This window comes from Brucella sp. TWI432 (genome assembly GCF_039674445.1).
Classification (GTDB): Bacteria; Pseudomonadota; Alphaproteobacteria; order Rhizobiales; family Rhizobiaceae; genus Brucella; species Brucella chromiisoli.
In genome coordinates this window covers 1-57,671 of the sequence record NZ_JBDJNL010000019.1, presented here as the reverse complement: position 1 = coordinate 57,671, position 57,671 = coordinate 1, and the positions used below count along the sequence as shown (strand labels likewise).

Below are 57,671 nucleotides of genomic sequence, written 5' to 3'. Positions count from 1 at the left end.
GGCTAGATTGTCAGTTGAAAACCCGTGGCCGACGGGGCCGTAAGCGCCTGCCGCATCGAGATGTTTCTGTATAAATTCTTCCTTTGAAAAAGGGCGGCGATTTATCGACGGGACCGTATCCATGGATGGCAGGGAAGACATCAGTTCCTGTATTTGCGCGTTTGTTCCCTGAGTGACTGCGCCAATAAACATTTCAGGCGGCATCGCTTTGGGTAAGGCCGTGACCACCCGGTTCGAGACGCTTAGCGCGGATATGAAATCTGTGATGTTTCCCGCGCCAAAAACGCCATAGTCAAGCTGATCATGATTTCCAAAACCAGAATACCATGGCATTTTGAAACCTTCTGCTTTTACGGGTTGGCTTACCGCAGCTAAAAAGCCTTCGATTTCAGGGTAGCCAAATGCCCGTTTCCACAAATCGTCTTTATGTCCGTTGGATACGGGCTCTGGATGCCAGTAAGCATCGTAAGTTTCTTCGGTAAGGCCATGATTGCCCTGGACGCCGACATATTCCGTTCCGCTGGCGGACATGGTGGCCCATTCGCCATTCAGCAGTGCCAAGACGGTTTCAAGTTCGTGCATGGCGCGCGTATCGGCACTGTCACCGGTTGATATGGCAAAATCAAACTTTCGCCCGGAAACAGGCCCTTTGGCAAGGGCGTTCAAACGCCTGATCATCGCATCGAGCACATGCACTGTGAGCGTTTCTTGAGGGCGCCACGCGTTCGCCAACGGTGCCCCGTCAATGTTGCCATTTGGTCCACCATATTGGCGCATAAATGCCGCATGTCCCGGCGAAGAGGCATCAATAATATGCAAGTCTGTTATCTGGACAAAGGAAACAAGTGCTTTTCTGCTTTTCTCTCTGCCGTCAAATGCTTCTGACAGGTCTTGTCGCACGATAATAGGCCAGCCGTTATCGACAGCCGTTTTGCGATATGGTTTCCCTTTTTTTAGGTAATCGCCTGGAACAACAGATTCCTCCAGAGTGGTAACAGCTTCAGCGTAAAAGCGGCTCTGCGCCATGGCATTGTGGGAGGCGCAGCCACACACGGCAAAGGGTGCAGCACAACTCGCTTTTATAAAATTCCGACGCGAAAGAGCAAAATTAGTAAAAGAATATGATTTGATGCTCATAAAAATCTCTCTAGATCATGAAAACTGTCACGATGTTGACCATTTTTTGAATGATTAGGTCTATTTTTTGTTGTATTTTAATTTCAATAACAATCTGTGTATAAAAAATATTTTTTACTTGTTATTATTTAAGTATTATATAATATACATATGCGCGTTGTTCTAAGGGATTTAAGTTGCGATCTGAAACGACGCTGCTCGCAGTAAAACATCAAAAATATCTGGAAAAGCAATGGCCTCGGTGTGAAGCCCACTTGCCATGAAACTGGTAAAATGAGCACGCAGATGCCGACTGTATTATTGGAACATAAACAGCCGGCATCGAGAATGAACCGCATTCGCTGAGAGCGTGGTCTTGTCGGTGCGATGCGCCTGGGTGTTTTATCCGCCCGAAGCTGGCTCCCAGTTTTGGGGGACATGGAGCAATTGCGGAAACATGCATTCTACAAAACGCGCAGCGGTTGGCTGTGGCTCGTGATTGGCCAATCCAGGTCGCTCGTTGGCTTCGATGAACACATAATCAGGCGTTTCAGGTGATTTCACCATGAAATCAATTCCCACAACCGGGATGTCGATTGCGCGGGCAGCCTTGCAGGCGGCTTCGACGAGAGACGGATGCACCATTGCCGTTACATCGTGAATCGTGCCTCCCGTATGGAGATTGGCCGCTTTGCGCACGGTGATTTCGTGTGCATCCGCGAGAATATCGTCAAGCGTAAGCCCCTGCTGCTCAAGGCAACGTCTGGTCTCGGCATCAATTGGAATCCGGCTTTCACCGCCTGTTGCTGCAAGACGGCGACGTGACTGGACCTCGATGAGCCGTCGGATCGTGGATTTGCCATCGCCGATCACCCGCGGCGGGCGGCGTATCGCCGCCGCCACCAGCTTAAAGTCGATAATAACCAGCCGAAGATCATCGCCCTCAAAACAGGCTTCGAGCAACACCTGGTCGCACACTTCGCGTGCTTGCTTGATGGCGGCGCGCAAGTCTTTCATCGTCGTTACGCCGACTGAAATTCCACGCCCCTGTTCCCCGCGCGCGGGCTTTACGACCAGTTTATCGTGCTTTGCGAGAAAGGCTTCGAGCGTCTTGTCTTCGGCGTTTGCTGCTATCTGCTCGGGCACACTCAGGCCCGCTTTTGCGACGGTTCTGCGCGTGACGGCCTTGTCATCACAGATGGACATGGCAACACCCGATGTCATTTCCGAAAGGCTCTCGCGGCAATGGATCGAACGCCCGCCATGGGACAGGCGAAAAAAGCCGCCTTTGGCGTCTGTAATATCGACATGCACGCCGCGCCTTAGCGCTTCATCGACGATAATCCGCGCATAGGGGTTGAGCGCGCCAATTGCGTTGATCGGTTGCGCAAAGAATTTTTCGTTGATCGCGTTCTTGCGTTTGATCGTGAAAAGCGGAACGCGGCGGAATTTCAATTTTTCATAAAGGCGGATTGCATTGTCATTGTCGTATAGCACTGACAAATCCACGTGATTAAGCCCGCGTGCCTGAAAATGCTCGGCAAGCTTGCGCACAAGCTTTTCGCCAATACCCGGCTGTCGCGCCTGCGGATGCACGGCAAGGCACCAAAGTGAGCCGCCCTGATCCCTGTCGTTAAACAAACGTTGGTGATTGATGCCGGTGACAGTGCCGACAATTTCGCTGCTCGCGTCATCCTGCGCAACAAAATAGGTGACGGCTCGATTATCGCGTTCACATGAGAAGAAATCCGGGCGCAATTGCACCATGCCGCAGGCCGCATAAACGGCATTGATTCCGTCTGCATCGATTTCCGACACAGCGCGGCGAATGCTGATGCCACGCGTCTGGCGACCGCCGGCACGATAATTGGACAGATCAAGCCGGTAAGTGTGCGATGGATCGAGAAAGATTTCCTGCGGTGCCTGTGACAACAGCACATGCGGATCGCTGACATAAAACAGAATATCCCGGCTGGCCGGTGCTTCGGCGCGCAAGGCCTCAATGATTGCCTCGTTGCTTTCAAAGGTTTGTGCAAAAAGCAATCTGCCCCAACCGCAATCAAGCATCACATTGCGGTTGGTGGTGTCACTCGCGCCCTGCGCGTTGCCGTTTGAATGCTCCTGATAAAACCCTGCGCCTTCGGGTGTGCGCAGCCTTGTCAGCCTGTGCGAGAAAGCGTTTCTCCCTCTTGCTTTCTGCCGGGTCATGTCAACCTCACTTGTCTTTTTCATCTTAGGCCTCCCCATTTCAGGCCTCTTGCGTCTGAAGCCACATTTCCAGAAGTCCAGCCTGCCAGAGTTCTGAACCGCGCAACGGTGTGATGTGCTCCGACGGGTTCGCAAACAGACGATCCAGATAATCGCGCTGGAAAAGTCCGCGTTCGCGCGCCTTTTGCGATGAAAGCGCATCGCGCAGCATATCGAGATAGGGGCCAGCGATATATTTAAGCTGCGGCACCGGGAAATATCCCTTCTTGCGGTCGATCACAGCACTTGGGACGATCTTGCGTGCGACATCTTTCAAAATGCCTTTGCCGCCGTCGCGCAGCTTTTCCTCAGGTGGCATACGTGCGGCAAGCTCGACCAGTTCGTGATCAAGAAACGGCACCCGCGCTTCCAGACCCCAGGCCATGGTCATATTGTCGACGCGCTTGACCGGGTCGTCGACCAGCATGATATTGCTGTCGAGACGAAGTGCGCGGTCAACCGGCGTATCAGCGCCATCGCGCAGCAAATGCTCTTCGATGAGATCACGGCTATAGTCGCGATCTGTCATCCAGTCGGGCGATAGCTGGGTTTTAAGCACATCATGCGAGCGGTCACAGAATGCCTTGGCATAATCGCTGACCACATCATTGGAGTCGACCAATGGCGGATACCAGTGATAGCCCGCGAAAACCTCGTCAGCCCCCTGACCGGATTGTACGACCTTGATATGCTTGGAGACTTCCTTGGAAAGCAGATAGAATCCGACATTATCATAGGAAACCATGGGTTCCGACATGGCGGCAATGGTGCCGGGAAGCGCATCCATCAGATCAGAAGACGGGACAAATATCTTGTGATGGTCTGTGCCGAAATGTTTGGCGATAAGGTCGGAATAGACGAACTCGTCGCCTTTTTCGCCGTTGGCTTCTTCAAAACCGACAGAAAAGCTCATCAGTCCGGCCTGACCGGCTTCTGCAAGCAGGCCGACAATCAGGCTCGAATCCACACCGCCTGACAGAAGAACGCCAACCGGAACGTCGGAGATCATGCGGCGCTTTACGGCCAAGCGCAATTTATCAAGAAGCTGCTCTTGCCATTCTTCACGGCTGATGGCGTTGTCGCTTGGCCGACGGCTGTGCGGGGGCTGCCAGTAGATACGGTCGCGAAATTCACCATTGGCCTGATAAACGCGAATGGTGGCTGCTGGCAGCTTGCGCACGCCATTATAGATGGTGCGCGGCGGTGGCACCACCGCATGAAAACTCATGTAATTATGCAAGGCTGCGCGGTCGATTGACGTGTCGATGCCACCAGCCTTAACCAGCGCTGGAAGCGTTGATGCAAAGCGCAATGCGCCATTGACTTGCGCAAGGTAGAGCGGCTTGATGCCAAAACGGTCACGGGCAAAGATCAGTTTGCCGGTATCGCGCTCATGGATGGCAAAGGCGAACATGCCGTGAAAACGCGAAACGCATTCCTCGCCCCAGGCATGCCACGCCTTGATGATCACTTCTGTGTCGCCATCGGAGAAAAAGCGATAGCCCATCGCTTCAAGTTCCGTGCGCAATTCCCGGAAATTATAAATACACCCATTAAAGACGACGCTTATACCCAGATCTGCGTCGATCATGGGCTGCTGGGATTTTTCAGACAGATCAAGGATCTGCAATCGCCGATGTCCGAAACCGACATGACCACGCACCACGATGCCAGATGCATCTGGACCTCTGGGCGCAAGGCAGTCTGCCATTTTCGAGATTGCCGAAACCGATGGTGTTGCACCATCGAACCTGACTTCTCCGCAAATTCCACACATAAAAAGGGTCGAAACCTCCATTGTAGTAACAACAAATGAGGCCGTCGTATGAGTGTATCGACGGCCTGCACATATTGCTAATGCGCGTGCGCCGGGATGGTTCCGAAATTTTTGCTTTTTACGGATTTTGGCTTTTTGACAGCAGTTTTGCCTTGGAAATCATGTATTCTTCGGCTGAAATCATGTGTTCTAGGGCTATTTTGCGCGCATCTTCGGGGCGGTTTTCAATCAAAGATGCCAAAAGGCGATGCTGAAACAACAGGCCTTCCTCGCGCGAGCTGGGTGTGGGATCGGCATAAATTGCGCGGGCGAGGGGCATATCACGCAGCAGCTTATGGGTAAGGCGGCAGATAAATCCGAGAAGCCGGTTGGGGCAACGTTGTGCAAGCTCGCTGTGAAAATCGAGCTCTGCTACGCGCTGCTGAAACTGATCATCAAGATTTTTCGGCGCGCGGTCGTAAAACCGCATCGTGCTTTCCAGCCTTTCCAGATCGGAACTGTCCAGCTTGCCTGCAAGCGATGCCGCAATTTCCGGCTCAAGCAGCTTGCGTATGGCATAAATCTCTTCAAGACCCGGTTGATCGAAGAAAAAATAATGTCCCAGCATTTCCATAGCATGTTCCGCCGATGGTTCGGCTACGAAAACACCGCCGCCGGGGCCGGTCCGCGTGAACAGCAGGCCCTGGGTTTCAAGCGCTTTCATCGCTTCGCGCACTGTCCCTTTTGCCGCCTTGAATTGGTCAATCAGGTCTTTTTCCTGCGGCAGCCGGTCACCGGGTTGCAGGCCTTCTGTCTGAATGACATGCCGGATACGCTCAGCAATCACCTCGGGCCGTCGCTTCGCTTTGCCTGGCGAAGCAGCATGAAGTTTGGTGCGGCTGTTTTGGGCCATGCCTTGCTACTCTCTTTTTATACGCGGCGCGCTATCGATAAGCTGACGTGTATAGGCATGTTGCGGGTTGGTAAAAAGGTCTTCCGCCGTGGCTTCCTCGACTATTTTCCCATAATACATCACAGCCACGCGGTCACTGATCGCCTCAACAACCGCAAGGTCGTGACTGATGAAAAGATAGGACAGGCCAAATTCCTGTTTCAACGCATCAAGCAACAGCAGCACTTGTGCCTGAACCGAGACATCGAGCGCACTAACCGGCTCATCAAGAACGATGATTTCAGCATTTGCTGCAAGTGTTCGGGCTATGGCGATGCGCTGCGCCTGTCCACCGGAAAACTCATGCGGATAACGTGATAAGGTGTCTTTGGGCATTTGAACGGCGTCGAGCAGCTCTTCCATGCGCCTTTGGCGCTGGCCTTGCTCAAGCCCCCCAAGAAGTTTCAGCGGCGTTTCGAGGATTTGTCGGATGGTCTTGCGCGGGTTAAGCGAAGCAACCGGGTCCTGAAACACATACTGAATAACTTTGCCAAAAGCCCGTGGTCCGGAACGTCGAAGAGCGCTTGCATCCTGACCGGCAATTGTCATTGTTCCATCGCTTGGGTCTGTCAGGCCCACCAGCATGCGCGCCAAAGTGCTTTTGCCGGAACCACTCTCGCCGACAATGGCCAGGGTTTCACCACGTGCCAGAGTAAGCGAGACTGACTTGACCGCTTCGACGGTGTGGCGCTGTTTGCCAAAAATTGTGCGTCCGCCACCAAAGGTTTTGCTCAGATTGTGCACGTTGATTGCTGCGTTTGTCATGTTGCAACCCCCCTCTGCTTATCATTGAACAGCTTTGCAACCCGGTCGTGAAAGCTCCCTCCCTGACCCAGTTCCGGCACGCAGGCAATCAGCCGCTTGGTATAGTTATGCTGCGGATCTGCGAGCACAGCCTTTGCGGTGCCTGTTTCAACGATTTCGCCATCCTTCATAACGGCAACGCGATCACAGATTTCAGAAACCACGCCAAAATCATGGGTGATGAACAACAGTGCCATACCCTGTTCGCGTTGCAGATCGCGCAGCAATTCGAGGATACGTGCCTGCACCGTGACATCAAGTGCGGTCGTGGGTTCGTCCGCAATGATAATATCGGGGTCGTTGGCAAGCGCCATAGCGATGCCGACGCGCTGGCGCTGACCACCGGAAAGCTGGTGCGGATAATGGTCTGCGCGCTCGGGAGCGTCGGGAATGCCGACTTTCTCAAGCAAAGCGATTGCCTGCCTTCGGCGTTCGGATGCGCTCATCGTGCTATGTGCGCCGATTGCTTCCTCTACTTGTTTGCCGATTGAATACATCGGATGCAGCGTGGTCAGCGGATCCTGAAACACATAGGCAACTTTGCTGCCGCGCGTTGCAGGCAGTTCGGTTTCCGTCATATTCAGCACGTCGTTCCCATCAAGATAGATGGCACCATTGCGGATCAATCCAGGCGGTGAGGCAACCAATCCCATGATGGAAAGCGCTGTCACGCTTTTACCAGAGCCGCTTTCGCCAATCAGGCCTAGGCATTCGCCACGATTGAGATGCAGCGATACTTGCTTGACCGCCGGTGTGTAGCTGCCATTGTTGACGAAGCCGGTTTCGAGTTTTTCAACGGCCAGAGTTGCGTCGGGCATCGCGGCTTTGGGCACGTTTCTGTTTTTGGCAATCGCGGTTCGTGAGCCGGGTCTTGCCAATGCACCGGAACGAAGCCGTGGATCGAGCACATCGCGGACGCCATCGCCCAGAACATTCAGGCTGATGACAATCAGAAAAATCATCAGGCCCGGCACAATGGAGACATGCGGTGCCGTGAACATTTGCGCGCGGCCTTCGCCAAGCATAGAACCGAGATCGGCTTGCGGTGGTTGTGCCCCAAGACCCAGAAAGCTCAAACCGGCTGTTTCAAGGATCATCCAGCCCGCCGTTGTCGACATGGTGATGACAATCACCGGCAACACATTTGGCAGCACTTCTGTGAGCAGAATTGAAATATGCCCCTTGCCTGAAAGCCGTGCGGCATCAACAAACTCACGATTGGCAAGGCCGAGTGCGGTGCCGCGCACATTACGCGCAAAGAAGGGAATATTGACGACCGCAATTGCATAAAGTGCATTCATCAATCCCGGCCCAAGGGCTGCGACGATTGCAAGCGCCAGCAGAATATAGGGGAAAGCCATCAACATATCGACGCCGCGCATCATCAGATTATCTGTGCGTCCGCCTGCATAACCCGCAACGATGCCAATGGTTGAGCCGATGATTGCGGCAATCAGCGTGGCTGCAAAGCCAACCGCAATCGAAACACGCGAGCCCCACAGAAGGCGGCTGAGAATATCGCGACCGAGCTGATCGGTGCCCAAAAGATGCCCCGCGCTAAAGACGGGTTGCAGCCTGTTGGCGGGTGCGGTCGCATCCGGGTTCGGCAGCGGCAGGATGGGCACGATGAGGATGAGAACGCAGATCAGTGCCAGCAGGAAAAAGCCAAAAGCTGCAAGACGATTGCTCATCAGCAATTGCCATGACGACAGACGTTCAGGCGTGTCCGAAACTGCGCTCATGTGCGTATCCTCGGATCAAGCATGGTCTGGATGACATCGGCAAGCAGATTAAACAGCACATAGCTGGCTGCTACGATCAGCACGCCGCCCTGCACAAGCAGGATGTCGCGGGTCGAAATCGCCTTGACCAGCATGGCGCCGATACCGGGCCATTGAAACACGGTCTCGATATAGACCGCGCCGCCCAGCACGAAGCCTGCCTGAATGCCGATAACGGGAATGACACTGACAAGGGCCGCACGAAAGGCATGTCCGTAGATCACGCGGCGCTCGTTCAGCCCCTTGGCGCGTGCTGTGCGGATATAATCCTGCCGCAGCACTTCAAGCATTGCACCGCGCGTTAATCGTGCAATCACACCAGCCGCAACCACGGCAAGGGTGGAAGCAGGCAGGATCAGGTGCCAGATGAGATCTTTGAGATCACCGCCGCCATAGACTGCATACATGCCTGATGCCGGAAGTATGCGCCAATGCACTGCGAAGAGATAAATCAACAGAAGGCCAAGCCAGAATGACGGGATCGAAATGCCTGCCAGAACGATGAAGGTGATGGTGCGATCTGCCCAGCCAAACTGACGAACGGCTGAGACAATGCCTGCGAAAAGCCCGAATATCGTGCAGAGCACGAGCGCAACGCCTGCCAGAATGAGCGTGGCATGAAACCGTTCCAGCACTTCATCAAGCACCGGGCGGTTCAACACGAAGGAGCGCCCGAAATCCCCATGCAGGAGGTTGCTGATCCAGATGAAATATTGCTGGATCAACGGCTTATCAAGACCGAGGTCGCGGTTGATCCGCTCGACATTTTCCGGCGTGGCATAAGAGCCGAGGAGGGCTGTTGCGGTGTCGCCGGGAATTGATGCCATCACCAGAAAGACGATGACCGATAGCCCGAAAAGCACGGGAATGACTGCGACGAGCCGCTTGAGGATATAGACTGGCATTGGCTCTCCTCCGCTTTATATTTTGCATCAAAGGCTTTGGCAAATTTGCGCCAGCCACATGATTGCTGGCGCAATGTTTTATTGCTTGGTTACATCTTTGAGATGCAGCAGGAACGAAGGTTGAAGCCTGAAATTCTGCACGGCTGCGGTGGTGACGGCGTTTTGTTTCCAGTTGGCAACGAAAAGCCATGGCGCATCGTCGTGAACAATCGACTGAATCTCGCCATAGAGCTTGCCGCGCTCCGCCTGATCGGTAGATGTACGTGCCTTGGTCAGCAATTCATCGACTTTGGGATTGGCATAATAGCCGGAGTTAAACCCGCCCTTGTCTGGCAATGCTTCGGTGCGCAGTGTGAGGAAGGGAACCGTATCCGGGTCATTGGTCATCCATGCCATTTCGGCCATGTCCGCCTTGCCATCAAGACCGGAATTCACACGGCCAAGGAAGGTGTTCCACTCGTAGGTTTCGATTTTCGCTTTAAAGCCTGCGGCCTGAAGATCGGCCTGAATGGCAGCACCCATATTGATCGGATCAAGCATCCCAGAGCCGCCTTCCGTGACATAGAAGGTCAATTCCGGATTGGTCTGACCTGCTTCCTGAAGCAGGGCTTTGGCTTTTTCGAGATCATAAGGATAAGGCTCGGTCGTATCGTTAACCCAGTTGAATGCAGGTGGCACGGGACCGGCCGCGACAGTTGCAGAGCCTTGCAGGACGTTATCGACCAAGCCTTGTTTGTTGACCGCGTAATTTGCGGCCTGACGGACTTTCTTATCTGCAAACGGACCGCTCTTCGTGTTGAGAATGTTAAACCACACATGGGGTCCGGCCCGTTCTGCGACAGCAAAATTCGCATCCTGTTTGAAGGTCGCAAGGTTATCCGGCGGCACCTCAACCATGATGTCGATACCGCCTGCCATCATTTCAGCGACGCGGGTATTGGCATCGGTGATAGGCCGGAAGACAATCGCATTGAGTGTCGGTGCCCTGTCCCAATAATCGGGATTACGCTCAACCACCACTCGCTGACCGGATTGCCATTCAGCAAATTTGAACGGACCGGTTCCCGATGGGTGGCGACCAAATTCAGCGCCATATTGCTCAATTGCGGTGGGCGAAACAATCAGCCCGGTTGGATAAGCAAGGTTTGAAAGAAACGGTGCGAAGGGTTCTTTCAGCTTGAACTCGACGTTTTGCGTATCGATGGCATTCACGCTTTCGATGGATTCAAAGTTGAAAGACAGCGGGAATGGACCGGTATTATAGAAAGGGTGATCCTTGTTCAGCATCCGCTCGAAGTTGAATTTGACCGCCTCGGCATTGAAATCGGAGCCGTCGTGGAATTTGATACCTTCTTTCAGCTTGAACTTATAGGTTTTTCCGTCATCTGAGATGGTCCAGCTTTCCGCAAGCGCTGGCTCAATCTCAAGCGTCCCATCCTTATAGCGCACCAGACCATCATAGACGTTTACAAGGATACGAAAATCATTGGTTGCTGTCACCGTATGAGGGTCGAGTGATTGTGGTTCGGCGATCTGCCCCACAATCAGCACATCGGGCGGTGTCTGCGCGCCAGCGTGAAATGTCGCTGAACCCAGAACCAGAGTGGCCGCGGTTAAAACGGCGCGAAATAACCTCTTCATCAGCGGTTCCTTTCGTTTGGCCATGTTTGCCTGCAAGTCTGTCTGGGTTAATTTATAGTGATAATATTGAGCAGATCAATAAATTATCATAATTAATTTACGCGCATGAAAAAGGCGGGATGAACCCGCCTTGCCAATGTCGTCGCCTGAATGGCTATTCTGTCGGCGTGTCTTCGGGCTTCAAATCCTGCTCAGCCGTGGTCGATGTCTGATGGGTGAAGCCCTTGAGCCCCTTGGTTGTTTCCTCAGCATCGCGCTTGATCTCGACATCACTCATTGCATAATGAACGCTCAGCTTTGCGATGGAGGTGAGTGCGCTCAAATGAATGCGCTCATAGCCATGCGAGGCATCCACACCAAAGGTCAGAAGCGCCGTGCGCACATCATGTCCGGCCTCGACAGCCGATGCCGCATCCGAGCGATAATAGCGGAAAACATCTTTCTGCACGGGGATATCGTGCTCGCCGCAGAGCTCGTATAGCTTTCGGGTGAGGTGATAATCGAACGGGCCAGTCTGGTCTGCCATGGCAAGCGTTACACCAAACTCCGATGAGTTCTGTCCGGGTGCGGTTGTGCCATTATCGATCGCCACAAGCGATGCTATTTCAGGAACAACGACAGCAGAAGCACCCGCTCCGACCTCTTCAGCAATCGTGAAAAGCCAATAGGTGTCAACGGGCGTTTCAATATTCAGGCGTTGCATGGCTTCAAGAGAAGCGAGCATGATGGCAACGCCGGCCTTGTCATCGAGATGCCGCGAAACAATAAACCCGTTGTCAATGAATTCCGGCATTGGATCAACGGCAACAATATCGCCCACATCAATGCCAAGTTCGATCAGGTCTTCCTTGTTGCGGGCAAGCGCATCCACGCGCAGCTCAATATAATTCCAGCCGACAGGGAGCGTATCCACTTCTTCATTAAAGGTGTGACCGGAGGCTTTCAGCGGCAGGATGGAACCCCGATAGATACCTTTGGAGGAAAAGATCGAAACGCGCGCACCTTCGGCAAAGCGTGCCGACCAGTTGCCAATTGAAACAAGCTCCAGCCGTCCGTTGGATTTCAGATACTTAACTTGCGCTCCGAGCGTGTCTAAATGGGAGACAATACCGCGCGCTGGTTTACGGGATTTTCCATTGCGACGTGCGCGGATCGCCCCGCGTCGCGTCAGAATGACTTCAAGGCCGAGCCGCTCCAGTTCGCGTGCAACAAAATGCACCGCTTCGTCTGTGAAGCCGGTCGGGCTTGGAATTGCTAGCAGGGCCGCTAATTTTTCGAGGAGATAGTTTTGATTGATCGCAATTTTGGTCATGTCTGATAATTTATTGGTAAGTTTTCAGACGTCAACTGTCGAATATAATTTAAATTTTTATACAGTCGTTCCGGCTTTATCGATTTTTCCCTGTGAAATATCTATAAATAACTAAAAAATATCAATCACTATAGAAGTTTTATATATTGAAAATATTCAATTAATTTACGTATTCTAATCATGTATTTTAAATATTTATTAGTTTAAATTGAAATTATATCTAATTATTTAACATATTTGCTTATTTAGTGAAATAGTCGATTTTGTTAAATATTCAGACACCGGTTTTGTATAAGAGAGTTGAGCGCAATAGCCGTGGGGAATAGTCCTGATGTTGAGCATTCGTAATGGCAATGACAGGCTCTTTATTGCGCTCGCGGCCATTCTGGGAATTTTAATTACTCTTATGCTCGGCCAAATTGAGCTGGTGCGTCTGTCTTATGCTCGACTGAATGATTATCGCGATAACGTGCTGTCCAATGCAGTTGATGTCGCCCATGATGGGCGCAATACGCTTGCTTTAATCAATAGCAGTGATCGCGAACCGTGCTCGGATGAGGATTTAACAGAAATCCGCCGTCTTGCATTTAAGGCACCGTTTTTACGCGATGTTGGGCGTGTGGAAAACAACCGGATCATCTGTACGGCGCTCTGGGGGCGTTTCTCTCCGCCGGAAGTTTTGCCGCAACCAGATCGCGTGGTGGACAATGGACATCATTTGTGGGCGAATGCATCCAATATAGGCAAGCACTCCGGCAATGTGGATATGGTCGCGAGGGGATCAGCCATCGTCTTCACATCGCCGATTGCATTCGCTCTACACGAGAAAGCAGATGCAAATTTGAGTGCACATGTGATCAGCCGCGACGGCCATTACATCTATCGTTCATTTGGTGATGTCAGTCATCTGCAGACGGATATGCCGCACCAGCTTGCATGGTATGATTTAAGGTCTCGCCGTCTTGTTTCGCGATGCGATGACGATTTTGATATCTGTGTGATTGCAAGTCTTACCGGGGTCAGCGTGTTACAGCAGCCGGTTGGCGTATTGCTGGCAATTGCAGGCTTTGGGGCACTGGTTGGTGGAGGAGGGGGGCTTGCTGCGGTTCGCTGGCGGCGGGGATATGCATCACTGCCTCAGCAGATAAAGCGGTCAATTGCTACGGAACGCATGAGTGTTGTTTATCAGCCACTGGTAAGGCTGCATGATGAGAAAGTGATTGGCGCTGAGGTGCTGGCGCGCTTGCTTGATGATCTCCATAACTCCATTTCACCGGACGTTTTCATTCCGATCGCCGAGAAGCTTGGTATCATCGGGGATGTAACGCGTCTTATCATACGCAATGCGCTGAAAGAGATGCAGCCTTTTCTGAAAAATAATGGCAATTTTTATTTGAGTATCAATGTGTCTGCGGAAGATGTTCTCGACACTGAATTGCGTGTTTTTCTGGAAAATGAAGTGAAGCGCCATGGCTTGTCACCATGCCAGATCATTTTGGAAGTGACGGAACGTTCAACGGCACATCATAGCCATCTCATTGAAAAGATGAAGTCGTTTCGAGAGAGTGGTTACGAGTTTTTCATTGATGATTTTGGAACAGGCTATTCCAATCTCGCTTATCTGGCAAAGCTTCCAATCAGCGGTATTAAGATCGATAAAATGTTTACGCAGGCAATTGGAACAGAGGCAGTCAGCGCTGAAATTGTCGAGAATATCTGTAGCATTGCGCGTCGCCTCGACTTGAAGATTGTTGTCGAGGGGATCGAAAAGCCGGAGCAGGCCGCTTATGTGTTAAAGCTCCACCCGGATGCTGTCGGTCAGGGTTGGCTGTTTGGACGCCCGGTGCCAATTGCTAATTTCAGTCTGAAACGAGGCAAAGAAAGCTGACTGGCTATGGCGATTGAATGCTCTGAGTTGTTAAAGGTTTCAACCGGCGCACAGTGTTGGTGTTCAACGGTGTCGCGGGCTGGTCAAATGGAAGCGCGGGAAGATTTCCATATTGAGATAGTCTTCATCGAAGCTGGAAATTTGCGTGAGGGCCGGCTTGTTGAGAAATTCAACAAGATTGTTGCGAAAAGTCAGCAAGCCGTCGCTACGCAGCTCCCGTAACATACGGTTGATATGAATGGCGGTTAGCCCCAGTGCATCGCCAAGCTCTGTCTGGGTGAGGGGGCAAAAAAAGGAAACCGCATTGCCCGTGCCGTTTAAACGCGCGCGATGCCCGAGTTCAAGCAATAGATGCGCCACACGTACCAGCCCGCTGCGCCGCCCGATGCTGATGACATGTTCAACAAGAATGGCGCGCTGTCGCGCCATCAGCTCTATAAAAGTCATGGCCAGGCGCGGCGATTTCACAAGACATTCCGTCAGGTGGTCGAGAGAAAGTTCAAAAACGGACATTTCGGTCACCGAAATCAAAGTGTAGTAATTAAAGCCGATGCCCGTGCGGAAGCCCAGAAAATCACCTTTCATGGGAAAGTCGAGTATCTGGCGATCTCCATCGGCCAGATCACGATAGATACATCCCCAGCCGCTCTTGATAATGTGAAGCGAGTTTGCCCAGTCGCCCTGACTGCTGACGATGGTGTGGGGTGCATAGGTTTTCACCAATACGGGCAGCGCACCAAGAACGTTAAAGTCGTTTTCTTCAAAAACCGCACCAATTGGCGGGCTCTCCAGAAAATGGCGCAGTGTTTTTGAATCGTCAACATTCACAATCATTGGCATTCGTCCTGCCGCCGCCCAAAAATTGGAGATTGCTTCTTTAGCGATTCGATTTTTAGTGATCGTTTGGGGGCCGAAGCGCTTCCATAAATGTCGGCGAGCGCTCCTATTTTGACAAGGTAGTAATTTCTACCACTAATTGCGTATATTTATAATATTTCCCTAAACCATATTTCACGTAATTGCCTAATCTAGGTTAATGACACTGTTTTAAAATTCGGGCAATCTTCTGGTTAACAAAATAAAAAATAAGAATTGATTACGAGGTTTAAAATAAACCTCTCGGAAATCATAAACAGGTGGCCGCTGCGCTTAACTCATTGCGTTTTAAGAGCAATGAATCGTGCGCTTAAAAGGGGCTAGAGGGCAAAAAGATGAACGTTTCTCCGAGTTTTAACAGCAGAACCAGCGAAAATAATAATAAAAGCCAGGTTATCGCGAAAGATTCATCATCAAAATCAGCAGATTCTTTTGATGGTATTCTACCGTTACTTGTTATCATCGATAACCGTGCATTGGATCGTGAATGCCTTGCACATGGGCTCAACAACCACAGTATTGAAATGTCGATTGCCACGTTCAGTTCGTTTGAACAATGGCAGCATCAGCGGCGTGGACGCACTGTCCGCGCGGTCCTTTTCAACATTGGTGGTCAGAAGGTTTCGGACCCTGCGGTCGGCAATTATCTCAACCGCATCGTCAATGATTGCGCGCCCGCTCCGGTGATTATTCTTGCGGACAAAGAAGATATTTCGCAGGTTCTCAAAGCGCTCGATTATGGTGTCAAAGGGTATATCCCGACCTCTGTCAATGTGAATGTCTGCGTGGAAGCGCTGCGGCTTGCCATGGCTGGCGGCACCTTTGTTCCTGCCAGCAGTGTGCTGGCTCTTCGTCACGCGACCGACCCCAATTCGCACCGGCTCCAGCCTCTGGGTGGTATGTTTACCCTGCGTCAGGCGGAAGTGGTCAATGCGCTGCGTCGCGGCAAGGCGAATAAGATTATTGCGTATGAGCTCAAGCTTCGTGAAAGCACGGTCAAGGTCCATATCCGCAATATCATGAAGAAGTTGAAGGCGTCCAACCGGACAGAGGTTGCCTGCATTATCAACGAGATGTTCCCTTCGGAAACATCCTTTTCCGATCTGCAATAAGCGTCGACCGTCCCCACCGCACAATCTTAACCAATTGTTTTAACGCGCTTCTTACCCGAAGATCATTTCGGATGCCTCGGGCTGCGCTTTAAAGGAGATTTCTTGTGATCATCTCCGATGTTTCATCAGGGAGTGCGCGTCAGCCGCTGGCTGAGCTGCTTGAAACCGTAAAACGAAGAAAACTCTTGCTGATCGTCCCTGTCGTGGCGGGAGCATGCATCGGCTTTGCAGGTTACCTCACGGCACCTGTCAGCTATGTGTCGGAATCGGTACTGGTGCTCGATATGCGACGCGTGCAGGCGCTTCCAAATGAGAGCGCGATTACACCTTTGCCACAGGACAGCCCGGTTCTGCGGTCTGAACTTGATATTATCAGTTCGCGCATGATGGCACGCAAGGTTATCGACATTCTGCAGTCTGAAAATATTTTCGTACCGACGGAGTTTCGTTCGCGCACGGTGCTTTCTTCTGCGGCACACAGTGCGACGCAGGACAGGGGCGCGCGAGACGTCGATGCGGTTGCGCGCGAAAGGCAGCGCATTGATCTTCTGCTTTCTCGTTTGCGCGTCAACAATGATGGGCGTTCCTATACGATTTTCATTTCTTATCGCGCATCCGATCCGGTTTATGCGGCCCAGGTCGCCAATGCTTTTGTGACGGCTTATCTTGAACATCAGATTGATGTGCAGCAATCGGCTGCGCGACGTGTCAGTGAATGGCTCGGCGAAAAGCTTGTGACATTGCGCAGCAATCTTGAAGATGCCGAGCGTGCTGCTGAAGATTTCAGACAGAAATCGCGCCTTGCCGGTGATCCGGGCCAGATCAGTTTTCAGGCGCAGCGGGTCGCCGCATTGAACACCGAAATTGTGGCTGCAACAGGTGCGGTATCGCTTGCCGAAGCACGGCTTCGTACAGCAGAGTCTCTTAAAAACAAAAATGAAGCGCCAGCCCTGACCGAGGTTCTGGCGTCGCCTGCCATTCAGTCCCTGCGCAACGAACAGGCGCGGGTCGAGCGCCAGCTGGATGAACTGCGCTCAAACGGGGCCTTGAAGAGTGCTGAAATCCCGGTTCTTGTAGCGGAGCGTGAGGCGCTCAAGCAGCAGATCACTGCGCAGGTTGATGAAATCACCAAAAGTCTCGGCAATGAAATTCAGATTGCCCGGCAACGGCGCACAGGGCTTGAAGCTGCGCTCAAGAGCGCTGAGGCAGAACTGGGCGAGGCCAATAAGGCGCAGGTCAAAGCCGTGCAGCTTGACCGTGAAGCCAATGCAAGCCGCACGGTCTATGAGAGTTATCTTACGCGTTACAAGCAACTCATCGAGCAGGACGGCATTGCGGTGCCCGAAGCACAGATGATTTCGGCTGCCGAACCCGCCATGGCCAAAGCCAGCCCCAACCTTGCAAACTGGCTGTTGCTGGGTTTGGGGCTTGGCGCAATGGTATCGCTCTTGGGTACTGTATTGCGGGAGACCTTCGACAAAATTCGTCCGGCACAAACCGCTTCCTTTACGCTGCCCGGAATTCCGGCTGCAACTTTGCTGCCGCTTTCTAACCAGCTGACTGTGCCGCTTCTCGTCAACCGTGGACTTGATCCGACCAGTGCTTTCGGACGTGCAATAAAATCGGTGCATGATCGTTTGCGCATGCTCACGCGTGGCCGCGATTCACTGGCTCTTTCCGTGGTGTCTCTCACTGAGAATGAGGGGAAAACGCTGCTTATAACAGCACTCGCCCAACAATTTGCGGCATCGGGTGTGGCCGTCGCCGTGATCGATGCCACCAACCGGCATTCGCGGCTTTCCGAAGCGTTCGGGCTGCCCGGAACTGGCTATGGGGGCGTTTCAACGGATCGCCAGATTGCAGGCGCAACGCTTATTCATGATCACGGTTCGGGGATCGACATCATTACGCCGGGCGATCATCTGCGGGAGGGAGATTGGCTTGCAGAACTGATTTCTCAATTGCGTGCGGATCACAAGATTATCCTCGTCGATCTGCCTGCCGTAATGGAAGACAAGCGCGCGGTTCTGCTCTCGCGGGCAACCGATACCACGCTTCTGGTCGTGCAACCGGGGCACAAGGATCAACATGCAAATCATGCGCTGATCCAGACAATGGCGGCAATGGGCCGCAAACCTGCGCTTGCTGTGGTGAACCAGGTTTCGACCTCCTATCGAAGCTGGATCAATATTGTCTGGGCTTATTGCCGACCCATGGGCAGACGAGCAGGGGCATTTCTGCGCGCCGCAATAAAGCGGCGCAACAGAGCTGCTGATAACGCCCAAGATAGGGCCTGAGGGTTCAAAAATGCTAAAGAGATCAAGCATATCCAGACACGCTCGTTTGATGGCGCAATTCCGGGCGACGATGCTGTCAGGCTTTATCATTCTTGGTGTGGGCCATGTCGTGCACGCACAAACGGTGGCACCAGCACAGGCTTATCGCGTGAGCCCGAATGATGTTTTGCAGGTGACCGTTTATGGCCAGCCATCGCTCACCGGGCTTTATCCTGTCGATGTGGACGGCAATATTGGCTATCCGGTGGTTGGAAATATCAATGTCAGCGGCCTGACAACCCCGCAGATCAGTGAAAAAATCGGAAGCGTGCTTTCACAACACATTCCGGGACTGACCGTGACGGCGACGATCAATCAATATGCGCCGGTTTTCATCGTTGGCGATGTGAAGGCTCCGGGGAAATATGAATTTCGCCCGGGAATGGTTGCGCTTCAACTGATGGCGCTGGGTGGCGGGGCTGGCAAAGGCGAAGCGCCTGCGGTGACAGCGGGCATGCAGCTTATCACGGCGCAACAGGAATATGCCGATTTGCAAATGCAGATCACCACAACAAACATCCGCCGGGTGCGTCTTCAGGCCGAGCTTAACGGGGTTGATTTTAAATATGACCTGCCGGATCAACCGGGTGGCAATAAACAGGCGACTGCGCTGAGTCAGCATATGCTGGATGGTGAAAAGACCCTGTTCAATGTGCGTCGCAGCAATCTGGCGGCGGAGCGTCAGGCACTGGAAGCGCAGGTTGCAAGCTATGGCGACGAAATCCAGACGCTGCAGCAAAGTATCAAGCTTCACGATGCAGAAATTCAATTGCTGCAAGAAAATGTTGAATCAAGCAAATCCCTTGTTGATCGTGGACTGGCTGCGAAATCCAATCTTCGCGATATGGAACGCGATCTTTCGGCAACCCGCCGGGATGCACTGGAACTGGGATCGTTTCTGGCCCGTGCAAGACAAAATCAACTCGCAGTTCAACAGCGGATCGCCAATCTGGAAGAAATGCGCAAAAGCGAGGCGGCAAACAGTTTGCAGGAACTGGATCTTAACATTGCGCGTATGGAATTGCGTGCCAATGCACAACTTCAAACCATGGCTGAAATTGCCAAGTCATCTGGTAATATTTCATCGTCAGATATGCGCCGCAAACTGGTCTTCACCATCAGCCGCAATGTCAGCGGCGCCTTTGAAGATATTGTTGCCAATGAACGCACCGAAATCAAACCCGGTGATATTCTGCGCGTTGAGCTGGATATGAGCCAATTAACCGGTTCACCGTCATAACGCACTGATTTGAAAATCACTGAACCAAAAGGCGCTTCACATTCATGAAGCGCCTTTTTTATATTTGGTGCGGAGCCTTTCACGCTGCGATGGACGCCGCACCGTCTTTGACCCAGGCTTGATAAACCTTTGCAATGCCATCTCTGAGGCGAATATTCGGCTTCCAGCCCAGCGCATGCATCCTGGATGTGTCCAGAAGCTTGCGCGGGGTTCCATCGGGTTTGCTCAGATCATGGTCCAGCCTGCCTTCAAAACCCACAACATCAGCGATCGTCAAGGCAAGCTCGCGGATCGAAACCTCTTCACCGGAGCCGATATTTATGGGCTCAATGCTGTCGTTGAATTGCAGCAAATGCACACACGCATCCGCAAGATCATCGACATGAAGAAATTCGCGCAAGGGCTTGCCACTGCCCCAAAGCGTGATGTGATCGTAACCGTTGATCTTCGCTTCATGAATGCGGCGCATCAGTGCCGGCAAAACATGAGACGTGTTGAGATCGAAATTATCGTTGGGCCCATAAAGATTGGTCGGCATGGCGGTCATGAAATGATTGCCAAACTGCCGCGAACAGGCTTCCGCATATTTCAATGCCGCGATTTTTGCGATGGCATAGGCTTCATTGGTGGGTTCCAGTGCCCCCGTTAGAAGTGCGGATTCGGTGAGCGGTTGTTGCGCATCACGGGGATAGATGCAACTTGATCCAAGCCAGAGCAGGCGCTTCACATTTGAGACATGGGCCGCATGAATGACATTCATGCCGATGGCGAGGTTGTCGTAAAGAAAATCTGCCGGATATTCAGAATTTGCGAGAATGCCCCCGACCCGAGCCGCTGCAACAATGATAACATCGGGTTTGTGATGCGCAATGAATTGCTCCGTCGCACTCTGTCGTGTCAGATCAAGATCATGATGTGCGATGGTTATGAGGTCACAATCTTCCGATTGAAGACGTCGCAAAATTGCCGACCCCACCATGCCGCTGTGACCGGCAACGAATATTTTCTTGCCCGACAGCGCATAGACAGGGCGAGGCATTTCATTAGCCATAGAAATCATTGCGCCCAGCCTCCCGCATGATGTTGCGCATATCCCAGTCAACCATTTCGGTGACGAGATTTTCAAAGCCGGTGGTGTGCTGCCAGCCAAGCCGGTTCTTTGCCTTGGAAGCATCGCCCAACAGAAAATCGACTTCGTTGGGGCGGAAATAGCGTGGGTCGATCTCAATCAGGCACTGCCCGGATTTTCGGTCGAGGCCGATCTCGTCAACGCCATCACCATGCCATTCGATGTGCTTGTCCACGGCTTTGAACGCGTGCTCAACAAATTCACGCACTGTATGGGTTTCGCCCGTGGCGAGCACATAATCATCGGCCACATCTTCCTGCAAAATGCGCCACATGCCTTCAACATAATCGCGGGCATGGCCCCAGTCGCGTCGCGCGTTCAGATTGCCAAGCCGCAATTTGTCCTGAAGCCCCCGTTCGATGGCAGCAACCGCGCGTGTGATCTTACGTGTCACGAATGTTTCGCCGCGCAGTGGGCTTTCATGGTTGAACAAAATACCGTTTGAGGAATGAAAGCCGTAGGCCTGGCGATAATTAACTGTCGTCCAATAGGCATAAAGCTTTGCGGTGGCATAGGGACTGCGCGGCGCAAACGGTGTTTGTTCGCTCTGGGCATCGGGCGAGCTGTTGCCGAACAGTTCGGATGTTGATGCCTGATAGAAGCGGCATTTATCGCCCAACCCCAGAATGCGCATGGATTCAAGCAGGCGCAACGTCCCCAGTGCATCTGCATTGGCCGTATATTCCGGCGTTTCAAAACTCACCTGAACATGGCTTTGTGCACCAAGATTATAGATCTCGTCGGGACGCACTTCCTGAATGACACGGCATAGATTGGTCGCATCGGTCAGGTCGCCAAAATGCAGCTTGAACCGGATCTCCTCCTCATGAGGGTCCTGATAGAGATGGTCGATACGCGAAGTATTGAACGAAGAAGACCGCCGTTTAAGCCCGTGCACCCGATATCCCTTGTTGAGCAGAAGCTCACTGAGATAGGCACCATCCTGTCCAGTCACGCCAATGATGAGAGCTGTCTTTTCCTGCAAGGTCTTTCCTCCGACCAGAGTTCGATACAGCCATGATAGCGATTTGAGCGCCCGGCATAACGGCTTCAAAACGGTATGCGAGGCGCTTTCCATTCCACTTAGGATGAGCATGACAAAGCGCGGAGCACGCGCTGTATCAACAAAAGAAGTAGGCATCTCGCCTGCGGAGTATGTTTCCTATGCGATTGGGCTTCTTGCGGTATGGGAGAGGGTATCGCCATGGTGTTGGCAACCGAGCAACAGGAAGCCAAAATCATGCGTGTCGTGCTTGCCAACCGGTATTTTTATCCCGATCAATCTGCGACAAGCCGAATGGTGACAAGTCTTGCGCATGAACTGGTGCGCGAAGGTGTTCAGACGACGGTTCTTGCCAGCCGCAGCTATCACGATAAAAGCAAAGAGACATTGCCCGCACGTGAAGCGATAGACGGTATCGATGTGCACAGGATCTGGACGTCGGGTTTTGGCCGCAAAAAGCTTATGGGACGTGCGGTCGATTACGCGACATTCCACCTCTCCGCGGCCGCATGGTTTGCGACCCACGCCAAAAAAGATGATCTTTGCGTGGTCTGCACAGACCCGCCTTTGCTTTCGGTATCAGCGGCGCTGCCGATCCGGTTTCGCAGCGCACATCTTGTCAATTGGGTTATGGACCTGTTTCCGGAAACGGCCATTGAACTTGGGTTGATGAAACACAAGAGCGTGTCGGGCAGGCTCGCGGTTGCTTTGCGCAACTGGTCGATGCAGCAAGCAGCGCTAACGATCTGCCCGATTGAACGCATGGCGCGGTTTTTATCAGCCAAAGGCATTGCTCAAGAAAAGCTGGCCGTTGTTCATCACTGGGCCGACAAGAACGAAATCCTGCCGGTCCGTCGCGACGAAAATACATTGCGGCATGCATGGGGACTTCAAGACAAATTCGTGATTGGTTATTCGGGAAATTTTGGCCGGGCGCACGAGTTTGGCACTGTGCTCGATGCAGCAGAACAGCTTCAAACGATCCCTGATATTGCATTTCTGATGGTCGGCGAGGGGCAGCAACGCGGCTATGTCGAGCGCGAGGTGAAGCGGCGCGGATTAACCAATGTTATCATGAAGCCTTTCCAGCCCGTCGAGCAACTTTCAGAGAGCTTGAGCGCGGCGGATGTGCATCTTGTCTCGCTGAAACCCGCACTTGAACATTGCATTGTTCCCAGCAAGTTCTATGGCGTTTTAGCTGCCGCACGCCCAACGATTTTCATCGGTGATCCTGAGGGCGAAATAGCCAATGTCGTGCGTGATTTTCACTGCGGTCTGTCGCTCTGTCCGGGTGAGGTGGAGATGCTGGTAAGCGCGGTGCTGCTGCTGCGAAACTCGCAGATCAATCGCAACGCGATGGGCAACAATGCCCGTTATTTGATGGAGACGGCCTATTCAAGAGAGATCGGTGCGGCTGTCTGGCAGTCCGCTGTCGGGCGCATCGGCAAGAAAAGCGGGTTCACGGCGATGCCTGTTCTCGACCGCCCGTTTCACGCGGAGAAACTGTGATGGATGGCTCGTTTGTTGTCAGTCAACTCGGCGCGCGTATGCACTATGCTGTACCGCGCATTTTTGCCAGTCATCAGAAACTTGCGCATTTTTATACCGATATTTGCGCGCTTCAGGGGTGGCCGCGATTGTTAAATGGTCTGCCCTCATCGGTGTTGCCTGCATCGGTGCGACGGCTGATCGGGCGCACGCCGCAGGATATTCCGCAGGACAGGATGACGACCTTCCCAAGTTTCGGCCTGCATTCAGCGGTCCGCAGGCTTTCGCATCAGACCGGGCCACAATCCACCGCCAATGCGATCTGGGCAGGTGAAACATTTGGCAAACTGGTTGCAGCAAGCGGATTTCACGGAGCCAGTGGGGTCTATGCCTTTAGCGGTGAAGCCTATGAATTGTTAAGCGCTGCAAAAAAGCAGGGTCTCTATACGGCGGTCGAACAGATGATTGCTCCGCGTGGCGTTGTGGACCAACTGGCCTGCGAAGAAGAGATTTTAAACCCCGGCTGGCAGCTCTCAGTTGCGGATGACGTAAACGTCGATGCATTTGCTGCCAGAGAAAAGGCGGAATGGCAGATCGCGGATGCCGTGATTTGTCCTTCAAACTTTGTCGCAAAGCATGTCATTGAAGCGGGTTGTGCATGCGAGAAAGTGATTGTTGTGCCGTATGGGGTCGATGACCGTTTTTTGATCGGGCCGCGCCAGCGCGAACCGGGACCATTGCGGGTTTTGACAGTGGGCGCTGTGGGTTTGCGAAAAGGCTCGCCCTATGTGGGCGCGGTTGCACGAAAACTCATCGGGCAAGCGCAGTTTCGTATGGTGGGGCCCATCGATATTCAGCCGGCTGCACAGGAAAAGCTTGGCAATGTGGTTGAACTGACTGGCCCAATCCCGCGCAGCGAAATGCGAGCGCAATTTCAATGGGCCGATGTGTTTTTGTTGCCATCGCTGTGCGAGGGTTCGGCAACTGCCTGCTACGAGGCATTGGCTGCGGGGCTTCCGGTTATTTGTACTGAAAACACCGGCAGCGTCGTGCGCCATCGAACAGATGGGTACATTGTGCCTATCCGCGATGTTGATGAGACTGTCGAAATTCTGCGCGAGTTTTCGGACAGTCCCGCAACCCTCTCCAGAATGAGCGTCAATGCCCGTGAAAGAGCACGTGATTTTACGGTCGTTCGCTACGGCGAACGGCTGGTTGAAGCCTTATCTCACTATTCAGCAGGGGCTGCTTCATGAATATTGTGCATGTGATTGGGTCTTTTGATCCCGCCAAAGGCGGTCCGCAGGCCGTTGTCGTGCGTCTGGCTGCGGCGCAAGCCGCGCTCGGACATGAGGTAACGATTGTCAGCTATAGCGACGACGAGGTGAATTACCGTGCATCGAAGGCGACCGCTACGATCCCTGACTTTGTAAAGGTGCGGACATTTCTGCTGCCCATGCCGGATATTCGGGAAAAATTGCTGGGGAGCCGCGCATCAAAGGCGCTGACGGCGCTTATATGCGCAGCAGATTTTGTGCATATGCATGGCGTTTGGGAAACCAACTTATTGAGAGCCGCGATGCTTTGTCGGCGTTATGCGGTGGCTTATTGCATATGCTGTTGCGGGATGCTCGATCTATGGAGTATGCAGCAAAAATCATGGAAGAAGCAGCTCGCCTTAAAGCTTGGTTTTCGCAAAATGCTCAATGGTGCAGCCTTCATTCACGCACTTAATCAGGACGAAATCGACCTGATGCGGCCATTGGGATTGAGGCCGCCCGCAATCATTATTCCAAACGGCATATTCCTCAATGAAGTTGAGGGCGGTGAAGGCGACAGGGCTGGAATGCCTGATCGGCCTTTTGTGCTTTTTCTGTCCCGATTGCATTATAAGAAAGGTCTCGACATTCTGGCTGATGCTTTTCGTCAGATCGCGCCTTTGTTTCCTGAAGTTGACCTCGTGGTTGCAGGACCCAATGGCGGTGCGGAATCTGAATTTCGCCAAAGCATTGCTCAGGCCGGTCTTGAAAATCGCGTGCATGTGACCGGTGGACTTTACGGTCCGGCAAAGATTGCAGCACTGAAAAATGCTGCCTGTTTTTGTCTCCCCAGCCGTCAGGAAGGGTTTAGCGTCGCGATTACCGAAGCGCTCGCCTGTGGCGTGCCGGTAGTCATTACCGAGGCCTGTCATTTCCCGGAAGTCGCGCAAGCAGGCGCTGGTGTTGTGTGTAATCTTTCCGCTCACGATGTTGCAGCCGGGTTGATTGCGATCCTTGAAAATCGAGATCTTGCGGGCGCGATGGGCGCTGCTGGCAGCCGTCTGGTGCGTGAGAATTATACCTGGCCGCGCATTGCCCTTCAGACCATTGATGCCTATCAAAACTGTAAAGTTCCCAACAAAGGGAGCGTTTCCGGTTTGGGCAGGCTTAACTCAGTTGCATCTGCATAAGTTTTATCTCTTTGTTTTCCCCATCATCTCACGCAAAGCCGCTTCGTACTTTTGCTGGAATGCTTTAACTGGCTGACTTCCGCCGTGCACGGATTGGCTTTGCGGGATTGCCGGCATAAACCATCCATGGTTCCATATCGCGGAAGCTGACTGCCCTTGCACCCAAAACAGCACCTTCACCCACTGTTACACCCGGTCCGACGAAAGCTTCGGCGGCAATCCATGCGCAAGCCCCAATCACAATGGGAGAGGCGGTCAGCGGAAAGCCGTGCTGATCGATGTTGTGTCCTGCTGTGCAAAGATGTGCGCGTTGCGAAACAATGGCATAGGGCGCAAGCGTGACGGGCGCAACATTGTAACAAAGTGCCCCCGGTCCAAGCGAAGAATGTGCATCCATCACCAGATTTTTAGGCCACCAGATGCGGACGCTGCCGCGCACAATAGCTGTTTTGTGGATGGAGGCGCCAAAAGCGCGCAATATTGCCCCGCGCCAACGCCAGAGAAAAGAAGGCGTCCATGCTGCCAGCATAAGCCATGTCACCTGCCAGCAGAGGCGCTGCAAACGGTGGTTGAGCGTGAAAGTCGCTCCTCCCTCCATGGGGCGGGAAGATTCCTTGCGACCGCTTATCGTGATGTGGCTGTCTGATCGCGATGCAATGGACATTGATTTCATCCTTTACATGAATTGCGGAACTGTCGGAGTGTGTTGCAAAGCGGTTGGCAGGCTTACCGAGCGGTTGTGTATGCGGCAAAGCCATAAAACCGGAATGAGGAAGATCGCCATATGAATCCATACCGGAATAACCCAGTCTGTCTGATGTGAAATGGCATGCATAGCTGGCACAATGGACAGCATGTAGATCAATTGCCCCAGCATTTCGTCCGCCATTGCGGTTTCCCAGAGCCGTCTCATGACCCAGGCCAGAAGCAAAAATTTAAACGCGCCAAAATACCAGAAGGATGCAAAGGCATCGACCAGGCCTGTTTCAGTGGTGCCGGTGAGTGGATTATAATCGCGGCTCGGTTTGGGCGTGTCGAACTGGAGCGCTTCTTTCAGTTTTGCGCCGACAAGCTGTGCGGGAACAAACGTAAAAATCACGCGGTTCCAGTGAAATTTGCCATAATCGAATTCAAGCCGCCGGTCGATTTCGTCGATGCGCTGCACCGCATTGCGCATTTCGAGACCACCACGCTCCAGCGTCTCGGTAAAGTTAGCCGCATAGTCGATCTGCATGATGTCATCGAGAACGAAGCCCGAGGCCGCACGCGTAATCTGGCGATAATCGCCCATGCTTGTCATCAAAAACGTACCTGCGAGAATCCCCAGCGCCATCAGAATGCGCGGCACGACCAGTCGATGGTAGAACCAGAAAGGCAGCAATATCATCAGCAGAAGCTGAATCGCTTCGGCGCGCTTGCCGGTTACAAGAATGCGGTCAAGATAGAAGATGAGATCGAAAATGATGATGGCGAGAGCAAGCCATGAAGGGCGGCGTGCAAAGCAAAGCAGGGCGATTGCAAGGCCATAGGGCATGAGCTGCGCAAAGAAGAGATAAACAACCGGCATACCCGTCATTTGCATTCCGATGGATATATCGCCGGGGAGGCGGCTTAACAGGAAATAGAAGACAGCCCCGAAGGCCGACAGCAGCACGGCGGCCCATATCAGCCGCCGCTCGCTAAAACTCATACGAAGCATCCCGATGGGGCGGTTTGTCATGCGCCAGCCCAGAGCCAGCATTAAAAGCGACAGTATGCCCATGAGCATGGTTTTGGCATAAGCGCCCGATGGCAAAAATGGATCGTACATTAGTGCCGGGATCTGCGGCAACAGGAAGCCGAAAGTCATTACGCCTGCCAGAAACGGAAACTGATACATGCGTTCTGCTTTAAACAGCAGACCGCCTGCCAGAAACCATGCGACCAGCCCGACAAAAATCCATGTAAGCGATATGTTCATCCGCTGCTCCCGGAGAGCGCACAGGGATTGGAAGCGTTGAACGAGGTCGCGTCCGCCACAAGGTCTGAAAGATAAATGCGGCCAGAGGCTAAGTACCAGCCAAGTTTTACATATTCTTTTGCGATAAGCTCCATATCAGCAGAGGTGGTCGGAAAACCGACTTGCCTGCCATCGCCGCCAACAGGGGCCGAGCTGAAATGCATTTGCGGGCAGACGGCGCGAAAACTCGCGATGGCCCGGCGCGAATGATACCAGTTTGTAACGATAAGGGCCTTTTTTGCGTGTATATCACGCATGACGCGTGCTGAATAAAAGGCATTCTGCCAGGTGCTTCCCGAACGGCATTCGATAAAAATCGCCGAAGGGTTCACGCCATCGCGCACCATGATCTGCTTGTTGAAGAGACAGTCACCATCGCCGGTGATCAGAATATAGGGAGAACGGCCTTCTTTCCAAAGTCTTGCTGCCTGTGCGGCGCGTGGCGGGCCATCGCCGCCGGGTACAACAATGACATCTGCCCGGCTGCCGTCATCCTGCAATGTCAGCAAAGGTTCTGCATAGAACATTGCAGCAAGCCCGAACAGAACGGCACAAGGAAAGACAATGAGCAGCATCATACCATACGCCGTTCCGGTTCATTGCTCTCAGCACCATGCCGGGCGGGCGTTTCTGCCCTCACACGCAAGAGGTTGCGCCGCTGCTCCTCCATCTTGATGATGATCATAAACTCATACGCCGCGAGAAGCCTGCAATAGAGATAACCCGGCTTTCCATCGAGAAACCCGCGCCGCACCAGGTACATATAAAGAAAGCGCAGTGAGGGCCGGAAAGGCATGTGATAAGAGAGCGATTTTAGGGCGCGCCGACGCCGTTCCGGCGTGCTTGATAATAAACCGCCCCAATCAATCTTGCGCTCAAGCAGGCGATTGGATGATAGATCAGCCTCTGCCGATGAATAGCGATTATGCTTGTCGTACCAGGCCTCAAGCCCCTTGTTAAAACTGTAGTGGATGAAATGAGCCTGCAACGCGCCTTCCGGGCCGCCGCTGGCGCGTGAATGCACCGAGCGCTCGAAACGCACACGATCCGGGCGCACCAAGCGCGTAATCCATGTTGGATAAAGACTTGCGTGCTTGATCCAGCGTCCCATGAACATGTTTTTGTAACGCGCCTTGAAAAAGACCTCTGGTCGCGTCGGATCGGATGCGATCGCCAGCATCTCGTCGCGTAAATCTATGGGTGTTATTTCGTCTGCATCGGGTGTGTAGACCCAACTATGTTTGAACTGGATTTCGGTAAGACCATACATGCGCTGCCGGTCTTCCGTGTCATAGCATCGTTGAAAAACCCGCGCGCCTGCGGCTTCTGCAATTTCCACTGTGCGGTCGTCACTGAATGAATCAAGCACGACAATATCATCGCACCAGTCAAGTGAGGCGAGACAAGCAGGCAGATTGGCCTCTTCGTTCAATGTCATGATGAGAACGGAAACACTCATGAAGTTGCCTCTGGGAAAGTGATGTTGGCTTTTGCTGGCGGGGCGGCTTCCACCGCAATGGGGCGCAGCGTTCTGTTGGTGCGAAGCACGAATGCACTATGCGCAATGGTTGGCAGAATGAGCGCTACGAGCATTGACCATGCCGGTATTTCAAAACGTATGGCTGCATAGGCTGCGGCACCGGCACAAAAGTTGAGCGCCATGATAGCCATTGCGCTCTGGCTGTCGGAAAAGCCGTTATCAAGAAGAAGGTGGTGCAGATGCTGCCGGTCTGGAGAAAACGGACTTCTGTGTGCCGCAAGCCGCCGCACGATGAGGCTGAGCGTATCGATGACCGGCACAATGACCACCCATATCAGGATCGGAAAGGCAGTGGCTGCGTGCATGTCGGAAAGGATGAGGATTATACCGGCAAGGGCCGCGCCCAGAAACGTGCTGCCGCCATCGCCCAGAAAGAGACTGGCTTTTGCGCGCCATGAATGACGCATGTTGAAAACAAGGAAGCCGATACAAGCTGCCGAAAGCGCTAAGCTCTGCACTCCGATGCGGTTTTCCGTAATGCTGAAGCTGATCACGGCAAGCCAGAAAAAAGCAGCCGCACTTGCAGATCCTGCCAGGCCATCCACACCGTCGCTCATATTGACCGCATTGACGACACCAACCACAAAAGCAAGTACCAGAACCACGAAGAGTGGTCCTGTGAGAACCTGCGTCGCTACGGCGTCCATGACACCGGAAGAAAAGCCGAGATGGACTTGTGTCAGCCCAGCCATGCCGATCATCATGAAAGCGGCCAGCACCTGTATTGCAAGGCGGGGTGCAACAGGCAGGTTAAACTTGTCATCCAGCACGCCGGTTACAAGGATCAGAAAAAGGCCGGGCAGCAAGAAACTGGCATTGGCTGATCCCGTCATGGCGGGTGTCAGAAAAGCGGCCGCTGAAAATGACAGGAAAATTGCAATTCCGCCGCACAGCGGAACGTGACCGTCATGTGTTTTACGCGTGTTCGGGATATCGATGAGATGCCATTCGCGCGCTAACCCGCGAAATCCCAGACAGAATGCAACCGATAAAGCAAAAGCCAGAAGCGTGATCCAGAAAAGGCTGATCATGTTTCCTCCCAAGCACATGCAAAATTAACACGAAGTCAATTTTTAACGGCTCAGACGGGCACCGGCGACTTGGCTATAAAGTGCTGCCCATACTCCTTTCAGGTAAGGGTTAACACCAAGGGCCACATTTCCCATGGGCTGCAAATGTCTATTCTTGTGCCATGCAGTAAAGCGGCCTTCGCTGCTTTTGCGCCGTCCGGGGGGATAGAGTGTTTTGAAAACAAACCCACAGATCAGCATAAAGCCCTGTAACAGGAGCATGTCATGAGTGGACGCCGCCGGGGCATTCTCATGGCAGCCCTCGAACAATATGCAGGCCTGCTGTTTAACTTTCTGACGGTGATTGCTGTTTCCCGCTTTTTAGGTCCTGCGCAAACGGGTGCTGGTGTTGTGGGCCTGAGTATCGGCGCGATCGTCTTTTCTTTTCGCGAATTTGCCAGCCCCGAATTTCTTATCCGCATCGACAAGGTTCGGGATCACGACATCAGAACCTCGATGACTTTTTTGATGATGGTCACGCTTGTTTTGTCAGCGGGGCTTTATCTGGCGCGGGAATATCTTGCCGCGTTTTATCATGAGCCATCGCTTTTGCTTTTCCTTGACATCACAATCCTTGCCGCGCTGGTCGAAAGTCTGTCATTGCCTTTGGTGGCGCTGTTGCGCCGCGAAATGGCATTTGGAAGACTTGCCCGTATTCGCACTGCCGGATCAGGATTTGGCGCTGCCGTCACCATTGCGATGGCCGCTCTTGGCTTCGGGCATATGTGTTTTGCATTCGGCTTGCTCGCCAGCGCATTGATGACAACTGGTCTTGCCATGGCAATCTATCCGCCAGCACACCTGCTGCGTCCCTCCCTTGCAAGCATCCATACGGCGTGGCGTTTCGGCATTTATCTGGGTGGCAATGCGGGTTTGAACAAAATCTGCGAAACCTTCCCGCAGCTCATGCTTGGACGATTCATGCCGATCGCATCGGTTGGTATTTATAATCGCGCCAATACATTGAGCGGATTGCCGGATCGCATCTTTCTGTCCGCGGTGTTTACCGTGGCGTTTCCGATGCTTTCGGCACATGTGCGCGCAGGCGGCGATGTCAGCCGTGCCTATGTCCGCGCTTTGTCCTATATTTCTGTGGTCTATTGGCCTGCACAGGTTTTGCTCGCACTTCTGGCTTATCCGGCGGTGCAAATTATTCTGGGATCGGGCTGGACGGAAGCAGCGCTGATTGTTTCCATCACAAGTCTTGCAAGCCTGTTCTGGTTTCCGGTTATTCTGACATATCCGCTTCTGATGGCGCTTGGTGCCAACCGTGAAGCGTTTGTATCCAATCTTATCTCCAGATTGGTTGCGACAACAATTTTATGCCTCGCCGCATTCCATGGATTGTTGGCTGTGGCATTAAGCCAGTTCATCAGCCTGCCATTTCAGATGGTTGTTGCTGTTGTTTATGTGCGAAAACATGCGCCCTTCTCCTATCATGTTCTGGGAAAAGAACTGATGAAAAGCGCACTGGTGACGATATTGGCCTTGTCTGGCCCGCTGCTTCTGGTCGCAATGGATGGGTTTAGTCTTGAAATGCACTGGTCAAGGGCGCTGGCTATGGGCGTCACTGCGCTCGCAAGCTGGTTTCTGGCATTGTTTGTGGCACGCCATCCTTTCAAGGAGGAAGTGGTGCCGGTTTTGCGCTGGCTGCTTGGAAGATTTGCAAGCCGTTTCAGCGCGTCAAGACACCTTTCTGAACCTGCAGAGTGAGCCGTTGATGAGCAATCTTCCAACGATTGATGTCGTCATACCAAGCTATAATTATGCACGTTACCTCACGGCATGCAGCAACAGCGTGTTGTCTCAAACCGGCGTTGATTTGCGACTCTTGATTATTGACAACGCATCCGAGGATGACAGTGCAGATTTGGCCCGCGATCTGGCGGCGCATGATACGCGGGTCGACCTGCTGTTGCGGTCAAAAAATGTCGGGCCGCATGCCTCCTTCAATGCTGGGATTGATTGGGCGCGGTCTGATTATTTCCTGATTTTGTGTGCAGATGATCTGCTTGTTCCCGGCGCGTTGGCGCGTGCAGTCTCTATGCTTGAGCAATATCCTGACATTCATCTCGCGCACGGCGCGATTGAGAAAATCTCGGAAAACGAGAAACCGCCGCACAGACTTCCACATATTGGCAAGGGAAACTGGAATATATGCTCAGGCGCCGATTTCATCACGTTCGCCTGTAAACATGCTTTTAATCCGGTTTATGGTCCAACGGCTGTGGTGCGAACGTCAGCGCAAAAAGAGGCTGGCTATTATCGCCCTAAACTCCCACACACAGATGATCTTGAAATGTGGTTGCGGCTGGCTTTGCTGGGTGGCGTGGCCTCAACTGACAGCGTGCAAGCCTATGTGCGTGTTCACTCCAAAAACCAGTCTGCAAATGTTGCTGGCATTATGCATTGGAACAATGAGTTTGAAGACGCTTTTCGCTCATTTTTTGAAAATGAGGGTATGACCTTCCCCCAGGCGGCGCGGAATTTTATGGCTGCTCGGGATTGCCTGACAAAGCGGGCTTATTGGTCGGCATTGTCCAGTCTGGTCAGGGGAGAGAAGGGGGGCGCATCGCTCATGGCTTGCGCGTTAAAACGTCATCCGTCGATGGCCGTTATGCCGCCTTTTGACTATCTGTTCCAGCGTCGGCAGCGACGTTCACAATTTGCGCACCTGAAGCAGATCGACGCGTAACATCTCTTCCTGATCGGCCAGCTGCTCACGGTAAAGCTTCACACCGTCTTTGACCGTTTTTGCAAGCTCTTCCCTGCGGCTGAACATAGTATCGATCTGGGTGAGCAATGTCTGCGGATGAAAATTTTCAATGTGATGGCAGAACTCGCGTAAGCCCGTGTCAATCAAAAGCGCGTCGTTTTTGCGTGCATAGCCGATTGAAATTGCAGGCCTTCCCATGGCGAGCGCGCAAACGATATTGTGGTATCGGCTGGCCACGACGATGTCGGTTTTGGCAATCTGCTGCATCAGATCATGCAGCGAAGCGACCGGCTCAAAAATGACTTTCTGTGCAGTGGCTGGCGGAAGGCGCTGTAAAAGATCATGAACGGCCTGGAGATCGCCTTTGTCGCCGGTGAGTAAGCGCACCTGTCTCCCATCAAGCAAGAGTTCGCTGATCAGTTGGGTCATCTTGTTGAGATAGTGATCGTAAATCGCCTCCCCATGGCGGGCGTGTTTTTTCCAGCCCTTATAGGTCATGACGCCCAGCCCGACGCGCTGGTCGGCATAGTTGCGCAATTCATCTTCCGGTGTCGGCAGCGAAAAAGCGATGTCGGCGCTGATACGGTCTTTACCGGTGCTCACACCCAGCGATTTCATGAAATCATAGGAAACCTGATCGCGATAGGACCGATAGGTTGCCATTTTGGATGCTCTGCGAAGGAACCATCGGCTCAAAGAATGTGTGACGGGACCAGCGCCGATTGAGACAAAAGCAAAGCGTGTGCCTGCAAGTTTTGCCGCGACAGACCAACGCAAAACCGCAAAAGGCCAGCCAAAGGGATTTTCGTTAAAGTCATCAAGGATACCCGTTCCGGGAACGATGATCAGATCCATGCCGCTCGCAAGTGAAATGGCTGCGAAAAATCCGCTCAGGCGGCGCGGCAGCTGTAACAGAGCTTTATTGAGCACCCGAAAGAACGCGTTGTCTGATGCAGGCTGGCCGACCGGAAAAGCCTCAATCTGAAACTTTTCTTCAATAATGTCCGGTCTTGAGCAGATGCATATGAATTGCGCACCGGGGCAGTTGCGTTTCAACAGCTGCAGCATCGCTTCAAGCGATCCGTCATTGCCGGTGTTGCCGGAGCCGAACTGACCGAAAAGACCTATTTTCATAAAAAGTGTCTCCAGCTTCCTTTTGAAATTAAGCCTGTATGCGATTTTGCGAAAACTGGCAGAAGGGTGAAGCCCATCCTCTTATGTATGAAGCGATGTACCCCTCATAGACACACTGCGTCATCGTGGAATTTCGCTACACTGTGAAGCGGTATATCAAACGCCCCCCGATATGCCGGAGTGAGGCTTCGAGGGATTTGTTCCCTCGAAGTCTTCAACCAGGGGCAAGGGTGACGATCGTGAAATGTGCTTACTTTGTCCGTCCCCATATCGGCGGGACATACTCGGTATTTACGCGACTGAGCGCGTCGCTCAGACAGGCGGGTGTTGAACTGCGCTGGCTGGCAGCAGGAAGTGCCGGAGAGACGATGAGTTTTCCTTCTGCCGATCAGGGCCTGAGTGATGCCTTGCGCAAAGGCGATGCGATAGACCGCATGGGCGTTCTTGATGAGGAAACCCGGGCCAGACGCATGATCGCTTTTTTGTGCGATAACAATTTCAAGGCTGTTTTTGTCAACGTCTTGTCCAGTCGCTTTGAAACCAATCTTGTGCGTTATCTACCCGATGATATTCTGCGCGTGATGATCGTGCATAATATTACGCCCGGTACTTATGCCGCCGCACGCGAAATCCGCGATCATGTTCATGCAACAGTGGGTGTATCCAGACGTTGCCGCGATGATCTGGTCAACCATTATGGTTTTGATCCTGCGCGAACGCTGGTAATTCCGCATGGGCTTAACAGGACGGTTCATAAGCCAAATCGCCGTATCCATAGCGATCATTCCGAGCCATTGCGTTTGCTTTATCTCGGTCGCATTGAGGATAATTCAAAAGGCGTCTTCTGGTTGCCCCATATTCTGCGCGAACTCAAATGCGACACGGATCTGACAGTGGCAGGTGACGGTCCTGATCTTGCAGAGTTACGCCATCGGCTTAAGAGTTTTGGCGATAAGGTTCGCTTTACAGGTTGGGTTGTGCCATCCGATGTGCCACGGCTTGCCAGCCAGCATGACGTGATGGTGATGCCATCGCGGTTTGAGGGTTTTGGACTTACGTTGATTGAAGCGATGAGCGAAGGCTGTCCCGCTGTCGTTTCGCACATCGCGGGTGTCACTGATGGTATCGTGGCAGACGGAGAAGACGGATTTTTGTTTCCCGTTGGTGATTTTAGAGCTGCGGCGCGCCATATTGATCATCTTGCAGAGAACAGCGCGTTACGCGCCAGAATGGCAGAGGCCGCGCGCTTAAAAGTGGCGGACGCCTTCGACAATGATGTGGTGGGACGCACTTATGCCGGGCTTTTAGAAAATCTGGTGCAGAGGCCCCCAGCCATTGCACCCGCTTTACCGCTGTCACAATGGAAAATGCCCACCGCATTGCATTCAAGCCTGCGCAGCCGACTGCCCAAGCCCGTCAAGAACTGGCTCAGGCAGATGAGAGAACGCCTGAATACCGCACGCCCAGCAGTTTAAAAAGGGAGAGGGTCATGAACCTTTTCACATCCCGGTTTCGCAATTCGCAATTGCTCAGAAGCAAGGCGCATGCCTTGATACCGGGCGGATGCCATACCTATGCCAAAGGGGATGACCAATATCCTGTGCTGGCACCCGGTTTTATCCAGCGGGGTTCCGGCTCCCATGTGTTCGACGTCGACGGCAATCAATATATCGAATACGGAATGGGAAATCGCGCTGTGGGTTTGGGCCATGCCTACCCGCCGGTGCTTCACGCTGTGCGGGATGCATTACAGGATGGTTGCAATTTCACGCGTCCAAGCGCCATTGAAATTGAATGTGCGGAAAGCTTTCTCGAACTGATTGAGGGAGCTGAGATGGTCAAGTTCTGCAAAGACGGATCGGATGCAACCTCCGCTGCCGTTCGATTGGCGCGTGCCTATACTGGGCGCGATATGATTGCCATTTGCTCTGATCATCCATTTTTCTCAACCGATGACTGGTTTATCGGTACAACCAAAATGAACGCAGGGATTCCGGCGTCTGTCTCTGCATTGACGACGACATTTCGCTATAATGACATAGCAAGTGTGCAGACTTTGTTTGAAAACTATCCGGGCATGATTGCAGCCCTTATTCTGGAGCCTGCACGCGCTGAGGAGCCGCAGAATAATTTTCTGCATGAAGCAAGACGCATCGCGCATGAAAATGGGGCTCTATTTATTCTCGACGAGATGATTACCGGCTTTCGCTGGCATATGCGCGGTGCTCAGAGGCTTTATGAAATTGAGCCGGACCTTTCGTGTTTCGGTAAGGCGCTGGGGAATGGATTTGCGATTTCCGCGCTCGCAGGCAAGGCGGAATATATGCGGCTTGGCGGGTTGACGCAGACGGATTATGCCCGCGTGTTTCTGCTTTCTACAACCCATGGTGCTGAAACCCATGCCATGGCGGCGGCTATTGCCACCATGAAGGTCTATCGCGATGAACCGGTGATCGACAGGCTTTATGAGCAGGGTACAAAGCTTATAGAAGGCGTCAATGCTGCAATTGCAAGCCACGGATTGCAAAATCATGTGCGCTTGCTTGGTCGGCCCTGTTGTCTCGCTTATGCTACGCTTGATCAAAATGGTCAGGCGTCACAAGCATTTCGTACATTGTTTCTTCAGGAAACGATCCGGCGTGGTGTTTTGATGCCGTCGCTGGTTGTCAGCTATACGCATAGCGATACGGATATTGCACGCACAGTGGAGGCGATTGATGGCGCGCTTGGGGTCTATGCGCGCGCGCTTCATGATGGTGTTGAGACCTATCTAACCGGTCGCCCGTCACAGGTGGTCTATCGCCGCTTTAACGAAGCATCATCCTACCCACCGGCCACGCGATGAGGTTTTGGCGGGCGGGTTTAATTTTAACCTTGCTGTTGTTCACAACAGGAGCCGCATGGGTTGAACCGGTTTTTCCAATCAGGGTGAGTTCGGACCATAATTATTTTGAGGATGCGCAAGGGCGACCGTTTTTATTACAGGGCGATGCGGCATGGTCGTTGATCGCTGAACTCAAGCGCGCCGATGCCACAATCTATTTGGCGGATCGCAGCAAGCGTGGGTTTAATGCCATTCTCGTCAATCTGATCGAACATCAGTTTTCCAGCAATCCGCCAGCCAATGCCTATGGCGAACTGCCGTTTAAAAATGAGACTTTCGGTGCACTTAACCCGGCATATTTCGATTATGCCGCATGGGTGATCGAACAGGCGCAAAAACGAGGACTGGTTGTCTTTCTGGCCCCTGCCTATCTTGGCGTGAATGGTGGGGATGAGGGGTGGTTTGCGCAGGCGGACGCCGCGGGACCTGAAAGAATGAAGTCCTATGGTGAGGCGATTGCGCGCCGGTTTGCGAAATTTTCCAATATTGTCTGGGTTCTGGGTGGCGATTTTGATGCGCCGGATCGCGCACTGGTGTCTGAGCTTGCCGAAGGCATTGCTGCTATTTTACCCGATGCGCTGCAAACCGTTCATTCCGGGCGGGAGAGCGATACCGGTGAATTTTGGGCCGATGAGCGCTGGTTGGCGATCGATACGGTTTATACCTATGACGATGTTCATAAGACAGTGTTGGCGCGCAGCAAGGCAGGAAAGATGCCGGTGGTTCTGCTTGAAGCGGCTTATGAGAATGAGCGGGAAACCACAGCCCGCATGATCCGTCGCAATGCCTACGGCGCTGTTCTTGGCGGCGCAGCCGGGCAGTTTTTCGGCAACAATCCGATTTGGCATTTTTCGGGACCGGGTGTTTTTGCGTCCGATCAGCCCTGGCAAGATGCTCTGGACAGCCCCGGTGCGCGGTCGATTGCCGTGATGAAAGCACTTTTTGACAAGATGCCATGGTCACAATTGCAAGCAGACCATCATCAGAGCATTACCCTTTCAGACGGCAGCTATGCCGCTGCTTTGCCTGATCACAGCCTTGCCGTGATTTATGGTGACGCTGGCAATTTCAGGGTGAAGCGAAGCGCGTTTGCCAAGGATGCAGAGGCTATGTGGGTCGATCCCGTCTCGGGTCAGTTTTTGCCTGCCAGCGATCCCGAAATGGATGGAGATGCAAGCGTCTATCCGGCGCCGCAACAGCGCAGGGATGGCCGTGAAAGCGACTGGATTTTGCTCATCGGCAGCCCTGAACAGTTGCAGCTCATCCATAAGGCGTAGTCAGCACGCCTTTTAGCTTCTTTTATCCACGCTTGTCCGAAGCAAACATGCCATCGGTCAACTCGCCGCTCCTGTGTGCACCCGCTAACCTATGTCAATAAACAAGGTGAGGGATTGGTTATGAAGGTACTTGTTACAGGGCATCAGGGCTATATCGGGTCGGTCATGGTGCCGACGCTGATCAATGCGGGCCATCAGGTTTCAGGCTATGACATCGGCCTTTATCAGCATTGTCTTTTTGAAGAGGGCGGCTCTGTCTTCAATGTACCAACCACTCGGAAAGATGTACGCGATGTGTCGCCGCGTGATCTTGAAGGCTTTGATGCGGTGATTCATCTTGCCGCTTTGTCCAATGATCCACTCGGCAATCTCAATGAAAACCTGACTTATGATATCAACCACCATGCCAGTGTGGCGATGGCGAAAGCCGCGAAAGCAGCTGGCGTCGGCAGGTTTTTGTTTGCGTCCTCGTGCAGCAATTATGGCATCAGTGATGCAGATCTCATCGATGAATCCGGTGAGTTGAAGCCTGTCACAGCCTATGGTCGCTCAAAAGTAAGAGCTGAACAGGAAATAGCCGAATTGGCAGATTCCAATTTCTGCCCGGTCTATTTGAGACCTGCAACCGCCTATGGCGTCTCTGCGTTTTTGCGCTTTGATATTGTGCTCAATAATCTCGTTGCCTGGGCCGTGACCAAAGGGTTGATCTATCTTAAATCCGATGGAACGCCGTGGCGCCCCATTGTGCATATCCGGGATATTTCCCGCGCCTTTAACGCCGCCATGCTGGCACCACGTGAAAAAGTGTTCAATGAAGCCTTTAATGTCGGCTCCACCGAACACAATTATCGCATCCGCGATATTGCCAGCATCGTTGCCGCGACTGTTCCTGAGTGCCGGATTGAATATGCCGATGATGCAGGCCCGGACACGCGCTCCTACCGGGTTAGTTTTGAAAAGCTGGCACAGGTCTTGCCGGAGGCAAAGCCACAATGGGATGCCGCAGCCGGTGCGCGTGAGCTGCTCGCCGCTTACAGCCGTTCATCGCTGACGCTTGAGGAGTTTGAGGGGCCGCGTTTTCAGCGCATCGCTCATATTCGCAAGCTGATTGCTGAAGGCACACTCGATGCCAGTCTGCGCCGTCTCGATGAGCAGCCGCAACCACTTAGGATATCCGCATAATGGATAATGGGCTGGGCCTTCAACAGCAGGGTGCAAGGATCTATGCGCTGGCAAAGCGGCTCTATCCGATATGCCGCAGTCTCACGGGTGATGGTGTGCGCGAGACGCTTGCCATTATCGGTGAGCATTTGCCGTTGAAAATCCATGAGATTCCAACGGGAACACAACTCTATGACTGGCAGGCACCACAGGAATGGGTGATCCGCGAAGCTTACATCATGGATGCTGCGGGCAATCGAATTGTCGATTTTGCCCGACACAATCTGCATGTGGTGAATTTCAGCGTGCCGGTGCGGACGAAATTGCCGCTCGCTGCACTCAAAGAGCACATTCATACATTGCCGGATCAGCCCGATCTCATACCGTACCGGACTTGCTATCACACGGAGGCATGGGGGTTCTGTATGGCGCATCATGCGCTGATGCAGATGAAAGACGGGCTCTATGATGTGGTGATCAATGCGGAGCGTCGCGACGGCTTTCTGACTTTTGGTGAACATAGTCATCATGGTGAAACAGAAGAGGTCTTCCTGCTTTCAGCGCATCTCTGTCATCCATCCCTTGCCAATGATAATTGTTCAGGACTGGCGCTTCTCACCGCTTTGGGGCAAGCGCTTAAGCAGCGCAAAACCCGGTACACTTACAAGCTTTTATTTGGCCCTGCCACGTTTGGAGCACTTGCCTGGCTAAAGCAGAACGAAGAGCATCTGGCACTTATAAAACACGGCCTTGTCTTATCCTGCGTCGGTGATAATGGCGGGCCCCATTACAAGCGGAGCCGGCGTGGTGATGCGCAAATTGATCGTATCATGGCGCAGGTTCTTGAAAGTTCAGAGCTTGTGGGCGCAAAGCTGCATGATTTCTGGCCTTATGGTTATGACGAACGCCAGTTCTGCTCGCCGGGATTTAATCTGCCGGTTGGCCTGTTTCAGCGCAGTCTTTACGGCGCTTTTCCGCAATATCATACCTCGGCGGACAATCTCGACTTTATCAGGCCGGAATATTTGGAGCAGTCTTACAATTTTATTATGATGGCGATTGAGATTGCCGAGCGCAACTGGACGCCGATCAATACATCGCCCAAGGGCGAGCCACAACTTGGTCGCCGCGGGCTTTATGCCAATACGGGTGGGGATCACAATGCTGCCGCACGCGCCATGGCGCTGTTATGGGTGCTTAATCTGGCGGATGGAGGTCATTCGATCCTGGACATGGCAGAGCGTGTTGGTTTGCCATTTGCGCAGCTTGCAGATGTGGCGGACAGACTTAAAGATGCGGGATTGCTGATTTCAGCCTAAAGATGCGGCCAGCATTTGTCTTTTTCAGACATGACGCTGGGCGCAGCTGGCCATGAAATTCCCAGCGCAGGATCGTCGTAGCGCAAACCGGTTGCAAAATCAGGCGCATAGGGCTGTGAGATCATATAACGCAGAAGCACGTCGTCGGTGAGTGTTTGAAAGCCGTGGGCACAACCCGCAGGAATATAAAGCTGTACGCCATTGCCCACTGAGAGCTCCATTCCCGTCCAGCGCCGATAGGTTGGGGATTGCGGTCTTAAATCCACCAGAACATCCCAGATCACGCCTTGCAGGCATGTGACCAGCTTGGTCTCTGCATAAGGTTCATTCTGATAGTGAAGGCCGCGCAAAGTTCCCTTTTCGCGGGAGAAGGAAAGGCTGTGTTGTGGAAAATGGATTTCCAGTTTCCGCTTGGCAAATTCAGCCTCACAAAACACGCGCGCGAACCAGCCCCGCTCGTCTTCAACCCTTTCGGGTTCAATCGACCATGCACCATCAATGTTGAGGGGGGTAAATCGCATGTGTTGCCTCACTTGCTGAACGCGCTCATTCTGACAGTTTCAAGCCTGCGAGATAGTATCGTTTTTGGCTCAGCCGAATGGCCTTAGGTTAGCGGCAAATGCTCCCAAAGGCTTAGGCGCATACCCCACTTCCGACATAGGGAGAAGACAGGGGATCGCTCATACTCATTCGACAGGTGATGGGGGCGCCCGATCGTATATACGGGTCGCCCCTGTTGACAGTCTCGGAAAGTTTAAGGGCACTGGATAGTTTTACACATCCGGCATGGATCGGATTTCAGACCAACATACCCAACCAGGGGCCGGGCAGGACGAGGTGTATCATATGACCATCCAGACGCCGGGCATATTGCGGAGTGCAGGCATGGCCAAGGAACAGGCAGGCTGTCGTTTGTGCGGAACGCTGCTCAAACACACATTTGTCGATCTTGGTATGTCGCCGCCATGTGAGAGTTTCATCACTGCGGACCAGCTTGATCATATGGAGCCTTATTATCCGCTGAAAGCCTATGTGTGCGACCATTGTTATCTGGTGCAGTTAAAAGAATATTTTAGTCCGGCGGAGATTTTCACCGAATATGCCTATTTCTCGTCTTTTGCCACGAGCTGGGTCAATCACGCGAAAGTCTACTGCGATGAAATTACTGAAAAACTTGGCCTCAACAGCAACAGTTTCGTTGTGGAGATTGCAAGCAATGATGGCTATCTGCTGCAGCATTTTTTACCCAAAGCCATTCCGATTTTAGGCATCGAGCCTGCGGCCAATGTGGCCAAAGCGGCCGTCTCAAAAGGCGTGCCGACGCGGGTGGATTTCTTTGGCTCCGCTCTTGCTTCGCGTATGGTCAGTGAGGGCGATAAGGCCGATCTGATCATCGGTAACAATGTGCTGGCACAGGTGCCGGACCTGAATGATTTCGTGCGTGGAATGCAGCTTCTGCTCAAACCTGAAGGTGTGATCACGCTAGAGTTCCCGCATCTCACCAATCTGATCGAATACAACCAGTTTGATACGATTTATCACGAGCATTTCTCGTATTTTTCGCTGCTGACCATCCGCTATATGGCGCACCGCCATCATCTCAAGGTGATCGACGTGGATGAATTGCCAACACATGGTGGATCGTTGCGCGTTTATCTCGCCCATAATACCAGCAAGCGAAAGGCCGGTCCGCGTGTTGCAGCCCTTTTAAAACGCGAGCTTTCCTTTGGCATCAACGAGATTTCTACCTACGAACAGTTTGCGGAAAAGACGCGGCGGACAAAGCGGGATCTGCTGTCCTTCCTGATTGCAGCCAAAAATTCGGGCAAACGTATCTGCGGCTATGGCGCGCCGGGTAAGGGCAATACATTGCTCAATTATTGCGGGATCGGTACCGATTTTCTCGATTTTACAGTGGATCGCAACCCTTACAAACATGGCCGCTTCACGCCGGGTATGCATATCCCGATTTACGACACCGCGATGATCGACAGCTATAAGCCTGATTACATTCTGATCCTGCCATGGAACTTCAAAGACGAGATTATCCGTCAGATGCAGCACGTGGTTGAGTGGGGCAGCAAGTTCATCATTCCGATCCCGCATGTCACGCTGATTGATCCGGCATTATTTTCAGAGGAGCGCTAAGTCATGAAAGTCGTTCTGTTCTGTGGCGGTCTTGGCACCAGAATACGGGAGTATTCCGAAAATATTCCCAAGCCGATGATCCCACTTGGTCACCAGCCGATCCTTCATCACGTCATGGAATATTACTCGGATTATGGTCACAATGATTTCGTGTTGTGCCTTGGCTATAAAGCGAATGTGGTGAAAGATTTCTTCCTCAACATCCGGCCGCAGACATTCGCTGATTGCGTGGTGTCGGATGGTGGGCGCAATGTGCGTTTGCTTGAAGAAGTTGACCGTGACTGGAGCGTCACGCTGCTTGATACAGGGATATGGCGCAATATCGGAGAACGCTTGTGGAGTGCGCGGTCTCATGTTGAGCGCGAGGACATTTTTCTTGCCAATTACAGCGATGGCCTCAGTGATGTCGATCTTGATGATATGACTGAGCGCTTTCGCAACAGCGGGAAAATTGCCTGCTTTCTGGCCGTCCGCCCACCTCTAACCTATCATCTTGCGGATATCGCAGCGGGTGGCGATGTGCGGGCTTTCAGGACGTCCAACACCTCCGACATCTGGATCAATGGCGGCTATTTTCTGTTTCGCAAAGAGATATTCGATTACATGCGCGAAGGAGAGGAACTGGTTCTTGAACCCTTCAGCCGTTTGATCGCTGATAACCAGCTTATGGCTTATAAATATGAAGGTTTCTGGCGTTCCATGGATACATTGCGCGACTGGCAGACGCTCGAAGATATGGTCGAAAAAGGCGATATGCCATGGAAGAAACATAAGACGGAACGGTGTGCAGCCAACATCGCGATAGCATTATGATCGATCTTGCCTCTCTCAAAAATCTCGGCAGGCCGCTTAACATTCTCTGTCTTGGCGCGCATTCGGACGATATTGAGATTGGATGCGGCGGGACGCTTCTCAGCCTGATCGCAATGGGAATGGCGCTGCATATTGACTGGTGCGTGCTATCAGGCGGCGAGGAGCGGCGCATGGAAGCGCGCGAGTCAGCACGCGATTTTCTGTTGGGAGCGCATAGCAGCAATATTCATTTGGCGACGTTTGAAGACAGTTACTTTCCGGCACAAAGCAGAGGGATCAAGGAATGGCTGATCGCGCAGCGCGGCCGGGTCCAACCTGATATTGTCTTCACACATCACAGTCAGGATGCACATCAGGACCACCGCACCGTCCATGAACTCACCTGGAACATTTTCCGTGATCAACTGATCCTTGAATATGAAATTCCGAAATGGGATGGAGATCTGGGCCGCCCAAATACCTATGTTGCGCTTTCGGCCAGCGTTCTAGGGCGGAAAATCGAACTGCTGATGCACCATTTTGGAACCCAGCGTTCTAAAGACTGGTTCGACGCAGAAACATTCCGTGGGCTTGCCCGCCTGCGCGGCATGGAGTGCCGCGCGGCGGAAGCTTATGCAGAGGCATTTTACGCCTCCAAAATAAGAATTCTCTAGAGCCTGCGGAAATTTAGCGCAATTTGACGATCATGGCAGCGAAATACAATGAGTTTTTTTTAGCTGACACCCGTCTTCCTGAAGTGCCACACATTACCTAACGCATCGGTGAAGGTCAGAATCCTGATGGTCAATCCGTTCTTTGAGCGACCGGTTGCCTGATAGGGGGTCCCCTTCTGCGCTACTCGCTTTTTTGGTGAGCACGGATGATCGTACCATCGACCAGAATGTCTTCAAAGCCGGTGTGGCACCTGATACAGCCTCGAAATCTGTTGAAACACACTGTTCCATTCGTCCATCCCCGTTGGGAGGTCGCGCCAAGGACCACCAACCTGCACCTTCCCGAGAGCTGCCTACAGAAACGCTCGATTGTCCTTCACAGTCCCGGCTTCGATACCGGATACTGCCGGGAAGCAATAGTTCTCATAGTCACACAGCTGCTATCAGAGATGACAAAACCTTCGAGCCGCATCAAAAGGAAGCTTGAAGCACAAAATTGAAGATCTGAAGATCTTAAGGGCTCACAGAAGCTAGTAGCGTCGGCGAATGAAGAGTCCTGCGAGCACTGATATTGTGACCGTTACGGTTAGAAGAATGAAAGCGAGGGCAGCTCCGAGTGGCCAGTTCGCTTTGTTCAATATTTCGGTCACGATCATGGGAGCCATCATGCGGAACGATGGGCCGCCAAGAAGCACCGGCGTGGCATAAGCATTCATTGTTAAAATGAATGACAACACCGAAGCTGCGAGAAGACCGGGCATAATTTGTGGCATTCTCACGAGCATAAAGCTCTGCAAGGGTGATGCCCCGAGGCTTGCTGCGGCGTAGTCAATATTTTCGTCGAGGCCCTCAAAAACACTTTGCAGTGTAAGGACGACATACGGAAGATTGACCGCTGTGATACCGATAAAGACAGCCGTCGGTGTCTGCATGATTGTCAGCGGCGTAGAAATAATGCCGATCTTCATGAGTAGAAAATTGAGCACGCCCGTCTGCCCGAATGCAACCATCCAACCTGCCGCTCGAACAGCATTTGAGATAAACAGGGGCAGGATGATTGCCATAAGAAGTATGGTTTTGAGGCGACCGCTTTGTCGCGAAACCCAGTTTGCCAGAGGCAGGCTGAGGATGATGCAAACTGCAGTAACTGATCCTGCCATGAGCACGGTCGTGCCCATGCCTTTCAGGTAATATGTGTCGGTAAAGAATGTTGCAAAGTTCGCCAGAGTAAAGCCTTGCACCATGAACTCGCCAGGCACGAAGTCGTTAAAGCTATAACGCAACAGATAGAGCAGCGGCAGGGCCATGAAGATAAGGACCAGTCCTATCGCAGGCATGAGAAGTGCGGCGGCGGAGATTGATGTTTTTTGCATGGCTGTACCGGAAAAGCTGGAGCGGAACCTGTCTGGCTTCAACCAGACAGGTTGTGGCGATCATCAGGCTTTGAACTCTTTGTTCCACCAGTTTTGCAGATCGGCATCTGCTTTCGCAACGTATTCAAGATCAGGCAGCACGAATTGTTCACGCTGTTCCGCAGTGTAGTCTATAGCAGACGCGAGTTCGGCGGGGAGCGTTACATCAGCATTTGTTGGCGCATAACCCATCTGCTCAGCAAATGCGGTTTGCGGTGCTTGTTCAAGCATGGCGTTCAAGTACTGGTATGCAGCTTGCTTGTTCGGTGCGTTCTTAGGCACTGCCATATCCGAAAGATAGAGCGCTATGCCTTCTTTTGGAATGGCAATTTCGATATCAATGCCAGCATTTTTCCACATATAGCCGCGTGCATTCCACATGATACACATGACGATTTCGCCGGATTTCAGTGCCTGTGCAAGCGCCTCATTGGTAGGGTAGATTTTCACGCCCTGCTTTTTCAGTTCGAGCAATTTGGCTTTGCCCGGCTCGTAATCTGACGCACTGCCACCCGCAATCATTGCAGCAGATTCAATTGTCGTCTGATATTGAAGATCGATGACACCGACGCGACCTGCATATTTCGGGTCCCACAAGTCGGCATAGGACGTTGGCGCAGGACTTACCTGCTTCGGATTGTAGAGAATAACCCGACCCGTATAGATATGCGGAATGGAGTAGTTGGTGCGAATGAACGGCAGAACCTTGCTCAGATTAGGGACCTTCGTTTCATCCAGCTCTTCAATAATTCCGTTCTGGAACATTTCAAAGCTGCCCTGACGGGTGAGACACGCAATGTCCATCGATCCGCGTGGCAAACGCCGCTCTGCCAGAAGTTTTGCCTTTCGTACAGTATCGGTTGCCGGGTCATATATGACCTGCATCCCGCTGCCTTTAAGGTTCCCATCTGCTATATTGATTTGTTGCAGGTTTTGGTAATCGCCACCCCAGGTGCCAACAACAGCGCGGCCTGCGGCCTTGGCAAACGAAGGCAGCATGGTTGAAGCCACAAGGCTGCCGGAGAGAATTCCAAAAGTGCGTCTGCTTATTTTTGTCATGCTAATTCCCCTATTGATCGTTGATGAAGCATTCCCGGAGGTCTATCGCCTCGTTCAGGAATGAATGACTAAAGCAGCACGACATCCTCCGGCGCGATGCTCATTGAGATTGAATTTTCAGGAGTAAGATCGATGCCCACTTCATTGAGTTCACGCGGCGATGTAACGGCCGTCAAATGCTGCCCATCAGAGAGCATCAGATCAATCTCGACCATGCCGCCCAAGAACAAATGCTTTTTGATAATGACTGTCTGACTGTTTTGTGTGGAAGGTAAAGGCGCTTTGCTCAATCGCAGAGCTTCCGGTCGGATAAGCACCTCGGATGCAATTTTAGAGCTTGGTGCTGCTTGAAACCGCACGCCTCCATCGGTGATAAAGTTGCCGTCGCTGCTTGCTTTGCCTTTCAGGAAATTTGCACGGCCAATAAAATCTGCAACGAAGCGGTTTGCGGGTTGCTTATACAGCTGCTCTGCATCGCCGATCTGTTCAATCAACCCCGAACGCATAAGCACCAACCGGTCGCCGACCGACATGGCCTCTTCCTGATCGTGAGTGACCATAATTGTCGTGATGCCAAGCGACTTCTGAAGGCTGCGAAGCTCGTCACGCACTTGCAGACGCAACCGTGCATCCAGATTGGATAGGGGCTCATCAAGAAGCAGCATGTCGGGCCGAATTGCGATAGCGCGGGCAATAGCGACACGCTGTTGCTGCCCACCTGAAAGTTGTTTTGGTAATCGGTCCATCAGATGCGCAAGATCAACCAGCTCAAGGGCGTGCTTAACGCGGCTTTTCAGCTCTGGTTCTGCGACTTTCCTGCGGCGCAGGCCAAAGGCTACATTCTCGAAGATGCTCAGATGCGGAAAAAGTGCATAGTTCTGAAATACCAGGCCAATATTGCGTCGATGCGGCGGTTCAAAGGTAATGTCTCTGTTTCCAAGGCGCATCGTTCCCGCATCCGGTTCAATGAAGCCAGCCAGCATGCGCAATGTTGTGGTTTTCCCGCAGCCTGATGGACCCAAAAAGATAAGGAACTCACCTTCATGAACGTCAAGGGTCATGTCAGATACGGCCTTGAAAGCCCCATAGGTTTTGGTCAATTTCTGAATTTGAACGTCAGCCATCAGACCATCCTCGAAATGTTTACAAAGCGATTGGAAATCAGGAGCATCAACGCCACAAAGAGCACCTGCAGGACAGAAACCGCAGCGATTGTCGGATCAATTTTCCATTCCAGATACTGCATCATCGCAACCGGAAGCGTCACCTGTCCGGGACCTGAGAGGAAGATGGAAACCTCAAGATTGCCGAAGCTGACCACGAAGGAAAACACAGCCGCTGCAAATATTCCCGGTTTTATAAGTGGCAGTGTCACCAGCCAGACAACTGTTGATGGTTTGGCACCAAGTGAAGCTGCGGCTTCCTCAACCGACATGTTGACGCCCTCAAGCGAAGCGAGAAGCAAACGGATACACCAGGGGATTGTCAGCAAGACATGACCTGCCACGAAAACACCGGTTGAGCCGACAATCGGCGCACCTGACGCAATTTCGATTTCAACGACCGTCACATAGAGTGCCGCACCGATCACGATGGCTGGCACAGTGAGAGGTGACATCAAAAGCTGGATCAAGGCACTGCGGCCACGAAAATTGCGCCGGACAATCACCATTGCCGCAGGAACCGATACCAGCAGTCCGGCCAGCATCGCAAAACTCGCAACAGCTATTGAAAGCAGAAACCCACTCAGAAACTGAGGTTGGCGAAATGCTTCTGAAAACCAGTGGAGTGAATAGCCTTCAACCGGTAATGACAGTATCTCGTTCGAGATCACTGAGAGCCAGAACACAAGCACAAGGGGCAGAAGCATCAGCGAAAGGCTGAATGCTATTATTGTCGCTGCTCCCAATCGTCCCAGGCGTTCTGTGAGAGAATTGCCCCGGACCATTCGACTTACTCCGCCAGAGTGTTCTTGTGGAAGACGCCGCCCTTCATGATGGCAGTTAAGCACTCATCATGTCTTTCGAGTGTGGTGATGTCTTCGAGTGGGTTGCCATCCACAATCAGAAGATCCGCATAGGCGCCCGGCTTGATAACACCGATTTCGTTTTCCATGCCGCAGAGCTTTGCCGAAACGCGTGTTGCTGAATGCAGCACTTCGCGGTTCGTCAATACGCTCGCACGCAGCGAAAACTCCATCGACTGATATTTGTGAAGCTGCCCGAGCAAATCTGAGCCAAATGCCATCGGCAGACCAGCATCACGCATGATTGCGAGAGATTCCAGTCCACCACGGCGGACTGTATCGATTTTGGATTGGGAATCTGCACTCAAACCGAAACTTGCACCTTCCATCGCCAGCCCTTCATAGGCAACGAGCGTTGGGCAAGCGATTGCGCCGGCCTCTGCTGCCAGTCGCGCCGTCTCAGGTGTTATAAGGTTGCAATGCTCCAACGATTTAACACCGCATTCGACCGCACGGCGAATGGAGGCATCTGAATAGGTGTGAGCGGCAACATAAAGTCCGTAGTTCTCAGCCTCTTCTACGATGGCGCAGATTTCTTCGCGTGAATATTGCAGTACGTGAATAGGATCATTGGGTGAGGCGACGCCGCCATTGGCCATGATTTTGATGAATTGCGCACCATTCTTGATTTCTTCGCGTGCTGCGCGGCGTACTTCATCGACGCCATCGGCAATCCGTCCGAGACTTCCAAGTCTGGCTTCATGCAGCGGACGATTGTCGTAACGTTTCCGATAATCGCCGTGACCGACTGTCTGGCTCAATGCTTTGCCACAGATAATGAGGCGAGGGGCTTCGACGGTGCCCTCATCGACAGCAAGTTTCAGGCCGAGATCAGCGCCTGCCAGATCGCGGAGTGTTGTGAAGCCGCGCATCAACATATCGCGCATGATTTTGGCGCTGCGCAAAGCTATGAGGGATGTCGGCAAGGCGGCATTTTCAGCGAGATCGACAAGGGTCGCAGCTACGTGGACATGTGCATCAACAAGCCCTGGCATTAATGTTCGGCCAGCCAGATCAATTCTCTGAGCGCCAGGAGCATCAATAGGCTGGTCGCTAACCGCTGCGATGCGCTCGCCTTCAACCAGTACTTCCATGCCTGATTTGAGAGCGCCGTTGTCAACATCAAGTATCTGGCCGCCAAATAACACAAAACTCGTCATTGTTCGTTCCCCATTATGCGCCCATTTCAGGGCTTGTATACAGTAAGTATATTGGCAGCATCCTTGCACAGAGATATTGCCTTGTCCAGATAAAAACAGTACAGCTTGTTTTTATGTTGAAAACTCGCTTATATGTTTGTTTTAGCTTATATTTTAATGGATACAGGTCGTTGCCTGTGTTGATTTTTGATGCAGTTCGCTTAATATCGAGGCAGCAATTTTAGCATTGTCATTTATAGAGATATCGCCGTATGAATCGCTCCGTGAAACCGATTAGAGTCCGAAGTTCGACAAACTCCCGTAGAAAAACACAGGCGGAGCGGTCGTCATCGACGCGATCACGAGTCTGCCAAGCAACACTCGAAGCGCTTGCTGAAGTTGGACATGGGCTCATTTCGACGACTTTGATCGCTCAAAAGGCAAAGGTTTCGCGTGGTGCACTTACACACCAGTTTCCCTCGCGTAACGATTTGCTCGTTTCAGCTTTACGGCAGCTTCATGAGGATTGGGAAATAGCTGATCCGTTTGGTGCTGACCCCAATGAAACCAGATACACGCTGCCTGAACTGACAGAAGCTCTATGGGTGACGATTTTCTCGGATACTCGTTACATTGCTGCCATTGAATTGATGCTGGCAGCGCGCTTGGACAATGAATTGGGTCAGCGGTTGCGTGACGAGATGAAGCGATGGGTTGATATACGCGATCTTCGCATATCGCTGTTAGTAGGCTTCGAACCGGAGAACGAGACTGATACCCTAAAGCTACATCTCATTTTGTCCGTCCTGCGCGGTATAGCGGTTCACCAGGGCTTTGATCCAGAAATAGCTACTGGTCGAAAATTAGTTGATCTTTGGAAAAATATTTTGAGCGGAATAATGGAGGTTCCTAAGCCGAGATGACAATTTAGGGAGTTTGGGATCAAACAACTGAGGCCTTTTATAGGCTTCCAAATCATGAGGTCCTAGATCATTATTCTGGTAAGCATTCCCCGCGCAAGCCGCTCCGGTTCCGCCTGTTACAGTACCCAACCCTTGCAGGATGGAGCTCGTGATGGATTTGACCGTGAGATCAGCAGCGGCGCCCATTAGGTCAGCATCTTGAACAAATTACTTAATCAGTTTTTGTATTTCCGGGGCGAGCTTTGTCGACATTGCCCGATCGAGTGCCGTTGAAGTCGGTGTCCGCCTTGAGAACCCATCTGGACAGCGTGTAGTGCCGTCGGTTTTGTTATTCTGTCGCGAATTTCTCATTTCTGCTGGCGATCCTGGTTCCTATCGTGATCTTCAGGAAATGATGGCTGATCGTGGTATGAACGTTGACCATGCCAAATTGAACCGCGGGGCTGGTGGTCGTGACGGATAAACGCTTGAGTTCATGCTGTCAAAATGCGGAAACCCCGATACTGCATGGTGCTTCTTTAAGAAAGCCCTCGCAAGCGATGGCGTTGCGCTTAAAATTGTCATTTATAAAGGCGGAGCTAGTCTGGCTGGAGTGGAGATTATAAACACAATCCTGAAACTATGGGCACAGGTAAGAAGCAGTTCGCAAATGACAGCCGCTCGCCATTCGAAGTCTTTGCGAAAATCGTAGCATAAGTGCATCTAAATATATGATTGCTTTTAACTTGATAAAAATTGCGATGAAATATGCTAAAGCGACTCCAATTTTTATTCTGAATTTCAAAATAAAATTCGCCGAAAAATAGACCTTATGCAAATAGAATTACATAATGTCGTTAAATTCAACTTTGCGAAGGGGTAAATTTTGCCACCAGTGCATGACTATCGCCCGGATAGGTGAAGCGCACATGCGTCACGGGCTGGCCGGCATTCCATGTCTGGCGCTCAACAACGAGACAAGGCGAACCGGCAGGCACGCCAAGGATCGACGCGTTCTCTTCGGTTGAGACAACCGCACGGATGGAATGCTGCGCATTGCTCCAAGGCACGCAGGCAACAAGCCACGGACCGGGTGATTGCTCTGCAAAATTGGTATCGGCTGCACTCGGCACGGCATCAAGACTGATGATGCGTTCTTCCAGCGCAAAGACCCGCTTCCCTGCATAATGACGGCAGACGAGTTCTATCAATGGCGTATGGCGCGGTATGTCGATATGGCGGGCATCGGCAGGGCCGCTCAGCCGCTCACTTCGTTTCAGCAGTTCAAAACGATAAGGTTGCCCAAGCGCTGCAACCTCATCGCGAATATCATGAATTTCAAGAATCGCGGCTTGCGATTGCGGGAACGAAACAAAGCTGCCCGAACGGCGCTTGCGCTCAATCAGACCGGCTTTTGCCAGCTGCGTCAGCGCCTTGTTCACGGTCATGCGTGAGCAATTATAATACGCGGTCAGTTCGTGCTCAAACGGGATGCGATGACCGGGCTGCCATTCGCCGGAAATAATGCGCGTTTCAATATCATCCAGAATACGCTGATGCAGCGATATGGTCGCTTCACTTGATCTGGATAAATTGTCCTGCACTTTGTTCCCTTTGATTAATCCAGCAATTCGCCAATCACTTTCTGGAAAGCACGCTCTGCCGCATCGCGCAAGCGGTGATGTCCGCCCTCCACCTGTTTCACGCCGAGCACCCACACATCGGATGCACGCGCGCGACCGGCAAAAATCCAGCCATCGAGAACCGCATCCCCTTTTGCATGCGGCAGACGCTCAACATCAAGCGATACAAAATCTGCCGAAGCACCCGGTTTCAAACCATCGCCTTCGCAACCCATAGCAATATGACCGCCCACTAACGCGCCATCAAACACCGCACGGCCGGTCGAGCCTTCGTTTTTCGCGAGCACATTACGCGCACGATGCAACAAACGCTGCGAATATTCATATTGCCGCAACTCATCGCCAATACCGATCAGCACATTGGAATCAGACCCAACACCGAACCGGCCACCATTGGCGTCGAACACGGTGGCATTGAACGTGCCATCACCGAGATTGGCTTCCGTGACTGGGCAAAGACCCGCAATCGCGCCAGCCTGAGCCATGCGAGTGGTTTCCGCATCACTCATATGCGTTGCGTGAATGAGACACCAGCGTGACGACAATTCCTGATGGTCAAGCAGCCACTCGACAGGCCTTTGGCCCGACCACGCAATACAGTCCTCAACCTCTTTGACCTGCTCGGCAATGTGAATATGCACCGGCGCCTCGGGCAAAAGCGATGCTGCGAATGTCAGCTCATCAGGGGTGACGGCACGAAGACTGTGCGGCGCCACGCCAAGCACTGCACAATCAAAGCCAGAAAGGGCTTTCTGACAACCTTCAATCAAACGTGCGAAACTCTGCTGATCATTGATAAAGCGGCGCTGGCCTTCATTGGGTTGGGCACCTCCAAAAGTCGAATGCGCGTAAAGCACCGGCAACAAGGTCAGGCCGATGCCAGCGCTTTTCGCTGCCGCAACAATGCGATCCGCCATTTCCGAGATATTGCCATATGGCGTACCGTCGCGATCATGATGCAGATAATGAAACTCGCCAACGCGCGTAAATCCGGCTTCCAACATATCGACATAAAGCCGCAAGGCCACCGCTTCCGCCTGTTCCGGCGTCATGGTCAGCGCGAACTTATACATAATCTCGCGCCAGCTCCAGAAACTGTCAGCCGATGGGCCGCGTCGTTCAGCAAGGCCAGCCATGCCATATTGAAACGCATGGCTATGCAGGTTCGGCATGCCCGCGACGATCACTTCGTGATGCTCATCACCTGACTGCGCGCCAACGCCCGTTTCAACAGAAGCGATCTTTATGAGTGCCGGATGGAGCGAGGTTGCGTGTCGCCAACGACATCAAGGGCTTTTCGTTGATCCCATAGTGCCGCGCGCGTCCTGTGGTCGGAGCTTTTGATTGCTGTTGCTCTGTTCTGATGAGATGCGTGGTTTTGGAAGTATTGGAGGGTATCCATAGTGCTTTCATCCTTGTTGCACATGACAAAAATTCATCACGATCCATGAGAACATAATTTAAAGTTCGAATATTTAATAATATTGGAGATATATAATTAACTAATTTATTATGTAATTTATTTTATTAATTCACTTATATAAGCACATTTCATTTTTATTGACAGATTTGATTTAAAATATAATATAATAACATGCGTTTTTATATGTATTAATTTAGTTAGTTATATTTTTAGTTGAACTAAATTATATAAAACTTAAAGATACGCAATTCTGTTGTAATTCAAGGTTTATATCTTCACTAATTCAATGGTGTAAAATTGATTAATATATCACATCGCAAGCGTTACGTATTTTCCATTTTATTGTTTGGCGTTGTCATTGAATCATTGCTGTGTGTCACCCCGACTTTCAGTCAGTCAGTAGGGGGGCGGGGCGGTTCTGCAGTAGGTAATCCAGGTGCGCCGGGTGCTGGTGGTGCGCCCAATCAAGCAGGAGGAGATGGGAAGAATGGTGAAGCGTCAGGCAGTGGTGGATCTGGAGGTGGAGGTGGGGGGGCAGGCGGTGGTGCAGGTGGTCGTGGTGCTGATGCTCGAGCGTCGCAGGGTTTGGGATCTACAGTTATTGCTAATAGCGGCGGTTTGGCGGGGCAAGATGGGGCGGCATCTGGACCCCGTTTTGTAGGTGGAGGTGGAGGAGGTGGAGGAAATGGAGGTACCAATGCAAATTCGGTCAATACGAACTATACAAATCAGCAAGATTTAGTTGCTGGCAATGGGGGGAACGGTGGTAAAGGAGGGAATATCTATGGCGCACCTGCCATGATGTCGAGTTCAAACAGTGCCTTTGCTGGCGGCGGCGGGGGCGGGGGCGCTGGTGGGTATGGTATTGTTGCAATGAAAGCGCTTCAACTTATAAATGATAAGGACATTCACGTTACTGGTGGCAATGGGGGGGCTGGTGGAGATGGCGGCGATACATCCATAGATAATATTGGTTATGGTGGTGATGCAGGTCGTGGTGGTGATGGTGGCCATGCTATTTACTTTCATACCGGTGGCGAATTAATCGATAATGCTGGAGTTCTTCAAGGCGGCAAAGGTGGTAACGGAGGCGGGATTCTTTCGTGCTGTTACACGAATACCCAAGGTGATGTTGGTGGGCTAAATGGTTTCGGCGGTAACGGTGGAGCTGGAATATATATTGGAGGCACCTCCATCTCCAATATGAATATCTCCAATACAGGAATAATAAAAGGTGGGGATGGCGGAGTCGCCGGCACAGGTGGAGTAACGAATCCAATAGGGCAGTACATGATCGGTAGGGGTGGTAGAGGCGGATATGGAATATATGCGACACTTGCCACTATCTCTAATGCCGGAATAATAATGGGTGGGGATGGCGGAGCTGCTGGGACAGTTACCACAAGTTACGGTGGCGCTGGTGGTAACTGAATTATGGGGCATTCCCTTCATGTAGTCAACAGTGGTACAATTACCGCAGGTAAAGGTGGGACTTCGCAAAACAACGGTATGGCCGGTGCGGATGGTTATGCCATTTGGTTTGATTCCGGTGTCAATTCGCTTGAGCTTCAGTCCGGTTCGAAAATTAACGGCGATGTGGTGGCGCATGGTACCAATAACGTATTCATCTTAGGCGGAGACCTAAATGATACATTCGCCGCTGATGTAACCAGTGAGTTATCTGGTACGGAACAATATCGCGGATTTTCCAGTAATATAAAAGACGGCGCAAGTGTTTGGTCGTTGACAGGTAACTCTGCGAATTGGATGATTAAAAAAGGTGTGCTGCAGATCGGCAATGGTGGAACAGCCGGCAGTATTGAAGGCGGTGTGAATACCGGTACGGATGCAACGAACAACGGTATGCTGGGCTTCAACCGGATGGACACCATCTCCTTTCGCGGTATTATTTCCGGCACAGGCGGCGTTTTGCAAGCAGGCACTGGAACGACCGTTCTGACTGCGAATAATACCTATACAGGTGGCACCAACTTCAATTCGGGTAAATTGTCGGTTTCGTCAGACAACAATCTTGGCGAAGCGTCTGGTGCATTGCGTTTCGATGGCGGCATATTGAAGATCACCGGGACATATATGAACACTACAAGCCGCAACATTGAATGGGACGCAGATGGCGGCGGATTTGACATCGACGAAACGTCCAACACGTTCACGCTCAATCAGAACTTGGGAGCAGGCGGTGCGCTGACAAAGCTCGGTGATGGCACACTGGTTCTGTCTGGCACCAACCTCTATAAGGGTGGTACGAATATCAACGCGGGTACATTGTCGGTTTCGTCAGACAGCAATCTTGGCGATGCGTCTGGTGGGTTGAACTTCAGCGGTGGAACGCTCAAGATCACGAACACGATGATTTCAGCGCGTGATATCACTCTGACTTCCAACAGTGGCGGGACGATTTCTGTTGATGGCAGCAAGACTGCGACCTTTAGCGGCGTCTTCAAAAATGCCGGAGCGGCGAAAGGCGCTTTCACCAAAGCGGGCAATGGTACGCTTGTTCTGACGGCTTCCAATAGCTATACGGGCGGCACAACGGTTTCCGGCGGCATTCTGCAGCTGGGTGACGGCACCACGGATGGTTCAATCATGGGCGATATTGCGCTTGATGGTGGCAATCTCGTGGTCGACGATACGGGGGCGACCCCGCTTTCCGGCGCCATCACCGGTACGGGCAGTGTCACACAGAACGGAGCTGGTACGCTCACACTTTCGGGCAATAACGGTTACGGCGATACATTTTTCAATGCCGGTGTGGTTTCAGTCGAACAGGAAGAGAATCTGGGAATAGGTGCGCTTAATTTTGACGGCGGCACACTGCAAATTACCGGCACGCATTTTAACGACACCACAAAGACGATCGTGTGGGGCGATCACGGCGGTGGCTTTGACATTGTCGATCCCACCAACACCTTTACCATTACGTCTGCCTTTACGGGGTCGGGTCAACTGGCCAAAAAGGGGGCTGGTACGCTGGCCTTAACGGGTGACAGCAGCGTCTTCCAGGGCAATACGCTTGTGAAGGATGGCACTCTGCGTCTTGATGGCGGCAAGCTCGGTGATGGAACCGGCACGGTCGATGTCGCATCCGGTGCGGCACTGGGTGGCCATGGCAGCATTGGCGGCAATACAACGGTTGAGGGGACTCTTTTGGCTCAGAGCGGACAGGTCCTGACTTTCTCAAAAGACTTGACGCTCAATGCAGGCAGCAATGTCGACGTGACGTTGAATGGCGGACCGTCAATGAGCGAGCTTTTCCATGTCAACGGCAATCTGACCATCGACGGTACACTGACCGTG

The 57,671-nt window shown here is 52.4% G+C and carries 45 protein-coding genes and 1 pseudogene (1 of these 46 running past the window's edge); 20 read left to right on the top strand and 26 right to left on the bottom strand.

The genetic code is table 11. The features are described 5' to 3' along the window. From ABE527_RS18250 to ABE527_RS18210, 9 genes are all read right to left on the bottom strand, one after another. A protein-coding gene (locus tag ABE527_RS18250; protein ID WP_499697830.1) for a TIGR03767 family metallophosphoesterase crosses the window boundary here: on the bottom strand, nt 1–1,137 show its 5' portion. It extends 681 nt beyond the left edge of the window; the window shows 1,137 of its 1,818 coding nt (coding positions 1–1,137); the start codon lies at nt 1,135–1,137; the stop codon falls past the left edge of the window. 381 nt (nt 1,138–1,518) lie between these two features. Beyond that, the gene (gene ngg, locus ABE527_RS18245) at nt 1,519–3,348 is read right to left on the bottom strand and encodes an N-acetylglutaminylglutamine synthetase (RefSeq protein ID WP_265986465.1); all 1,830 of its coding nucleotides are present in this window, start codon (nt 3,346–3,348) and stop codon (nt 1,519–1,521) included. 16 nt (nt 3,349–3,364) lie between these two features. Then, complete coding sequence (locus tag ABE527_RS18240; protein ID WP_265986464.1) at nt 3,365–5,140, bottom strand: N-acetylglutaminylglutamine amidotransferase; 1,776 nt, start codon at nt 5,138–5,140, stop codon at nt 3,365–3,367. A gap of 118 nt (nt 5,141–5,258) precedes the next feature. Beyond that, entirely contained in the window at nt 5,259–6,032 is a 774-nt protein-coding gene (locus ABE527_RS18235; RefSeq protein WP_265986463.1) for a FadR/GntR family transcriptional regulator, read from the bottom strand. Between the two features lie 6 nt (nt 6,033–6,038). Further along, the gene (locus ABE527_RS18230) at nt 6,039–6,836 is read right to left on the bottom strand and encodes an ATP-binding cassette domain-containing protein (RefSeq protein ID WP_499697829.1); all 798 of its coding nucleotides are present in this window, start codon (nt 6,834–6,836) and stop codon (nt 6,039–6,041) included. Continuing rightward, nucleotides 6,833–8,617: a dipeptide/oligopeptide/nickel ABC transporter permease/ATP-binding protein gene (locus ABE527_RS18225; protein ID WP_499697828.1), complete on the bottom strand. Its 1,785-nt coding sequence runs from the start codon at nt 8,615–8,617 to the stop codon at nt 6,833–6,835. Before ABE527_RS18225 ends, ABE527_RS18230 begins: the two co-directional genes overlap by 4 nt. Further along, nucleotides 8,614–9,561: an ABC transporter permease gene (locus ABE527_RS18220; RefSeq protein ID WP_499697827.1), complete on the bottom strand. Its 948-nt coding sequence runs from the start codon at nt 9,559–9,561 to the stop codon at nt 8,614–8,616. Before ABE527_RS18220 ends, ABE527_RS18225 begins: the two co-directional genes overlap by 4 nt. 78 nt (nt 9,562–9,639) lie before the next feature. Next, nucleotides 9,640–11,202 carry an ABC transporter substrate-binding protein gene (locus ABE527_RS18215; RefSeq protein ID WP_499697826.1) on the bottom strand — a complete coding sequence of 521 codons (1,563 nt, stop codon included), beginning with the start codon at nt 11,200–11,202 and terminating at the stop codon, nt 9,640–9,642. A 154-nt stretch (nt 11,203–11,356) separates the two neighbouring features. Next, nucleotides 11,357–12,514 carry an osmoprotectant NAGGN system M42 family peptidase gene (locus ABE527_RS18210; RefSeq protein WP_265986458.1) on the bottom strand — a complete coding sequence of 386 codons (1,158 nt, stop codon included), beginning with the start codon at nt 12,512–12,514 and terminating at the stop codon, nt 11,357–11,359. A 331-nt stretch (nt 12,515–12,845) separates the two neighbouring features. Here ABE527_RS18210 and ABE527_RS18205 point away from each other — a divergent pair, with 331 nt between their 5' ends. Next, nucleotides 12,846–14,402, top strand: a complete 1,557-nt coding sequence (locus ABE527_RS18205; protein ID WP_499697825.1) for an EAL domain-containing protein — start codon at nt 12,846–12,848, stop codon at nt 14,400–14,402. Nucleotides 14,403–14,465: 63 nt separating this feature from the next. Here ABE527_RS18205 and ABE527_RS18200 read toward each other — a convergent pair whose 3' ends face one another. Then, the gene (locus ABE527_RS18200; RefSeq protein WP_265986456.1) at nt 14,466–15,236 is read right to left on the bottom strand and encodes a Crp/Fnr family transcriptional regulator; all 771 of its coding nucleotides are present in this window, start codon (nt 15,234–15,236) and stop codon (nt 14,466–14,468) included. Between the two features lie 377 nt (nt 15,237–15,613). Here ABE527_RS18200 and ABE527_RS18195 point away from each other — a divergent pair, with 377 nt between their 5' ends. From ABE527_RS18195 to ABE527_RS18185, 3 genes are all read left to right on the top strand, one after another. After that, complete coding sequence (locus ABE527_RS18195) at nt 15,614–16,390, top strand: response regulator transcription factor (protein ID WP_265986455.1); 777 nt, start codon at nt 15,614–15,616, stop codon at nt 16,388–16,390. Between the two features lie 104 nt (nt 16,391–16,494). Next, nucleotides 16,495–18,687, top strand: coding sequence for a GumC family protein (locus ABE527_RS18190; RefSeq protein WP_499697824.1), 2,193 nt, complete (start codon nt 16,495–16,497; stop codon nt 18,685–18,687). A gap of 10 nt (nt 18,688–18,697) precedes the next feature. Then, the gene (locus tag ABE527_RS18185) at nt 18,698–19,966 is read left to right on the top strand and encodes a polysaccharide biosynthesis/export family protein (RefSeq protein ID WP_499697823.1); all 1,269 of its coding nucleotides are present in this window, start codon (nt 18,698–18,700) and stop codon (nt 19,964–19,966) included. A gap of 79 nt (nt 19,967–20,045) precedes the next feature. Here the strand turns inward: ABE527_RS18185 and ABE527_RS18180 are convergent, their stop codons facing one another. Together ABE527_RS18180 and gmd are read right to left on the bottom strand one after the other, a co-directional pair. Then, nucleotides 20,046–21,026, bottom strand: a complete 981-nt coding sequence (locus ABE527_RS18180; RefSeq protein WP_499697822.1) for a GDP-L-fucose synthase family protein — start codon at nt 21,024–21,026, stop codon at nt 20,046–20,048. Further along, the gene (gmd, locus tag ABE527_RS18175) at nt 21,010–22,080 is read right to left on the bottom strand and encodes a GDP-mannose 4,6-dehydratase (protein ID WP_499695257.1); all 1,071 of its coding nucleotides are present in this window, start codon (nt 22,078–22,080) and stop codon (nt 21,010–21,012) included. Before gmd ends, ABE527_RS18180 begins: the two co-directional genes overlap by 17 nt. 255 nt (nt 22,081–22,335) lie before the next feature. On the opposite strand from gmd, the gene ABE527_RS18170 reads away from it, so the two are divergent. The 3 genes from ABE527_RS18170 to ABE527_RS18160 are packed head-to-tail and all read left to right on the top strand — an operon-like array spanning nt 22,336 to nt 26,035. Continuing rightward, entirely contained in the window at nt 22,336–23,607 is a 1,272-nt protein-coding gene (locus tag ABE527_RS18170; protein WP_499697835.1) for a glycosyltransferase family 4 protein, read from the top strand. Further along, entirely contained in the window at nt 23,607–24,842 is a 1,236-nt protein-coding gene (locus ABE527_RS18165) for a glycosyltransferase family 4 protein (RefSeq protein ID WP_499697821.1), read from the top strand. The genes ABE527_RS18170 and ABE527_RS18165 overlap by 1 nt, the downstream gene beginning before the upstream one ends. Next, nucleotides 24,839–26,035, top strand: a complete 1,197-nt coding sequence (locus ABE527_RS18160; RefSeq protein ID WP_499697820.1) for a glycosyltransferase — start codon at nt 24,839–24,841, stop codon at nt 26,033–26,035. The genes ABE527_RS18165 and ABE527_RS18160 overlap by 4 nt, the downstream gene beginning before the upstream one ends. Nucleotides 26,036–26,099: 64 nt before the next feature. On the opposite strand, the gene ABE527_RS18155 is transcribed toward ABE527_RS18160, so the two are convergent. Genes ABE527_RS18155 through ABE527_RS18135 form a run of 5 tightly spaced genes read right to left on the bottom strand, consistent with a single transcriptional unit; the run spans nt 26,100 to nt 30,605 of the window. After that, nucleotides 26,100–26,699: an LbetaH domain-containing protein gene (locus ABE527_RS18155; RefSeq protein WP_499697819.1), complete on the bottom strand. Its 600-nt coding sequence runs from the start codon at nt 26,697–26,699 to the stop codon at nt 26,100–26,102. 12 nt (nt 26,700–26,711) lie between these two features. Continuing rightward, a complete protein-coding gene (locus ABE527_RS18150; RefSeq protein WP_499697818.1) occupies nt 26,712–27,995 on the bottom strand; it encodes a hypothetical protein in 1,284 nt (427 codons plus the stop codon). After that, nucleotides 27,992–28,609, bottom strand: a complete 618-nt coding sequence (locus ABE527_RS18145) for a YdcF family protein (protein ID WP_499697834.1) — start codon at nt 28,607–28,609, stop codon at nt 27,992–27,994. Before ABE527_RS18145 ends, ABE527_RS18150 begins: the two co-directional genes overlap by 4 nt. Further along, nucleotides 28,609–29,493 (bottom strand): glycosyltransferase family 2 protein, encoded by an 885-nt coding sequence (locus tag ABE527_RS18140; RefSeq protein WP_499697817.1) that lies wholly within the window; start codon nt 29,491–29,493, stop codon nt 28,609–28,611. Before ABE527_RS18140 ends, ABE527_RS18145 begins: the two co-directional genes overlap by 1 nt. Then, nucleotides 29,490–30,605 carry an MraY family glycosyltransferase gene (locus tag ABE527_RS18135; RefSeq protein WP_499697816.1) on the bottom strand — a complete coding sequence of 372 codons (1,116 nt, stop codon included), beginning with the start codon at nt 30,603–30,605 and terminating at the stop codon, nt 29,490–29,492. The genes ABE527_RS18140 and ABE527_RS18135 overlap by 4 nt, the downstream gene beginning before the upstream one ends. Nucleotides 30,606–30,869: 264 nt before the next feature. Between ABE527_RS18135 and ABE527_RS18130 the strand changes: the two genes are divergently transcribed. Further along, nucleotides 30,870–32,357 carry an oligosaccharide flippase family protein gene (locus tag ABE527_RS18130; RefSeq protein WP_499697815.1) on the top strand — a complete coding sequence of 496 codons (1,488 nt, stop codon included), beginning with the start codon at nt 30,870–30,872 and terminating at the stop codon, nt 32,355–32,357. A gap of 7 nt (nt 32,358–32,364) precedes the next feature. Further along, nucleotides 32,365–33,339, top strand: a complete 975-nt coding sequence (locus ABE527_RS18125) for a glycosyltransferase family 2 protein (protein WP_499697814.1) — start codon at nt 32,365–32,367, stop codon at nt 33,337–33,339. Here ABE527_RS18125 and ABE527_RS18120 read toward each other — a convergent pair. Beyond that, complete coding sequence (locus ABE527_RS18120) at nt 33,304–34,494, bottom strand: polysaccharide pyruvyl transferase family protein (protein WP_499697813.1); 1,191 nt, start codon at nt 34,492–34,494, stop codon at nt 33,304–33,306. The genes ABE527_RS18125 and ABE527_RS18120 overlap by 36 nt on opposite strands. 239 nt (nt 34,495–34,733) lie before the next feature. Between ABE527_RS18120 and ABE527_RS18115 the strand changes: the two genes are divergently transcribed. The 5 genes from ABE527_RS18115 (at nt 34,734) to ABE527_RS18095 (ending at nt 41,135) form a co-directional block, all read left to right on the top strand. Continuing rightward, nucleotides 34,734–35,969: a glycosyltransferase family 4 protein gene (locus ABE527_RS18115; protein ID WP_499697833.1), complete on the top strand. Its 1,236-nt coding sequence runs from the start codon at nt 34,734–34,736 to the stop codon at nt 35,967–35,969. A 14-nt stretch (nt 35,970–35,983) separates the two neighbouring features. After that, nucleotides 35,984–37,339, top strand: coding sequence for a glutamate-1-semialdehyde 2,1-aminomutase (locus ABE527_RS18110; protein WP_499697812.1), 1,356 nt, complete (start codon nt 35,984–35,986; stop codon nt 37,337–37,339). Then, nucleotides 37,336–38,655 carry a glycoside hydrolase family 140 protein gene (locus tag ABE527_RS18105; protein WP_499697811.1) on the top strand — a complete coding sequence of 440 codons (1,320 nt, stop codon included), beginning with the start codon at nt 37,336–37,338 and terminating at the stop codon, nt 38,653–38,655. Before ABE527_RS18110 ends, ABE527_RS18105 begins: the two co-directional genes overlap by 4 nt. A gap of 120 nt (nt 38,656–38,775) precedes the next feature. Continuing rightward, the gene (locus ABE527_RS18100; RefSeq protein WP_499697810.1) at nt 38,776–39,837 is read left to right on the top strand and encodes an NAD-dependent epimerase/dehydratase family protein; all 1,062 of its coding nucleotides are present in this window, start codon (nt 38,776–38,778) and stop codon (nt 39,835–39,837) included. After that, the gene (locus ABE527_RS18095) at nt 39,837–41,135 is read left to right on the top strand and encodes a DUF4910 domain-containing protein (protein ID WP_499697809.1); all 1,299 of its coding nucleotides are present in this window, start codon (nt 39,837–39,839) and stop codon (nt 41,133–41,135) included. Before ABE527_RS18100 ends, ABE527_RS18095 begins: the two co-directional genes overlap by 1 nt. Here ABE527_RS18095 and rfbC read toward each other — a convergent pair. Then, nucleotides 41,132–41,656, bottom strand: coding sequence for a dTDP-4-dehydrorhamnose 3,5-epimerase (rfbC, locus tag ABE527_RS18090; protein ID WP_499697808.1), 525 nt, complete (start codon nt 41,654–41,656; stop codon nt 41,132–41,134). The genes ABE527_RS18095 and rfbC overlap by 4 nt on opposite strands. A 325-nt stretch (nt 41,657–41,981) precedes the next feature. Here rfbC and ABE527_RS18085 point away from each other — a divergent pair, with 325 nt between their 5' ends. Genes ABE527_RS18085 through ABE527_RS18075 form a run of 3 tightly spaced genes read left to right on the top strand, consistent with a single transcriptional unit; the run spans nt 41,982 to nt 44,749 of the window. Continuing rightward, entirely contained in the window at nt 41,982–43,283 is a 1,302-nt protein-coding gene (locus ABE527_RS18085; RefSeq protein ID WP_499697807.1) for a methyltransferase domain-containing protein, read from the top strand. Nucleotides 43,284–43,286: 3 nt separating this feature from the next. Continuing rightward, nucleotides 43,287–44,096 carry a sugar phosphate nucleotidyltransferase gene (locus ABE527_RS18080; protein WP_265986435.1) on the top strand — a complete coding sequence of 270 codons (810 nt, stop codon included), beginning with the start codon at nt 43,287–43,289 and terminating at the stop codon, nt 44,094–44,096. After that, nucleotides 44,093–44,749, top strand: coding sequence for a PIG-L deacetylase family protein (locus tag ABE527_RS18075; protein WP_499697806.1), 657 nt, complete (start codon nt 44,093–44,095; stop codon nt 44,747–44,749). The genes ABE527_RS18080 and ABE527_RS18075 overlap by 4 nt, the downstream gene beginning before the upstream one ends. A 530-nt stretch (nt 44,750–45,279) precedes the next feature. Here ABE527_RS18075 and ABE527_RS18070 read toward each other — a convergent pair. From ABE527_RS18070 to ABE527_RS18050, 5 genes are all read right to left on the bottom strand, one after another. Then, entirely contained in the window at nt 45,280–46,122 is an 843-nt protein-coding gene (locus ABE527_RS18070) for an ABC transporter permease (protein WP_499697805.1), read from the bottom strand. A gap of 63 nt (nt 46,123–46,185) precedes the next feature. Beyond that, a complete protein-coding gene (locus ABE527_RS18065; protein ID WP_499695239.1) occupies nt 46,186–47,220 on the bottom strand; it encodes an ABC transporter substrate-binding protein in 1,035 nt (344 codons plus the stop codon). Nucleotides 47,221–47,288: 68 nt separating this feature from the next. Beyond that, nucleotides 47,289–48,344 carry an ABC transporter ATP-binding protein gene (locus ABE527_RS18060; protein ID WP_499697804.1) on the bottom strand — a complete coding sequence of 352 codons (1,056 nt, stop codon included), beginning with the start codon at nt 48,342–48,344 and terminating at the stop codon, nt 47,289–47,291. Continuing rightward, nucleotides 48,344–49,168 carry an ABC transporter permease gene (locus ABE527_RS18055; protein ID WP_499695237.1) on the bottom strand — a complete coding sequence of 275 codons (825 nt, stop codon included), beginning with the start codon at nt 49,166–49,168 and terminating at the stop codon, nt 48,344–48,346. Before ABE527_RS18055 ends, ABE527_RS18060 begins: the two co-directional genes overlap by 1 nt. Before the next feature lie 5 nt (nt 49,169–49,173). Then, a complete protein-coding gene (locus ABE527_RS18050) occupies nt 49,174–50,406 on the bottom strand; it encodes a metal-dependent hydrolase family protein (protein ID WP_499697803.1) in 1,233 nt (410 codons plus the stop codon). Between the two features lie 251 nt (nt 50,407–50,657). Here ABE527_RS18050 and ABE527_RS18045 point away from each other — a divergent pair, with 251 nt between their 5' ends. After that, on the top strand, nt 50,658–51,308 hold the full coding sequence (locus ABE527_RS18045) for a TetR/AcrR family transcriptional regulator (protein WP_499697802.1): 651 nt from the start codon (nt 50,658–50,660) through the stop codon (nt 51,306–51,308). 842 nt (nt 51,309–52,150) lie between these two features. On the opposite strand, the gene hutC is transcribed toward ABE527_RS18045, so the two are convergent. Both hutC and ABE527_RS18035 read right to left on the bottom strand, forming a co-directional pair. Continuing rightward, complete coding sequence (hutC, locus tag ABE527_RS18040; protein ID WP_499697801.1) at nt 52,151–52,891, bottom strand: histidine utilization transcriptional repressor HutC; 741 nt, start codon at nt 52,889–52,891, stop codon at nt 52,151–52,153. Nucleotides 52,892–52,905: 14 nt separating this feature from the next. Beyond that, nucleotides 52,906–54,210 (bottom strand): annotated as a pseudogene (locus tag ABE527_RS18035) (formimidoylglutamate deiminase); the annotation flags it as partial. Nucleotides 54,211–54,650: 440 nt separating this feature from the next. On the opposite strand from ABE527_RS18035, the gene ABE527_RS18030 reads away from it, so the two are divergent. Both ABE527_RS18030 and ABE527_RS18025 read left to right on the top strand, forming a co-directional pair. Beyond that, nucleotides 54,651–55,784: a hypothetical protein gene (locus tag ABE527_RS18030; RefSeq protein WP_499697800.1), complete on the top strand. Its 1,134-nt coding sequence runs from the start codon at nt 54,651–54,653 to the stop codon at nt 55,782–55,784. A gap of 3 nt (nt 55,785–55,787) precedes the next feature. After that, the coding region (locus ABE527_RS18025; RefSeq protein WP_499697799.1) for an autotransporter-associated beta strand repeat-containing protein at nt 55,788–57,671 on the top strand (1,884 nt) is incomplete at its 3' end.

Bases quoted from the DNA above. Each gene is read 5' to 3' on its own strand.
- ngg (WP_265986465.1), bottom strand. From the start codon at position 3,348: ATGAAAAAGACAAGTGAGGTTGACATGACCCGGCAGAAAGCAAGAGGG.
- ABE527_RS18240 (WP_265986464.1), bottom strand. From the start codon at position 5,140: ATGTGTGGAATTTGCGGAGAAGTCAGGTTCGATGGTGCAACACCATCG.
- ABE527_RS18235 (WP_265986463.1), bottom strand. From the start codon at position 6,032: ATGGCCCAAAACAGCCGCACCAAACTTCATGCTGCTTCGCCAGGCAAA.
- ABE527_RS18230 (WP_499697829.1), bottom strand. From the start codon at position 6,836: ATGACAAACGCAGCAATCAACGTGCACAATCTGAGCAAAACCTTTGGT.
- ABE527_RS18225 (WP_499697828.1), bottom strand. From the start codon at position 8,617: ATGAGCGCAGTTTCGGACACGCCTGAACGTCTGTCGTCATGGCAATTG.
- ABE527_RS18220 (WP_499697827.1), bottom strand. From the start codon at position 9,561: ATGCCAGTCTATATCCTCAAGCGGCTCGTCGCAGTCATTCCCGTGCTT.
- ABE527_RS18215 (WP_499697826.1), bottom strand. From the start codon at position 11,202: ATGAAGAGGTTATTTCGCGCCGTTTTAACCGCGGCCACTCTGGTTCTG.
- ABE527_RS18210 (WP_265986458.1), bottom strand. From the start codon at position 12,514: ATGACCAAAATTGCGATCAATCAAAACTATCTCCTCGAAAAATTAGCG.
- ABE527_RS18205 (WP_499697825.1), top strand. From the start codon at position 12,846: ATGTTGAGCATTCGTAATGGCAATGACAGGCTCTTTATTGCGCTCGCG.
- ABE527_RS18200 (WP_265986456.1), bottom strand. From the start codon at position 15,236: ATGATTGTGAATGTTGACGATTCAAAAACACTGCGCCATTTTCTGGAG.
- ABE527_RS18195 (WP_265986455.1), top strand. From the start codon at position 15,614: ATGAACGTTTCTCCGAGTTTTAACAGCAGAACCAGCGAAAATAATAAT.
- ABE527_RS18185 (WP_499697823.1), top strand. From the start codon at position 18,698: ATGCTAAAGAGATCAAGCATATCCAGACACGCTCGTTTGATGGCGCAA.
- ABE527_RS18180 (WP_499697822.1), bottom strand. From the start codon at position 21,026: ATGATTTCTATGGCTAATGAAATGCCTCGCCCTGTCTATGCGCTGTCG.
- ABE527_RS18170 (WP_499697835.1), top strand. From the start codon at position 22,336: ATGCGTGTCGTGCTTGCCAACCGGTATTTTTATCCCGATCAATCTGCG.
- ABE527_RS18165 (WP_499697821.1), top strand. From the start codon at position 23,607: ATGGATGGCTCGTTTGTTGTCAGTCAACTCGGCGCGCGTATGCACTAT.
- ABE527_RS18160 (WP_499697820.1), top strand. From the start codon at position 24,839: ATGAATATTGTGCATGTGATTGGGTCTTTTGATCCCGCCAAAGGCGGT.
- ABE527_RS18155 (WP_499697819.1), bottom strand. From the start codon at position 26,699: ATGTCCATTGCATCGCGATCAGACAGCCACATCACGATAAGCGGTCGC.
- ABE527_RS18150 (WP_499697818.1), bottom strand. From the start codon at position 27,995: ATGAACATATCGCTTACATGGATTTTTGTCGGGCTGGTCGCATGGTTT.
- ABE527_RS18145 (WP_499697834.1), bottom strand. From the start codon at position 28,609: ATGCTGCTCATTGTCTTTCCTTGTGCCGTTCTGTTCGGGCTTGCTGCA.
- ABE527_RS18140 (WP_499697817.1), bottom strand. From the start codon at position 29,493: ATGAGTGTTTCCGTTCTCATCATGACATTGAACGAAGAGGCCAATCTG.
- ABE527_RS18135 (WP_499697816.1), bottom strand. From the start codon at position 30,605: ATGATCAGCCTTTTCTGGATCACGCTTCTGGCTTTTGCTTTATCGGTT.
- ABE527_RS18130 (WP_499697815.1), top strand. From the start codon at position 30,870: ATGAGTGGACGCCGCCGGGGCATTCTCATGGCAGCCCTCGAACAATAT.
- ABE527_RS18125 (WP_499697814.1), top strand. From the start codon at position 32,365: ATGAGCAATCTTCCAACGATTGATGTCGTCATACCAAGCTATAATTAT.
- ABE527_RS18120 (WP_499697813.1), bottom strand. From the start codon at position 34,494: ATGAAAATAGGTCTTTTCGGTCAGTTCGGCTCCGGCAACACCGGCAAT.
- ABE527_RS18110 (WP_499697812.1), top strand. From the start codon at position 35,984: ATGAACCTTTTCACATCCCGGTTTCGCAATTCGCAATTGCTCAGAAGC.
- ABE527_RS18105 (WP_499697811.1), top strand. From the start codon at position 37,336: ATGAGGTTTTGGCGGGCGGGTTTAATTTTAACCTTGCTGTTGTTCACA.
- ABE527_RS18100 (WP_499697810.1), top strand. From the start codon at position 38,776: ATGAAGGTACTTGTTACAGGGCATCAGGGCTATATCGGGTCGGTCATG.
- ABE527_RS18095 (WP_499697809.1), top strand. From the start codon at position 39,837: ATGGATAATGGGCTGGGCCTTCAACAGCAGGGTGCAAGGATCTATGCG.
- rfbC (WP_499697808.1), bottom strand. From the start codon at position 41,656: ATGCGATTTACCCCCCTCAACATTGATGGTGCATGGTCGATTGAACCC.
- ABE527_RS18085 (WP_499697807.1), top strand. From the start codon at position 41,982: ATGACCATCCAGACGCCGGGCATATTGCGGAGTGCAGGCATGGCCAAG.
- ABE527_RS18080 (WP_265986435.1), top strand. From the start codon at position 43,287: ATGAAAGTCGTTCTGTTCTGTGGCGGTCTTGGCACCAGAATACGGGAG.
- ABE527_RS18075 (WP_499697806.1), top strand. From the start codon at position 44,093: ATGATCGATCTTGCCTCTCTCAAAAATCTCGGCAGGCCGCTTAACATT.
- ABE527_RS18070 (WP_499697805.1), bottom strand. From the start codon at position 46,122: ATGCAAAAAACATCAATCTCCGCCGCCGCACTTCTCATGCCTGCGATA.
- ABE527_RS18065 (WP_499695239.1), bottom strand. From the start codon at position 47,220: ATGACAAAAATAAGCAGACGCACTTTTGGAATTCTCTCCGGCAGCCTT.
- ABE527_RS18060 (WP_499697804.1), bottom strand. From the start codon at position 48,344: ATGGCTGACGTTCAAATTCAGAAATTGACCAAAACCTATGGGGCTTTC.
- ABE527_RS18055 (WP_499695237.1), bottom strand. From the start codon at position 49,168: ATGGTCCGGGGCAATTCTCTCACAGAACGCCTGGGACGATTGGGAGCA.
- ABE527_RS18050 (WP_499697803.1), bottom strand. From the start codon at position 50,406: ATGACGAGTTTTGTGTTATTTGGCGGCCAGATACTTGATGTTGACAAC.
- ABE527_RS18045 (WP_499697802.1), top strand. From the start codon at position 50,658: ATGAATCGCTCCGTGAAACCGATTAGAGTCCGAAGTTCGACAAACTCC.